This window comes from Methylobacterium terricola (genome assembly GCF_006151805.1).
Taxonomy (GTDB): Bacteria; Pseudomonadota; Alphaproteobacteria; order Rhizobiales; family Beijerinckiaceae; genus Methylobacterium; species Methylobacterium terricola.
In genome coordinates this window covers 82,233-138,609 of sequence record NZ_VDDA01000016.1, presented here as the reverse complement: position 1 = coordinate 138,609, position 56,377 = coordinate 82,233, and the positions used below count along the sequence as shown (strand labels likewise).

Annotated in this window: 52 protein-coding genes and 1 pseudogene (1 of these 53 running past the window's edge); 26 read left to right on the top strand and 27 right to left on the bottom strand. The window is 71.5% G+C overall.

The annotated features are described in order from the left end of the window. Positions 1-826, top strand: partial view of a nitrate/nitrite transporter gene (locus tag FF100_RS26045; protein ID WP_139038669.1) — the 3' portion only. It extends 437 nt beyond the left edge of the window; 826 of the gene's 1,263 nt are visible here — the last part of the coding sequence; its start codon lies off the left edge, out of view; the stop codon is at positions 824-826. Between the two features lie 105 nt (positions 827-931). On the opposite strand, the gene FF100_RS26040 is transcribed toward FF100_RS26045, so the two are convergent. Beyond that, entirely contained in the window at positions 932-1,702 is a 771-nt protein-coding gene (locus tag FF100_RS26040; RefSeq protein WP_139038668.1) for a ComF family protein, read from the bottom strand. 226 nt (positions 1,703-1,928) lie between these two features. Here FF100_RS26040 and FF100_RS26035 point away from each other — a divergent pair, with 226 nt between their 5' ends. Beyond that, positions 1,929-2,132, top strand: coding sequence for a hypothetical protein (locus FF100_RS26035; RefSeq protein WP_205825014.1), 204 nt, complete (start codon positions 1,929-1,931; stop codon positions 2,130-2,132). A 72-nt stretch (positions 2,133-2,204) separates the two neighbouring features. On the opposite strand, the gene FF100_RS26030 is transcribed toward FF100_RS26035, so the two are convergent. After that, entirely contained in the window at positions 2,205-2,972 is a 768-nt protein-coding gene (locus FF100_RS26030) for a restriction endonuclease (RefSeq protein WP_139038666.1), read from the bottom strand. A gap of 278 nt (positions 2,973-3,250) precedes the next feature. On the opposite strand from FF100_RS26030, the gene FF100_RS26025 reads away from it, so the two are divergent. Continuing rightward, positions 3,251-4,045, top strand: coding sequence for a DUF1194 domain-containing protein (locus FF100_RS26025; RefSeq protein WP_139038665.1), 795 nt, complete (start codon positions 3,251-3,253; stop codon positions 4,043-4,045). A gap of 88 nt (positions 4,046-4,133) precedes the next feature. Here FF100_RS26025 and FF100_RS26020 read toward each other — a convergent pair whose 3' ends face one another. Beyond that, positions 4,134-4,565, bottom strand: coding sequence for a Ros/MucR family transcriptional regulator (locus FF100_RS26020; RefSeq protein WP_139038699.1), 432 nt, complete (start codon positions 4,563-4,565; stop codon positions 4,134-4,136). Between the two features lie 662 nt (positions 4,566-5,227). Beyond that, entirely contained in the window at positions 5,228-6,268 is a 1,041-nt protein-coding gene (locus FF100_RS26015; protein ID WP_425463354.1) for an adenylate/guanylate cyclase domain-containing protein, read from the bottom strand. Between the two features lie 325 nt (positions 6,269-6,593). Here FF100_RS26015 and FF100_RS26010 point away from each other — a divergent pair, with 325 nt between their 5' ends. Beyond that, positions 6,594-6,827, top strand: coding sequence for a hypothetical protein (locus FF100_RS26010; RefSeq protein ID WP_139038664.1), 234 nt, complete (start codon positions 6,594-6,596; stop codon positions 6,825-6,827). Positions 6,828-6,871: 44 nt separating this feature from the next. Here FF100_RS26010 and lanM read toward each other — a convergent pair whose 3' ends face one another. Then, positions 6,872-7,279, bottom strand: a complete 408-nt coding sequence (gene lanM, locus FF100_RS26005) for a lanmodulin LanM (RefSeq protein ID WP_139038663.1) — start codon at positions 7,277-7,279, stop codon at positions 6,872-6,874. A gap of 139 nt (positions 7,280-7,418) precedes the next feature. Next, on the bottom strand, positions 7,419-8,741 hold the full coding sequence (locus tag FF100_RS26000; RefSeq protein WP_139038662.1) for a hemolysin family protein: 1,323 nt from the start codon (positions 8,739-8,741) through the stop codon (positions 7,419-7,421). Between the two features lie 282 nt (positions 8,742-9,023). Between FF100_RS26000 and purH the strand changes: the two genes are divergently transcribed. From purH to FF100_RS25945, 11 genes are all read left to right on the top strand, one after another. Continuing rightward, positions 9,024-10,625 (top strand): bifunctional phosphoribosylaminoimidazolecarboxamide formyltransferase/IMP cyclohydrolase, encoded by a 1,602-nt coding sequence (gene purH, locus FF100_RS25995; RefSeq protein ID WP_139038661.1) that lies wholly within the window; start codon positions 9,024-9,026, stop codon positions 10,623-10,625. 115 nt (positions 10,626-10,740) lie between these two features. Continuing rightward, positions 10,741-12,024 (top strand): DUF3422 family protein, encoded by a 1,284-nt coding sequence (locus tag FF100_RS25990; protein ID WP_139038660.1) that lies wholly within the window; start codon positions 10,741-10,743, stop codon positions 12,022-12,024. 283 nt (positions 12,025-12,307) lie between these two features. Next, positions 12,308-12,775, top strand: a complete 468-nt coding sequence (locus FF100_RS25985) for a (2Fe-2S)-binding protein (RefSeq protein WP_139038659.1) — start codon at positions 12,308-12,310, stop codon at positions 12,773-12,775. Positions 12,776-12,788: 13 nt separating this feature from the next. Further along, positions 12,789-14,984 carry a xanthine dehydrogenase family protein molybdopterin-binding subunit gene (locus FF100_RS25980; protein ID WP_139038658.1) on the top strand — a complete coding sequence of 732 codons (2,196 nt, stop codon included), beginning with the start codon at positions 12,789-12,791 and terminating at the stop codon, positions 14,982-14,984. Then, the gene (locus tag FF100_RS25975) at positions 14,981-15,247 is read left to right on the top strand and encodes a c-type cytochrome (RefSeq protein WP_139038657.1); all 267 of its coding nucleotides are present in this window, start codon (positions 14,981-14,983) and stop codon (positions 15,245-15,247) included. The genes FF100_RS25980 and FF100_RS25975 overlap by 4 nt, the downstream gene beginning before the upstream one ends. After that, positions 15,244-16,500 carry an NAD(P)/FAD-dependent oxidoreductase gene (locus FF100_RS25970; protein WP_139038656.1) on the top strand — a complete coding sequence of 419 codons (1,257 nt, stop codon included), beginning with the start codon at positions 15,244-15,246 and terminating at the stop codon, positions 16,498-16,500. The genes FF100_RS25975 and FF100_RS25970 overlap by 4 nt, the downstream gene beginning before the upstream one ends. Positions 16,501-16,514: 14 nt before the next feature. After that, on the top strand, positions 16,515-16,928 hold the full coding sequence (gene soxX / locus FF100_RS25965; protein ID WP_246102372.1) for a sulfur oxidation c-type cytochrome SoxX: 414 nt from the start codon (positions 16,515-16,517) through the stop codon (positions 16,926-16,928). Further along, positions 16,925-17,392 carry a SoxY-related AACIE arm protein gene (locus FF100_RS25960; protein WP_139038655.1) on the top strand — a complete coding sequence of 156 codons (468 nt, stop codon included), beginning with the start codon at positions 16,925-16,927 and terminating at the stop codon, positions 17,390-17,392. The genes soxX and FF100_RS25960 overlap by 4 nt, the downstream gene beginning before the upstream one ends. A gap of 2 nt (positions 17,393-17,394) precedes the next feature. Next, positions 17,395-17,715, top strand: a complete 321-nt coding sequence (gene soxZ, locus FF100_RS25955; RefSeq protein ID WP_139038654.1) for a thiosulfate oxidation carrier complex protein SoxZ — start codon at positions 17,395-17,397, stop codon at positions 17,713-17,715. Between the two features lie 226 nt (positions 17,716-17,941). Further along, positions 17,942-18,592 carry a DUF1007 family protein gene (locus FF100_RS25950; RefSeq protein WP_139038653.1) on the top strand — a complete coding sequence of 217 codons (651 nt, stop codon included), beginning with the start codon at positions 17,942-17,944 and terminating at the stop codon, positions 18,590-18,592. Then, positions 18,589-19,593 carry a nickel/cobalt transporter gene (locus tag FF100_RS25945; RefSeq protein WP_425463353.1) on the top strand — a complete coding sequence of 335 codons (1,005 nt, stop codon included), beginning with the start codon at positions 18,589-18,591 and terminating at the stop codon, positions 19,591-19,593. Before FF100_RS25950 ends, FF100_RS25945 begins: the two co-directional genes overlap by 4 nt. Here the strand turns inward: FF100_RS25945 and FF100_RS25940 are convergent, their stop codons facing one another. The 3 genes from FF100_RS25940 to FF100_RS25930 form a co-directional block, all read right to left on the bottom strand. Further along, entirely contained in the window at positions 19,594-20,502 is a 909-nt protein-coding gene (locus FF100_RS25940) for an MBL fold metallo-hydrolase (RefSeq protein ID WP_139038651.1), read from the bottom strand. A gap of 156 nt (positions 20,503-20,658) precedes the next feature. Next, entirely contained in the window at positions 20,659-23,373 is a 2,715-nt protein-coding gene (locus tag FF100_RS25935) for an ATP-binding cassette domain-containing protein (RefSeq protein WP_139038650.1), read from the bottom strand. Then, positions 23,373-23,672, bottom strand: coding sequence for a hypothetical protein (locus FF100_RS25930; RefSeq protein WP_139038649.1), 300 nt, complete (start codon positions 23,670-23,672; stop codon positions 23,373-23,375). Before FF100_RS25930 ends, FF100_RS25935 begins: the two co-directional genes overlap by 1 nt. A 334-nt stretch (positions 23,673-24,006) precedes the next feature. On the opposite strand from FF100_RS25930, the gene FF100_RS25925 reads away from it, so the two are divergent. The 4 genes from FF100_RS25925 to FF100_RS25910 all read left to right on the top strand — a co-directional run bounded on the left by FF100_RS25925 (position 24,007) and on the right by FF100_RS25910 (position 27,414). Next, entirely contained in the window at positions 24,007-24,705 is a 699-nt protein-coding gene (locus FF100_RS25925; RefSeq protein WP_246102368.1) for a carbonic anhydrase, read from the top strand. Positions 24,706-24,803: 98 nt separating this feature from the next. After that, positions 24,804-26,219 carry a DHA2 family efflux MFS transporter permease subunit gene (locus FF100_RS25920; protein ID WP_139038695.1) on the top strand — a complete coding sequence of 472 codons (1,416 nt, stop codon included), beginning with the start codon at positions 24,804-24,806 and terminating at the stop codon, positions 26,217-26,219. 203 nt (positions 26,220-26,422) lie between these two features. Beyond that, the gene (locus FF100_RS25915; protein WP_139038648.1) at positions 26,423-26,758 is read left to right on the top strand and encodes a hypothetical protein; all 336 of its coding nucleotides are present in this window, start codon (positions 26,423-26,425) and stop codon (positions 26,756-26,758) included. A 32-nt stretch (positions 26,759-26,790) separates the two neighbouring features. Then, positions 26,791-27,414 carry an LbetaH domain-containing protein gene (locus tag FF100_RS25910; protein ID WP_139038647.1) on the top strand — a complete coding sequence of 208 codons (624 nt, stop codon included), beginning with the start codon at positions 26,791-26,793 and terminating at the stop codon, positions 27,412-27,414. Here FF100_RS25910 and FF100_RS25905 read toward each other — a convergent pair. The 4 genes from FF100_RS25905 to FF100_RS25890 form a co-directional block, all read right to left on the bottom strand. Beyond that, complete coding sequence (locus tag FF100_RS25905) at positions 27,407-28,816, bottom strand: adenylate/guanylate cyclase domain-containing protein (RefSeq protein WP_139038646.1); 1,410 nt, start codon at positions 28,814-28,816, stop codon at positions 27,407-27,409. The two genes, FF100_RS25910 and FF100_RS25905, sit on opposite strands and share 8 nt — an antisense overlap. Before the next feature lie 113 nt (positions 28,817-28,929). Continuing rightward, on the bottom strand, positions 28,930-29,358 hold the full coding sequence (locus FF100_RS25900; RefSeq protein ID WP_139038694.1) for a GNAT family N-acetyltransferase: 429 nt from the start codon (positions 29,356-29,358) through the stop codon (positions 28,930-28,932). Positions 29,359-29,411: 53 nt separating this feature from the next. Next, positions 29,412-30,704, bottom strand: a complete 1,293-nt coding sequence (locus tag FF100_RS25895) for a 2-oxo acid dehydrogenase subunit E2 (RefSeq protein ID WP_139038645.1) — start codon at positions 30,702-30,704, stop codon at positions 29,412-29,414. Positions 30,705-30,855: 151 nt separating this feature from the next. Next, entirely contained in the window at positions 30,856-31,968 is a 1,113-nt protein-coding gene (locus FF100_RS25890) for a DUF2336 domain-containing protein (protein ID WP_139038644.1), read from the bottom strand. Positions 31,969-32,528: 560 nt separating this feature from the next. On the opposite strand from FF100_RS25890, the gene FF100_RS25880 reads away from it, so the two are divergent. Next, positions 32,529-33,305 carry a hypothetical protein gene (locus FF100_RS25880; protein ID WP_139038642.1) on the top strand — a complete coding sequence of 259 codons (777 nt, stop codon included), beginning with the start codon at positions 32,529-32,531 and terminating at the stop codon, positions 33,303-33,305. 6 nt (positions 33,306-33,311) lie between these two features. Here the strand turns inward: FF100_RS25880 and FF100_RS25875 are convergent, their stop codons facing one another. The 3 genes from FF100_RS25875 to FF100_RS25865 all read right to left on the bottom strand — a co-directional run bounded on the left by FF100_RS25875 (position 33,312) and on the right by FF100_RS25865 (position 35,631). Then, positions 33,312-33,947, bottom strand: coding sequence for a DUF1254 domain-containing protein (locus tag FF100_RS25875; RefSeq protein ID WP_139038641.1), 636 nt, complete (start codon positions 33,945-33,947; stop codon positions 33,312-33,314). Continuing rightward, a complete protein-coding gene (locus tag FF100_RS25870) occupies positions 33,944-34,672 on the bottom strand; it encodes a DUF1214 domain-containing protein (RefSeq protein WP_139038640.1) in 729 nt (242 codons plus the stop codon). The genes FF100_RS25875 and FF100_RS25870 overlap by 4 nt, the downstream gene beginning before the upstream one ends. A gap of 137 nt (positions 34,673-34,809) precedes the next feature. Further along, entirely contained in the window at positions 34,810-35,631 is an 822-nt protein-coding gene (locus tag FF100_RS25865; RefSeq protein WP_171070329.1) for a glycosyltransferase family 2 protein, read from the bottom strand. Positions 35,632-36,175: 544 nt separating this feature from the next. On the opposite strand from FF100_RS25865, the gene FF100_RS25860 reads away from it, so the two are divergent. Next, the gene (locus FF100_RS25860) at positions 36,176-36,982 is read left to right on the top strand and encodes a hypothetical protein (RefSeq protein ID WP_139038638.1); all 807 of its coding nucleotides are present in this window, start codon (positions 36,176-36,178) and stop codon (positions 36,980-36,982) included. A 254-nt stretch (positions 36,983-37,236) separates the two neighbouring features. Here the strand turns inward: FF100_RS25860 and FF100_RS25855 are convergent, their stop codons facing one another. Next, the gene (locus tag FF100_RS25855) at positions 37,237-39,414 is read right to left on the bottom strand and encodes a transglycosylase domain-containing protein (protein WP_139038693.1); all 2,178 of its coding nucleotides are present in this window, start codon (positions 39,412-39,414) and stop codon (positions 37,237-37,239) included. A 347-nt stretch (positions 39,415-39,761) separates the two neighbouring features. Here FF100_RS25855 and FF100_RS25850 point away from each other — a divergent pair, with 347 nt between their 5' ends. Continuing rightward, positions 39,762-40,322 carry a YcgN family cysteine cluster protein gene (locus FF100_RS25850; protein ID WP_139038637.1) on the top strand — a complete coding sequence of 187 codons (561 nt, stop codon included), beginning with the start codon at positions 39,762-39,764 and terminating at the stop codon, positions 40,320-40,322. Positions 40,323-40,587: 265 nt separating this feature from the next. Continuing rightward, positions 40,588-41,544, top strand: coding sequence for a glutathione synthase (gshB, locus tag FF100_RS25845; RefSeq protein WP_139038636.1), 957 nt, complete (start codon positions 40,588-40,590; stop codon positions 41,542-41,544). A 23-nt stretch (positions 41,545-41,567) separates the two neighbouring features. Here the strand turns inward: gshB and FF100_RS25840 are convergent, their stop codons facing one another. From FF100_RS25840 to FF100_RS25830, 3 genes are all read right to left on the bottom strand, one after another. Then, a complete protein-coding gene (locus tag FF100_RS25840) occupies positions 41,568-42,728 on the bottom strand; it encodes an AI-2E family transporter (RefSeq protein WP_139038635.1) in 1,161 nt (386 codons plus the stop codon). Between the two features lie 92 nt (positions 42,729-42,820). Next, entirely contained in the window at positions 42,821-43,255 is a 435-nt protein-coding gene (locus tag FF100_RS25835) for a hypothetical protein (protein WP_139038634.1), read from the bottom strand. 196 nt (positions 43,256-43,451) lie between these two features. After that, a complete protein-coding gene (locus tag FF100_RS25830) occupies positions 43,452-43,907 on the bottom strand; it encodes a molybdenum cofactor biosynthesis protein MoaE (protein WP_139038633.1) in 456 nt (151 codons plus the stop codon). Positions 43,908-44,054: 147 nt separating this feature from the next. On the opposite strand from FF100_RS25830, the gene FF100_RS25825 reads away from it, so the two are divergent. After that, positions 44,055-45,071: a gamma carbonic anhydrase family protein gene (locus tag FF100_RS25825; protein WP_139038632.1), complete on the top strand. Its 1,017-nt coding sequence runs from the start codon at positions 44,055-44,057 to the stop codon at positions 45,069-45,071. Between the two features lie 246 nt (positions 45,072-45,317). On the opposite strand, the gene FF100_RS25820 is transcribed toward FF100_RS25825, so the two are convergent. The 4 genes from FF100_RS25820 to FF100_RS25805 form a co-directional block, all read right to left on the bottom strand. After that, entirely contained in the window at positions 45,318-47,459 is a 2,142-nt protein-coding gene (locus FF100_RS25820; protein WP_246102366.1) for a methyl-accepting chemotaxis protein, read from the bottom strand. Between the two features lie 20 nt (positions 47,460-47,479). After that, positions 47,480-47,860: a hypothetical protein gene (locus FF100_RS25815; protein ID WP_205825012.1), complete on the bottom strand. Its 381-nt coding sequence runs from the start codon at positions 47,858-47,860 to the stop codon at positions 47,480-47,482. A 614-nt stretch (positions 47,861-48,474) separates the two neighbouring features. Continuing rightward, a complete protein-coding gene (msuE, locus tag FF100_RS25810; protein ID WP_139038630.1) occupies positions 48,475-49,053 on the bottom strand; it encodes an FMN reductase in 579 nt (192 codons plus the stop codon). A gap of 156 nt (positions 49,054-49,209) precedes the next feature. Then, positions 49,210-49,926, bottom strand: coding sequence for an HAD family hydrolase (locus FF100_RS25805; RefSeq protein ID WP_139038629.1), 717 nt, complete (start codon positions 49,924-49,926; stop codon positions 49,210-49,212). A gap of 172 nt (positions 49,927-50,098) precedes the next feature. Between FF100_RS25805 and FF100_RS25800 the strand changes: the two genes are divergently transcribed. Both FF100_RS25800 and FF100_RS25795 read left to right on the top strand, forming a co-directional pair. Continuing rightward, entirely contained in the window at positions 50,099-50,419 is a 321-nt protein-coding gene (locus FF100_RS25800) for a PetM family of cytochrome b6f complex subunit 7 (protein WP_139038628.1), read from the top strand. Positions 50,420-50,464: 45 nt separating this feature from the next. Then, a complete protein-coding gene (locus FF100_RS25795) occupies positions 50,465-51,511 on the top strand; it encodes a YeiH family protein (protein ID WP_139038627.1) in 1,047 nt (348 codons plus the stop codon). A 132-nt stretch (positions 51,512-51,643) separates the two neighbouring features. Here FF100_RS25795 and FF100_RS25790 read toward each other — a convergent pair whose 3' ends face one another. The 3 genes and pseudogenes from FF100_RS25790 to FF100_RS37300 form a co-directional block, all read right to left on the bottom strand. Then, entirely contained in the window at positions 51,644-53,005 is a 1,362-nt protein-coding gene (locus FF100_RS25790) for a TadE/TadG family type IV pilus assembly protein (protein ID WP_139038691.1), read from the bottom strand. A 1,065-nt stretch (positions 53,006-54,070) separates the two neighbouring features. Continuing rightward, positions 54,071-56,017: a L,D-transpeptidase family protein gene (locus FF100_RS25780; protein ID WP_139038626.1), complete on the bottom strand. Its 1,947-nt coding sequence runs from the start codon at positions 56,015-56,017 to the stop codon at positions 54,071-54,073. Between the two features lie 68 nt (positions 56,018-56,085). Beyond that, positions 56,086-56,377: pseudogene (locus FF100_RS37300) on the bottom strand (TetR/AcrR family transcriptional regulator); the annotation flags it as partial.

Here is a 56,377-nt window from a genome sequence, read left to right as displayed (position 1 = left end):
CAACTCCGGCACTGTCCTCGCCGTGCTGTTCGCGCCGCCGCTCGCCCAGGCCTATGGCTGGCAGGCAGTCTACGGCTTCGCCGGCGTGTTCATGCTGATCCCGCTCATCGTGATGGTGGTCTTCGCCAAGGAGCCGCCGGACCGCGAGCACCAGAGCTTCAAGCAACACGTCTCCTGCCTGTTCGAGAAGGACGGCTGGGCGTTCAACCTGATCTACGTCATCACCTTCGGCGGGTTCATCGGCCTGTCGAACTTCCTGCCGACCTTCTTCTACGAGCAGTTCGCCGTCACCAAGATCGAGGCCGGGCGGCTGACCATGCTGGCCGCCCTGATGGGCTCCGGCATCCGCATCCTCGGCGGCTACTTCGCCGACCGGATCGGCGGCATCCTGGTGCTGACCGTGGTGCTGCTCGCCGCCGTCGGCTCGTTCCTGATGCTGACCGCGGCGCCGACGCTCCTCGTCACCACGATCCTGTTCATGTTCTGCTTCGCGGCGCTCGGCGCCGGCAACGGCGCGCTGTTCCAGCTCGTTCCCCTGCGCTGGCCGAACAACACCGCGGTGGCGGGCTCGATGATCGGCGAGGTGGGGGCCCTCGGCGGCGCCATCCTGCCCAACGCCATGGGCCTGTCGAAGCAGTATACCGGCGGCTTCGCCACCGGCTTCCTGTTCTACGCCGCCTTCACCGCCGTGGTGCTCGGCTGCCTCGCCCTGTGGTCGCGCAAGTGGGTCGGCGCCTGGGTCGGTCCCCGCGGCAAGGTCCTGGAAGCGACCAGGCCGCCGCAGGCCGCCGCGGAGGGCCCGATCGGCGGCGTCCAGCGCGCCTGATCCGAGAGCGTCGCCCGATCGCCCTGCAGTCGGGCGACGCTCTCGGTGTCTGAACCTGCCGCCCTGTCTGCGACGAACCGGTATCCGCTTCGCCGGAACACGGCGCTAGCCCACGTCGCGCCCGTCGCTCACCACGCGGGCGAAGACCAGCACGTCGACCGCCGCCGCCCCGCCGCGCAACAGCGCCCGGGCGGCGGCGTTCGCCGTCGCGCCGGTGGTCAGCACGTCGTCGACGAGGAGGACCCGCCGGCCGAGGAGCCGCGGCCGCGCCGCCTCCGGCACCCGGAAGGCGCCCTGCAGGTTCTCCGCACGGGCGGCGCGGCTCAGGCCCACCTGCTGGCGGGTGCGACGTACCCGGGCCAGCAGCTCCGGTGCCAGGGGGACGCCGCTGCCGCGGGTCGCGCTCCGGGCGAGCAGGGCGGCCTGGTTGAAGCGCCGCCGCCACAGCCGCCAGCGCCAGAGCGGCACCGGCACCGCCAGGTCGGCCTCGGCCACGAGCTCGGCGCCCGCCCGCGCCATCATCGCCCCGAGCGCTCCGGCAAGATCGAGGCGATCCTCGTATTTCAGCCGCTGCACCAGCCGCCGCGCCGCCGCGTCGTAGCGCGCCACCGCGCGGGCGCGCTGATAGACCGGCGGATCGGCCAGGGCCGACGGCGAGAGCAGGCCCGGCGTCCCGAGATCGACGGAGAACGGCGTGCCGAGCCGCTCGCAATACGGCCGCTCGATGAAGCGCATCTCGCTCCAGCAGCCGGCGCAGAGCGCGTGCGGCACCGCCGTGGCGGCCCCGCAGGCGATGCAGCTCGGCGGGTAGACCAGCCCGACGACGCTGCGGACCGCGAGGCCGGGCAGGGTGGCGAGGCGGTGCAGGCCGGTCATCCTCGTCCGGATCCCGGATACCTCGCCGCCGGTGCCCGGACCATGGGCAGGGCGCGGCCGGTGCGGCGAAGCCGGCCGCGGTTTCTGCCTAGGCATTCATCGCGGCCGCCCCCGGATTGGGCGGAACGAGGGCGGGCCGGACTTATTTCTGAGACGAGGGCCATTGCATCGGGGCTGCGGACGACGCAGGATCGATCATAACAAGAGCAATGCGGAGGAAACAATGATGGCGACGGTCTCGATGCAGCCCCGCCCGATGGGCCGGTCGCCGGCGCTGCTCGGCGCCAACGGGCCGGCTCCCCTCGACGAGGCCGGGACCACCTCCGGCGCGTCGGCCGTCCGTTCGGACCGCCAGTCGATCGAGGAACAGCGCGAGCGCGCCCAGCGGGAATTCAAGCGGATCTGGAACCTCTGCGCCCTGCCGCGGTAAGCCTTGGTCGGCCGGGAGCCTCGGCCGGTCGCGCCTCCCCCGGGCTCGTGTCCCCGAGCGTCGTGCCCGGGCTCATCGCGCCCGCCCGCTCGGCCGCGCCCCGAGCTCCGCCAGCGCGTCATGGTGCAGCAGCCACACGTCCGTCGCCGCCGCGAGCTTGCGCGCCGCCGGCGTGAACCCGGCATTCGACACCACGGCAGCGCAGTCGGCGTTCCAGTAGCTGCGGGCCGCCACCACCTCCTGCACCGCGCCGTTGCCGACCGGCTTCGCGTAGCGCTTGCACTGCACGACCAGCCGCAGGCCGTCCCGCTCCGCCACCACGTCCGCCCCCTGGTCGCCCGCCGCCTTCGTGGTGTGCGCCTCCCAGCCGGCCCGTTCGAGCAGGGCGGCGCAGTAGCGCTCATAGGCGATGCCGTCCTCCGGCAGCGTGTCCGCTTCGTCGGGGAGACCGACGCTCAAGGACGCCGCCTCGACGATATCCAGGATCTCGTCCCAGCGCGCCTCCGCCAGGTCGCCGTAGCCCGCAGCCTCGAGGCGCGGCAGCACCGTGCGCTCGGCGAAGTAGCTGCGCTCGCGCAGCCAGCCGTCGAGGATCTCGTTGCCGTAAGGGTCGACGTAGCTTTCCTGCCGCCGGCGCAGGGCCAGGGTCTCGGCGTGACGCCGGGCGATGGCCCGGACCCGCCGCCGGAACCGGCCGCCGCGCCCGAGCCGGTGGACGACCAGCGCCAGCACCACCAGGCCGGCGATCGCGAGCGCCTTCGGCCCGAACCACAGGCTCGCCGCACCCCCGGCCAGGATGGGCCAGAACAGGCGATCGGCGAGGCTGGACGGGCGGGGCATCGGGAACCTCTCGCGCCGCAGGACGCGGCCGGACGGTCCGGACTCTCGGCGGGCCGCGTTGTCCCCAGCCTAAGACACCGTCCTTCCCGAGGCTCGTCCACAGCAAAGGCTCGGCCTCGTCCCGGGCCGGGCGCGCCGCCCGCCACGACGGCGGCAGGCGGCGCCTCACGCGAGCGTGTCGAGGCAAGGCCTTCGCGGCGCTTGCGTTCGGGCCGCCGGGCATCCGATCCTGGCTTGCCGCCGGAGCCCAAGCCGGGCCGGCGCACGGGAGTGCCCGGATGAGATCACGCGTGGTCGCGCTTCTCGCCTGCCTGGTCGTCGCGGTCGCGGCCGGCCCCCCCGTCCGGGCCGGGGGCGACCCGGTCGAGGTCGACGTGGCCCTGGTGCTCGCCGTCGACGTGTCCCTGTCGATGACCAGCGACGAGCAGTCGGTGCAGCGGGACGGCTATGTCGAGGCGTTCCGCAATCCGGCGGTGCACCAGGCGATCCGCCAGGGCATGGTCGGGCGCATCGCCGTCACCTATGTCGAGTGGGCGGGGGTCGGCAACCAGCGGGTCGTGGTGCCCTGGACGCTGATCGCCGGGCCCGAGGAGGCGACCGGCTTCGCCGAGCGGCTGGGCCAGAGCCCGCCCCGGCGCTCGACCTGGACCTCGATCGCCAGCGCCATCGACTTCTCCGCCGGCCTGCTCGCCGGCAGCGGCTTCGAGGCGACGCGGCGGGTGATCGACGTCTCGGGCGACGGTCCGAACAACCAGGGCCGGGCGGTGACCAAGGCCCGCGATGACGCCGTCCGTCAGGGCATCGTCATCAACGGCCTGCCCCTGATGATCCGCGAGCCGAGCGGGCCCTGGGACATCAAGGACCTCGACCTCTATTACCGCGACTGCGTCATCGGCGGCAGCGGCAGCTTCATGGTGCCGGTGCGCGAGCGCGACCAGTTCGCCGCCGCGATCCGCACCAAGATCATCCGCGAGGTGGCGGGCCGCGAGCCCGCGCCGCTGCTGCAGCGGGCGCAGGGAGAGCCCCGGGCCAATTGCTTCATCGGCGAGCGCCCCAATCCCGACTGGGATTAGGGTGCCCGGGAATTGCAATCTCCGGATGTGACGTCCGGAGCCTTTCCGGCTCACCGCCGGTAAGGCCCGCATCCACCCGGCCAATCGATTATTCCGCCGCACCGCGCTGCGATTTGCGCCGCTGTTGCCCCAATCCCATCGTCTTTGCCAGTTCCGAGCGGGCCGCCGCGTAGTTGGGCGCCACCATCGGATAGTCGGGCGACAGGTTCCAGCGCGCCCGATAATCCTCCGGCGACAGCCCGTAGCGGGTGCGCAGGTGGCGCTTCAGCGACTTGAACTTTTTGCCATCCTCGAGGCAGACGAGATAGTCTGGCATGATCGATCTCTTGATCGGGACCGCCGGGGTCAACGGCTCGGCCTGAACGGCCGCCGAGCCGTTGACGAGGCCGCCCAAGGCGGAATGGACCGAGGTGATCAGGGCCGGCAGGTCGGCGACCGGGACCGAGTTGTTGCTCACGAAAGCCGCCACGATATCTGCGGCGAGCTCGATATAGGTCGTCGACGCCTCACTCTCATTCATCAGGTCGGCCTTCTGGTCAGGATAGATTCGCGAGACGCTCGGACATACCCACCCGGTGCTCCTGATGCTGTAGGGCTGGCCTGTCTTGGCTTCAGAGTGCAACTATGATGTCGGCGCCAGGACTGCAAGCGGAAAAAGAACCGACCGCCGCCTTCGGTCAACGGCCGTGCGAAGTTCTTGTTGAGGCCGGTTGTGTCGGGGGTTGTGCTGAATTCAGCGTTGGCGGTAGGGCGTCCCAACTCGCGCGATCGTGGCGTCGGGGCGCCATCCTCTTTGGCTGATGCCTTCCGATTTGATGCAGCACCTTGGGGACGAAAGTAAGAACATTTATCGCTCATTCATGTTGGCCGGTAGCAGGGCCATCGCGGAGGGCAGCAACCGTGAGATGCTGAGGCATTTATCAAATATTATACCCGTATAAATTTTTACTCAATTCCATCACGCGCGAGTGGATCGCTCGTGGGCTGCGGACGATATCCGGCAGCGCAGCGCTTTCGCGCCGACGGAATTGAGTCCCATAGTTTAGCTGCGCTGTTGCGTTCAGATTTGACAGTGCAGGTGTCTCTTGTCCTGCAAAATTCTCGCGAACGACTGATCATCGTCGCCGATGACCAAAGGTAATAAAAGATCGATATTGGTGTGCAGACCGGTCGGTACGATGTTCAGGCTGCGCTGCGGCCGGCACGCGGGGCGTGTTCGAGGGCGGCGACCGCCAGGACCTGGTCGCGCCCGCGCACCGCGTGCTCGCCCAGGGCGCGCGCCCGCACGCCATCGGGCAGGCGCGGCAGTTTGGCCAGGAGATCGCCGGAGATCAGCACCGGCGCGTCGAGGGTGCGGCACAAGGCTTCCAGCCGCGCGGTCACGTTCACGGCATCGCCGAAATACGCGATCTTGTGGCGGTCGACCCCGACCTCGGCGGTGACCACCGGCCCGCCATGCAGGGCGGCGCGGATGCGCGGCACGGCGCCGAAGCGCTCCTGCCAGGCGGCAGCGTCCCGTGCCAGGCTCTCCTGGATCGCCAGCACGCAGGCGACGCAGCGCGCGCCCTGGAGGCCGCGGGCCATCGGCCAGGTGATCATCGCCATGTCGCCGACGAAGTCGTCGGTCGAGCCGTGGCAGCGGCGCACCGGCTCGGCCAGCGTCGCGAAGACCGCGCCGAGGAAGGCCTGGGTCTTGAGCGCACCGTGCGTCTCGGCATAGGCGGTCGAGCCGACGACGTCGACGAACAGGAAGATGCGCTCCTCCTCGACCGGCCGGTGATAGCGCCCGACCAGCAGGTTGACGAAGACCTCGGCGCCGATGAGGTCGCGCATCCGCACCACGAAGACCAGCAGGGCCGAGACCGCCAGCGCGTAGACCAGCACCCGCAGCGACGGCACCACCGCCACGGCGAAGGGCTCGGGGGTGAGGCCGGTGCTCCACACGATGATGCCGCCGGTGGCGTGGCCGAGGGTGATCATGCCGACATAGGCCAGCTCGGCGATCGGCACGTAGAGGAAGGTCGGCAGGCGGCGCAGGCGCGCCTGCAGCTGCGGCAGCAGGGTGCCGCGCTCCATCAGCAGCGCGCAGGCGCCGATGAAGAAGCCGTGGATCGCCGCCACCAGCGGGATGCCGTTCTGGAACAGCGCGTCGTAGAGCAGGCCCGCCCCGGCGCTGAGCAGCAGGATCCCGATCCAGAACCAGGCGTGCTGCGGGATCGGCAAGCCCGCCACCCGCCAGAGATGGGCCACGCGCGCCGGAAGGCCGGGTTGCACCGCCTCCTCCGATGAGGAGCGGTCGACGGGGCCGGCTGCGGGCACGGTGGTGATCTCCTGCGGCCGGCGCGGTGGCGTGCCCGCGCGGCGTGACCGCAATTCGCCTGCGATTCGCGCCGTTTTGAGGGCACCGCGGCATCAATCTGCCGAAGGGGGGCGCAGCCGGCGCGAAATCGCCCGGCGACTGTGGATCGGTGGGGGATCGAAGGCGCGGAACCGTTCGCGCGACGACGGCGTTTCGACGGCGATTGAACGCTCAAGCCTGGAGACTTCGATGTCCTTCCGCCTCGCCACCCTCGCGACGCTTGCGGCCCTCGTCACCGTGCCGGCTCTCGCCGAGGACGTGACGGTGATCCGGCGCGACTCCGCCCCGGTCGAGCGCAGCACCGTGATCGAGAAGCGCTCGGTCGAGTCGACCGGCTCGGTCGGCGGCTGCGAGACCAAGACCGTGAAGAATACCAACGAGTACGGCGACAGCAAGACCGTTCACAGCGAGCGCTGCGACTGATCCCGCGACGCGGGCGGCCCGGTCGGGCCGCCCCCTACGGGACCTTACTTCAGCAGGCGCGCCAGGGCCTTGCCGGCCGGGGTGCGCATCTCCTTGGCGTCGAGGGTGCCGTCGTTGTCCGGGTCGGCGGCCTTGAAGCGGGCCTCGACCAGGGCGAGGTACTCGTTCTTGTCCAGGGTGCCGTCGTTGTCCGGGTCGGCCGCCTTCATGTCCTTGCGGCTGACGCGGCCCTGCAGCTCCTTGGTGTCGAGGGTGCCGTCGGCATCCTTCTCGAGCTTGTCGAACACCGCGCCGGCCGCCGCCTTCGCCTCGGCGAGGTCGATCGTGCCGTCGGAATCGGTGTCGACCGCCGCGATGGTGCGGTCGGCCTTCGGCTTCGCCTCGGCCGAGACGGGCAGGGCGAGGGGGCCCGCCAGGAGGGCGGCGAGCAGCAGGGTGCGGTTCAGGGCCATGGGACAAGGTTCCTCGGCAGGGGGCGCCACGAGCGGCGACCCGGGATAATCTGGCAATCGGATACCTACCCGGTCCGCGAAGCTTTGCAAGCGCGCCTGACGCAGGGGAGGGACGTGGGGGAGGGCGGCGTGGCAGCGGTCACGCCGGCAGCCGCTCCGCCAGGACCTTGTCGATCCGCCGCCCGTCCATGTCGACGACCTCGAAGCGCCAGCCGCTGCGCTCGAACCCGTCGCCGGCGGTGGGGATGCGCCCGAGCTGGAAGATCACGAAGCCGGCGAGCGTCGAGAAGTCGTCGCTGTCGGGCCGCTCGGTGAGGCCGAGGCGCTCGAACGCGTCGACCGCCGGCATCATCCCGTCGATCAGCAGCGAGCCGTCCTGGCGCTCGACCACCATCGGCTCGTCGTCGTCGGTCTCCGGGATGTCGCCGGCGATCGCCTCGAGCAGGTCGGTCTGGGTGACGATGCCCTCGAGGCTGCCGTACTCGTCGACGACGATCGCCATCCGGACGGGCTTGGCCTTGAAGGTCTCGAGCACCCGCAGGATCGGCATCGCCTCGTGCACGACGATCGGCTCGCGGATGATCGCGTCGAGGGTGATCGGCGCCCCATCGAGGAGCTGGTTGAGCACGTCCTGCTTGCGCAGCACGCCGACGATCTCGTGGATCTCGCCGCGGCTCGCCACCAGTTGCTCGTGGCGGCAGGCCCGGATCGTCTCCAGCACCGCCTCGCGCGGGTCGTCGACGTCGATCCAGTCGACCTCGTGGCGCGGGGTCATGATGTCCTTCACCCGGCGCTCGCCGATGCCGAAGATCCGCTGCACCGCCTCCTGCTGCGCCTCCTGGATCAGGCCGGCCTCCTGGCTCGCCGCCACCAGCAGCGACAATTCGGCGGTGGAGTGCAGCGCATCCTCGCCCGAGCCGGGCTGCAGGCCGCACAGCCGCAGCACCCCGTTGCCGAGCCCGTTGAGGAACGAGATCGCCGGCCGGAACACCAGCAGGAACAGCGTGAGGGGGCGCACGATGGCGAGCGCCGTGCGCTCGCTGCGCTGCAGCGCCAGGCTCTTCGGCGCCAGCTCGCCGAGCACGATGTGCAGCGAGGTGATGACGACGAAGGACAGGACCACCGCGATGGCGTGGGCGCCGACATTGCCGACGCCCTGCGGCAGCCAGAACAGGGCCGGCTCGATCAGGTGGGCCAGGGCCGGCTCGCCGACCCAGCCGAGGGCGAGCGACGAGATGGTGATGCCGAGCTGGGTGGCGGCGAGATGCGAATCCAGGCTTTCGACCGCGCGTTGCAGGGCCGAGGCGTTCATCCGCTTCTCGGCTACGAGTTCCTGGACCCGGCTGCGCCGGACCGCCACCAGGGCGAACTCGGCCGCGACGAAGAACCCGTTCGCGAAGACCAGGAACACGATGGCGAACAGGCCGAGGCCCGTCCCCCAAGGACTGTCGGAGAAAATCACCGCCTCCCGTGGCGCGACCGGCCGTGCCCGGGGCGGGAAGCGGCCGGTTCCCTCATAGCAAGTCTGCCCCTCCGAGCCTATCCGTCTGACGGGCGCGCTCGCGCTCCTCCACGGGCGATGCCGCGGGGGCAGTCGGGCCGCCGCGGGCGTTCCTCCCGCGCCGCAACATCTGGCCTCGACCGCCGGTTTCTGCTAGGCGCGCCCGAAGATCCTGCGCCGGCTTGGATTTTTCGCTGCGATTCGTCCTGCCGGCACCCCACGACCTGAAAGAGCCGGACCACCATGGCGAGCGACCTGTCCCGCATCTCCCGCGCGCTCCTCTCCGTCTCCGACAAGACCGGGCTGGTGGAGTTCGCGCGTGCGCTTGCCGCCCGCGGCGTCACCCTGGTCTCGACCGGCGGCACCCACCGGGCGCTCACCGAGGCCGGCCTGCCGGTGACCGAGGTCTCCGACCTCACCGGCTTCCCCGAGATGATGGACGGGCGGGTCAAGACCCTGCATCCGGGCGTGCATGGCGGGCTGCTCGCCATCCGCGACAATCCCGAGCACCAGGCCGCCATGCTGGCCCACGGCATCGCGGCGATCGACCTTCTCGTCGTCAACCTCTACCCGTTCGAGGCGACGCTGGCGGCGGGCAAGCCGGCCGCCGACTGCATCGAGAACATCGACATCGGCGGCCCGGCGATGATCCGCGCCGCGGCCAAGAACCACGAGGACGTCGCCGTCGTGGTCGACGTCGCCGACTACGCCACGGTGCTCGCCGACCTCGACGTCCATGACGGCGCGGTGACCCGGGCGACCCGCCGGCGCCTCGCCCAGAAGGCCTATGCCCGCACCGCCTCCTACGACGCCGCCATCGCGACCTGGCTCGCCGGCGAGATCGAGGCGGCGCCCGAGAGCCAGACCTTCCGGGCCCTCGGCGGGACCCTGGCGCAGGGGCTGCGCTACGGCGAGAACCCGCACATGAAGGCCGCGTTCTACCGCACCGCCGGCGCCCCGCGCCCCGGGGTCGCGACCGCGCGCCAGCTCCAGGGCAAGGAGCTGTCTTACAACAACCTCAACGACACCGATGCCGCCTACGAGGCGGTGAGCGAGTTCGACCCGGCCCGCAAAGCCGCCGTGGTCATCGTCAAGCACGCCAATCCATGCGGCGTCGCCGAGGGCGCGAGCCTCGTCGAGGCCTACGAGCGGGCGCTGCGCTGCGATCCGGTCTCGGCCTTCGGCGGCATCGTGGCGCTGAACCGCACCCTCGACGCCGAGGCGGCGCGGAAGATCGTCGAGATCTTCACCGAGGTGATCATCGCCCCGGACGCCACCGAGGAGGCGGTCGCGATCGTCGCCGGCAAGAAGAACCTGCGTCTTCTGACCGCCGGCGGCGTCGCCGATCCGCGTGCCCCCGGCCAGGCCTGGCGCACGGTGGCGGGCGGCTTCCTGGTCCAGGACCGCGACAACGCCGTCATCGACGACATGCCGCTCAAGGTCGTGACCAAGCGCGCCCCGACCGAGGCCGAGCTCTCGGATCTCCGCTTCGCCTTCCGGGTCGCCAAGCACGTCAAGTCGAACGCGATCGTGTACGCCAAGGACGGCGCGACGGTCGGCATCGGCGCCGGGCAGATGTCGCGGGTCGATTCCTCGCGCATCGCCGCCTGGAAGGCGGCCGAGGCCGCCAAGGCCGCCGGCCTTCCCGAGAGCCTCGCCCGCGGCGCGGTGGTCGCCTCCGACGCGTTCTTCCCCTTCGCCGACGGCCTGCTCGCCGCGGCCGAGGCCGGCGCCACCGCGGTGATCCAGCCCGGCGGCTCGATGCGCGACGATGCGGTGATCCAGGCCGCCGACGAGGCTGGCCTCGCCATGGTGCTCACCGGACACCGCCACTTCCGGCATTGAGGCGAGCGAGCCCGGTCGGCTGACCGTCGGGCCGGTCGGCCGACCGGCCCGTTGACCGACGGACCGGCCTCGGCCAAGCCTCGCCGGATCATCACGGCAGGCGGGACCTCGACGAATGCGGCTGGACGAACACCCTCTGCGGGCACGGGTGCTGGCGGAGGTCCATGCCCGGCCCTTCACCCCGGTCACGACGCCCCGCCGCTTCCTGCACTACGCCTTCCTGACCGACGGCGACGCCGCCGCCGCCGACCGCGACGCGCTGGAGGCCTATTGCACCGGGCTCGGCCATCCCGGCCCGATGCCGGGGGCCAAGCAGCACCGGGTGGTGTTCTCCGGCGCGGTCCTGCGCTGGGAGAGCCACAGCGAGTTCACCACCTACACCTGGGAGTTCGGCGACGCGCAGGGCCACGCCTTCCAGCCCCAGCCGGACGGGCTCGAGGGCGCGATGGCCGAGGTGGTCCAGCCCGGCCCGCTCCTCGTCGCCGTCGATCTGCACCTGCTGCCGGCGGTCCAGGACGGGTTGCCGTCCGACGCGGTCTCGGGCTTCAACGCCGCCTCCCTCGCCATGGCGGAGGCGGAAGGCGGCGCGGCGGTGATCGCCACCGACTTCCAGCCCGACCCGCACGGCTACGTCCGCATCGTGGTGGCCGACCGGCGCCTGAGCCGGCTCGGGGCCGGCAGCCTGGTCCAGCGCCTGCTCGAGATCGAGACCTACCGCACGCTCGCCCTCCTCGGCCTGCCGGAGGCGCAAGCGCTCGGGCCGACGATCCGGCGGATCGAGACCGCCCTGCCTCCCCTGATGGAGGCGATGCGCGCCAGCGAGGGCTTCGCGGCGAACCACGCCCTCCTCGACGAGCTGATCGGGCTCGCGGCGGAGCTGGAGGCCGGCGCCTCGCGGGCGATGTACCGCTTCGGGGCGACGCGGGCCTATGACGAGCTGGTGCGCCTGCGCCTCTCCTCCTCGGGCGAGCACGCCCTGCCAGGGCAGACGAGCTGGTCGGTCTTCCTCGCCCGGCGCTACAACCCGGCGATCCGCACCTGCACGACGATCGCCGAGCGGCAGGACCTGCTCTCGCGCAAGCTTGCCCGGGCGGCGCAGATGCTGCGCACCCGGGTCGATATCGAGCTGGAGCGCCAGAACCAGGCCCAGCTCCAGTCGATGAACGACCGGGTGCGGTTGCAGCTGCGCCTGCAGCAGACCGTGGAGGGCCTCTCGGTCGCGGCGATCACCTACTACGTCGCCAGCCTCGTCCACCACGTGCTGGAGGGCGCGCACCATGCCGGCCTGCCGGTGGACCCGACCGTCGGGACGGCCGTGGCGGTGCCGCTGGTGCTGGTGGGCGTGTGGTGGACGGTGCGGCGGATCCGGCGGATGCACGCGGAGCCGGGCGGGCATTGAGGGGACCGGGCCGGCCCTCGGCCGGCATCGCCATCCGGCGGGAACGGCCTCTCCGCCCGTCCTGAACATCCGGTTCCGGGTTCCGTGAGAGGGGGCCCGCTTCGGTGCCGGCGCCGCGCCCGGAGGCACGCCGCGCCCGGTCGCCCGCTCCCGCTCGCGCATCCGTCAATTGACAGACACAGGCGCGCACCTCGAAGTTGTTATCGCTAAAAGGTGCGCACCAACGGTCCGATGGCGGCGCCCCACGCGGCCGCTCCCGAGAGCCCAACGAACGGAAACGCCCATGATACGCCTGAACGTGAACGGCTCCGTGCGCGAGGTCGAGGCAGAGCCCGACACGCCGCTGCTCTGGGTGATCCGCGAGCAGGTCGGCCTCACGGGCACCAAGTACGGCTGCGGCATCGCCCAGTGCGGCGCCTGCACGGTCCATATCGACGGGCAGGCGGTGCGCTCGTGCGCGATGCCGGTCTCGAGCGTCGAGCCGGGGCAGAAGATCGTCACCATCGAGGGCCTGAGCCCCGACCGGTCGCATCCGGTGCAGAAGGCCTGGGCGGCGCTCGACGTGCCGCAATGCGGCTTCTGCCAGTCCGGCATGATCATGGCCGCCGCCGCCCTGCTGGCGCAGAAGCCCAAGCCCAGCGAGGCCGAGATCCGCCAGGAGATCACCAATATCTGCCGCTGCGGCACCTACAACCGGGTGCTCGCCGGCATCACCCTCGCCGCCGAGGGCGGCGAGACCGGCCGCGGCTGACGGGAGGATCACGATGACCAAGACCGTCTCCTCCGCCGTCTCCCCCGCCCTGTCCCGCCGCTTCTTCCTGGCCGGCTCCGCCGCCGCGGCCGGCGGCCTCGCCCTCGGCTTCGACCTGCCCGTCGCGCAGGCCGCGTCCGGTGCGGCCTCGCCTGAGATCAACGCCTGGGTGGTGGTGCGCCCGGACGAGGCCGTGGTGATCCGCATCGCCCGCTCGGAGATGGGCCAGGGCACGCTCACCGGCCTCGCCCAGCTCGTGGCGGAAGAACTCGGCTGCGACTGGGCCCGGGTCACCACCGAGTACCCGACGCCGGGCCAGAACCTCGCCCGGGGCCGGGTCTGGGGCGATTTCTCCACCGGCGGCAGCCGCGGCATCCGTGAATCCTACGTCGCGGTCCGCCAGGGCGGCGCCGCCGCCCGCACCATGCTGGTCGCGGCGGCAGCCCAGGAATGGGGCGTCCCGCCCGGCGAGTGCCGGGTCGAGACGGGCACGATCAGCCATCCGGCCTCGGGCCGCTCCACCACCTTCGGCAAGGTGGCGGCCGCCGCCGGCCGGATGGAGCCGCCGAAGGACGTGGTCCTGAAAGACCCGAAGGACTGGACCATCGCCGGCAAGCCGGTGAAGCGCCTCGACACCCTGGAGAAGACCGACGGCTCGCAGGTCTACGGCATCGACCTCACGCTGCCCGGCATGCTCAACGCCGCGATCCGCGACTGCCCGGTGGTCGGCGGCACGGTGAAGAGCGTCGATGCCGCGGCCGTGGAAAAGATGCCCGGCGTGCGCAAGGTGGTGCGGGTCGGCGACAGCGCGGTGGCGGTCGTCGCCGACACGTTCTGGCGCGCCAAGACCGCCGTCGACGCCTTGGCCGTCGTCTGGGACGAGGGCCCGAACGCCAAGGTCTCGAGCGAGACCATCGCGGCGATGCTGAAGGAGGGACTCGACGCGCCCGAGGCGTTCGTCGGCAACAAGGCCGGCGATGCCGCGGCCGCGCTGAAGGGCGCCGCCAAGGTGGTGGAGGCGACCTATTCCTACCCGTTCCAGAACCACGCCACGATGGAGCCGATGAACGCCACGGCGCGCTGGACGCCGGAGCGGTGCGAGGTCTGGACCCCGACCCAGAACGGCGAGGCGGCGCTCGCGGCGACGGCCGAGGCCGCCGGCCTGTCGCCGCGGCAATGCGACGTGCACAAGATCCACCTCGGCGGCGGCTTCGGCCGGCGCGGCGCCACCCACGACTGGGTGCGCCAGGCGGTGCTGATCGCCAAGGAGCTCCCCGGGACCCCGGTCAAGCTGATCTGGACCCGCGAGGAGGACATGACCCACGGGCGCTACCACCCGGTCACCCAGTGCCGGATGCGCGCCGCCCTCGACGAGACCGGCACCCTCACCGGCCTGCACATGCGGATTTCCGGCCAATCGATCCTGGCCGGCATCCTCCCGGGCCGGCTCGGGCAGGACGGCAAGGACCCGGTGGTGTTCCAGGGCCTCAATCCCGGCGGGGCGGAAGCGGCGATCGGCTACACGATCCCGAACCTGCTCATCGACCACGCGATGCGCAACCCGCCGATCATTCCGGGCTTCTGGCGCGGGGTGAACACCAACCCGAACGCGATCTACCTCGAATGCTTCCTCGACGAGGTGGCGCAGGCGGCCGGCCAGGATCCGCTCGCCTTCCGGCGCAAGCTGATGGCGAAGCACCCCAAGCACCTCGGCGTGCTGAACGCGGTGGCCGAGCGGATCGGCTGGGACACCAAGCCGCCGGCCGGCATCCATCGCGGCATCGCCCAGATCATGGGCTTCGGCAGCTACGTCGCGGCGGCGGCGGAAGTCTCGGTCTCCGACGACGGCAAGGTGAAGGTTCACCGCATCGTCGCCGCCACCGATCCGGGCGTGGCGATCAACCCGCAGCAGATCGAGGCGCAGGTCGCCGGCTCCTTCGTCTACGGGTTGTCGGCGGCGCTCTACGGCGAGTGCACGGTGAAGGACGGCCGGATCGAGCAGACCAACTTCGACAGCTACCCGGTCCTGCGCCTCGACGAGATGCCGGCGGTGGAGGCGATCCTGATGCCGTCCGGCGGCATCATCGGCGGCGTCGGCGAGCCGACCATCGCGGTGGCCGCACCCGCCGTGCTCAATGCGGTCTTCGCCGCCACGGGCAAGCGGGTGCGGCAGATCCCGGCGAGCCGCACGGACCTGAAGCGCGCGTGAGGGCCGGTCTCCTGCTCCTGCTGCTCGCGAGCCCGGCGGTGGCGGCCCCGCCGCCGGGCGCCTCGTCCTGCTCGGGCTGCCACGGTGCGCCCGGCGGGGCGGTGCCGAGTCTGTCCGGCCACTCGGCCGAGGACATCGCCGCCTCGCTCGCGGCCTTCCGGACCGGGGCGCGGCCCGCCACGGTGATGAACCGCATCGCCAAGGGCTTCTCGGAGGAGGAGAGCCGGGCGATCGCCGTCTGGCTCGCGGGAGGCGGCCCATGACCGGGATTGGCCGACGGACCATGCTGGCGGGTCTCGCCGCTGCCGGCCTGCCCCGCCCCGCCTTGGCGCAAGGCGCCCGCGGGCGCGTCGTCGTGGTCGGCGGCGGCTTCGGCGGCGCCACCGCCGCGCGGGTCCTGCACCGGGCCGGCCTCGCCGTCACCCTGGTCGAGCCGGCGGAGACCTATTGGGCCTGCCCGTTCAGCAACGAGGTGATCGCGGGCCTGCGCCCGATGGCGGCGCAAGCCTTCGGCTACGAGGCCTTGCGGGCGAGCGGCGTGACGGTCGCGAGGACCAGCGCCGAGGCGGTCGACGGGGCGGAGCGCCGGGTGCGCCTCGCCGACGGCAGCACCCTCGACTACGACCGGCTGATCCTCTCGCCCGGCATCGCGCTCCGCTTCGATGCCCTGCCGGGCTACGATGCGGCCGCCGCGGAGGCGATGCCGCATGCCTGGAAGGCGGGCGCGCAGACCGAGCTGCTGGCCCGCCAGCTCGCCGCGATGCCGGAAGGCGGTACGGTGGTGCTGTCGGTGCCGGGCAACCCGTATCGCTGCCCGCCCGGCCCCTACGAGCGGGCGAGCCTGATCGCGTACTACCTCAAGACCCGCAAGCCCCGCGCCAAGCTGATCGTGCTCGACGCCAAGGATACCTTCTCCAAGCAGAAGCTGTTTCAGCAGGCGTGGACGACGCTCTATCCGGACGTGCTCGACTACGTGCCGCTCGCCGCAGGCGGGCAGGTCACCGCGGTCGATCCGGGCGCGATGACCGTCGCCACCGACTTCTCGACGGTCAAGGCCGATGTCGCCTGCATCATCCCGCCCCAGCGCGCGGCTCCGATCGCCGCTGCGGCCGGCGTCGCCGACCGCTCGGGCTGGTGCCCGATCGACCCGGTGACCTTCGAATCGCGCCTGGTGCCGCGGATCCACGTGATCGGCGACGCGGCGATCGCCGGGGCGATGCCGAAATCCGCCTTCGCGGCGAACGCCCAAGGGAAGGTCTGCGCCGACGCGGTGATCGACCTCCTGGCCGAGCGGGCGCCGGTGGCGCCGAAGCTCGTCAACACCTGCTACAGCCTGGTCGCGCCGGGCTACGGCATCTCGGTGGCGGGCGTGTACCACCCGGACAAGGGCGTGCTCGCCGATGTCGAGGGCGCCGGCGGCACCAGCCCGCTCGACGCGCCCGACGCGGTGCGCCGGCAGGAGGCGGCCTACGCCGAGGACTGGTACCGCACCATCACCCGGGCGGTGTTCGGGTGAGGCGCGGGATCGCCGTGCTCGTCGCCCTCACGCAGACCGCTTTGGCTCCGGTGAGCATCGTCGGCGATGCGATCCCGCTGCCGCTCGACGGGCGGACCGGCGAGCCCGAGCGCGGCCGGGCCATCGCCACCGACACCCGCAAGGGGCTGTGCCCGCTCTGCCATACCGGCCTCGGCGGCTCCGCCCCGGCGGGCGATCTCGGGCCCGACCTCTCGGCGATCGGCGCGCGGCTCTCGCCGGGCCAGTTGCGCCTGCGGATCGTCGACGGGCGCGCCTTGAACCCCACGAGCCTGATGCCCTCCTATTACCGGACCGACGGCACGCGGGTGGCGAGCGCCTGGCGCGACCGGCCGGTGCTGGAGGCGGGGGAGATCGAGGACGTGATCGCCTATCTCGTCACCCTGAAGGAAGGGCGCGCGACGCCATGACCGGACTGGTTCACCGCAGGACGATCCTCGCCGGGGGCGCCGGCCTGCTGGCCGTGGCGCTGGTGCGCCCCGGCGACGCCGCGATCATCCGGCCGACCCGCGAGGCGACGGTCGAGGCGATCCGCCGCTTCACCGGCGGCGCGACCGTGCAGGCGGGCCGGATCCACCTCGACATGCCGCCGCTCGTCGAGAACGGCAACACCGTGCCGCTGGCGATCGCCGTCGAGAGCCCGATGAGCGAGGCCGACCACGTCCGCCGGATCGCGGTGTTCAACGACAAGAACCCGCAGCCGCACGTGGTCACGCTGCATCTCGGCCCCCGGGCCGGCCGCGCCGCGGTCAATACCCGGATCCGGCTCGCCGATTCCCAGACCATCACGGCCATCGCCGAGATGCGCGACGGTACCTACTGGTCCGCCACCGCCGACGCCATCGTGACGCTCGCCGCCTGCGTGGAGGGCTGAGCATGGCCCGCGCCCTCATCAACCTGCCGAAGACCGCGAAACCCGGCGCGGTGATCGAGATCAAGACCCTGATCTCGCATCCGATGGAGACCGGCTACCGGCCGGGGCCGGACGGCCGCCTGATCCCGCGCAACATCATCACCGAGTTCGTCTGCACCTATGACGGCGAGGAGGTGTTCCGCGCCGAACTCTCCCCGGCGAGCGCCGCCAACCCGTACCTGACCTTCACCACGGTCGCGACCAAGACCGGCCTGCTGCGCTTCACCTGGACGGGCGACAACGGGTTCTCGCAGACCGAGGAGGTGGGGATCACGGTGGGGTGAGGGTGCCGTGGTGTCGTGAGGTCGTGCGCTCGACCCTCGTCGTTTGCGCCTGGCTGTCGGGACATGGAAACCCGCGTCTTTCCGGCTCCGGATGGCTTGGGAGCCGGGCGCATTCCGGCCCGCCCCGCTCCCGCCGCAATGCGGCGGGACCAGTGCGGCACCGGGGGCGCAGGGCGCTTCACCGACGGTTAACCACGAGGGGCGAGCGTCGCCGAAGGACATCCTCATGCCGCGCCCTTCCTCCCTCTTCCTGGCCTGCCTCCTGCCGGTCGCCGTCGCGACGCCGGCGCTCGCTCACCCCCACGTCTGGATCACCACCCGGGCCGAGCTCGATTACGGGCCGGACGGGGCCCTGCGGGCGGTGCGGCACGCCTGGACCTTCGATCCGACCTATTCCGCCTTCGCGGTCCAGGGCCTCGGCCAGTCGCCGACCGGGCCGGTGAACCCGGCGGCGCTCGCAGCGCTCGCCCGGGACAATGCCGACAACCTCGCCGAGCAGGGCTACTTCACGCTGCTGAAGGTCAACGGCCGCAAGGTGGAGCTCGGTGCCGCCACCGACCCGGCGATGACCTTCGCCGACGGGCAGCTCACCCTGCGCTTCGTCCTGCCGCTCAAGGCGCCGGTGGCCGGCACCGCCTCGCTCGAAGTCTACGACCCGACCTACTTCGTCGCCTTCAGCCTCGCCGAGGGCGACAATGCCGCGACGCTCGCGGGCGCCCCGGCCGGCTGCCGTGCCACCGCGCACCGGCCCAAATCCGACCCGGCCAAGACGGCGGCGGCGCCCGCCACCGGCATGTCGGAGGCGTTCTTCGAGGCGATGACCGCGGCCTCGACCTACGGCGTCCAATTCGCCAACCGGATCGTCGTCGCGTGCTGAGCCGGGCCCTCACCCTCGCCCCGCCGTCCCGCGGGCTTCAGCGCCTCGGCCTCGCCATCCTCGCGGTGCTGGCCGCGGCCGCGCTGCTGGCGGCCCTGCTCGGGATCCTGGCTCCGGGCTTCCGGGCCCCGCCGCGCTCGCCCTTCGGCATCGGCTTTCGCGAGGCGGCGCCCACCGGGGCCACCAGCCTCGGGGCTTGGCTGCTGGCGATGCAGGCCGGATTCTCCCGCGCGCTCCAGGCGGCGGTGTCAGCGGTCAAGGCCGGGCGCGACGGCACCCTGACCCTCGTCGGGCTCGGCTTCGCCTACGGGGTGCTGCACGCTGCCGGGCCCGGTCACGGCAAGGCGGTGATCGCCGGCTACCTGATGGCCGGCGAGCGGGCCCTGCGCCGCGGCTTCACGCTGAGTCTCCTCGCGGCCCTGCTCCAGGCCTGCGTCGCCCTGGCGCTGGTCTGCGGCGGCGCGCTGGTCCTGCGCCTGACCGCCGCCGGCCTGAACCAGGCCGGCTCCATCATCGAGACCGCGGGCTTCGCCTGCGTGGCGCTGCTCGGGGCCGCGGTCACCTGGCGCAAGGCCGGGCAGCTCGCGCGCCTTCTCAACCGCGAGGCGGGGCCGGCCTGCGGGCCGGATTGCGGCCATGCGGGCCTCGCCGACGGCGCCAAGGTCGAGCGGCTCGCCGGCTGGCGCGAGCAGGCCGGCGTGGTTCTCGCTGCCGGGACGCGCCCCTGCGCCGGCGCGGTGCTGGTGCTGGTCTTCGCCCTGTCGCAGGGCATCCTGTGGGCGGGGATCGCCGCGACGCTCGCCATGGCGCTCGGCACCGCGCTCACCACCGGGGTGCTGGCGGCGCTGGCGGTCTTCGCGAAGGCGCTCGCCTTGACGCTCGCAGGCGGGCGCGGCCAGGGCGGAGCGATCGCGGTCGGCGTGCTGGAGCTGTGGGCCGCCGCCTTCGTGCTGGTGCTCGGGGCCGGGCTGCTCTCGGGATGGGCCGCCGCGGCGTTCTGATCAGGCGACGGCGGCGACCCGCGAGCGCCGCCGCAACTGGCTCTCCGCCGCGCCGACGGCGGCGAAGCTGATCTCCTGGCGCTCGCGGGCGACGAAGGCGCCGGGCATCTCGGCCTGCATCTGCACTTCCAGGTCGCGCAGCAGCGCGTCATTGTGCTGGGGGTAGAGATGCACGATGGCGAGCCGACCGACTTCCCCGGCCTGGCACAGCTCGACGCCCTTCTGCCAGGTCGAGTGGCCCCAGCCGCGGCAGGACGGATATTCGCCCTGCGTGAACATGCCGTCATAGACCACGAGATCGGCGCCGCGCACGAAGTCGAGCAGGGCCGGATCGGGCCAGGGCTCCGAATGCTCGAGGTCGCTGATGTAGCAGGCGCTGCGGCCGGCATGGCGGAAGCGGTAGCCGGTGGCGCCCTGCGGGTGCTGCAGCGGGATGGTGTCGACGACCGCACCATCCGGGAAGGTCAGGCTCTCGCCGGCCCGGAAGCCGTGATGCACGAAGCGGGCGGGGAACATGTCGAGGGTGATCGGGAAGAGCGGCGGCGAGAACAGACGGTCGAGGGGCTCGGCCGCGCTCTGCCCGTCGAGGTTCCCGCACCAGGTATGGATCTCGCGGCCGGGATCGAGCACCGCCGGCTTCATGAACGGCAGGCCGCCGACATGGTCGAGATGGAGGTGGCTCAACAGCAGGTCGACCCGCTTCGGCAGCCCGTCGCGGTGATGCGCGCCGAAGGCGTTGATGCCGGTCCCGGCATCGATCACGAAGAGACGCTCGCCGCAGCGGACCTCGACGCAGGGGGTGTGCCCGCCGAATTCCACGAAATCCGGACCGGAGGCGCAGGTCGACCCCCGGACACCCCAGAACCGGAGCGTCAGGCCGGCTTCCATGAGAGGACCCCTCGTTGTCATGCCGGCGACCGTGATGGGGGTTGTGGAGGTTGGATGTGCGATGACGCACATGGCGGATGCTCCGGCCGGGCATCCCGGCAAGATACGATGGAAGGCTGTGCACGAGAGATGTGCTTCACGAACGATGAGCACAAGACGAAGGTTCCCCCGAGCGGCCTAATCTGCCGTTAAACGGGTGCGCTCGCGCACCGGTCCTGTGGATGGTGGGGTATCCTGCCCGAGCGCGGCCGATCCGGGAAGTCCCCCCGCGGGGGCATCGGGCTCTGCCCGAGGCTCCGCCCGCACCACCGTGGTGCGCTCGGCCCGCAGCACCAGGTCGAAGGGCACGCCCAAATCCGCCCGGCACTCGTCCGGCAGGCAGACGACGAGGCCGCGCCCGGCCCGGGCGGCCCGCAGCCGCTCGATCCCGGCCATGATCTCGGCGGCGCTGCGGTCGTCGAGGGTGAGGCCGACGACCAGGATGTCGGGCCGGCGCACCAGGCAGCGGGCGACGTCGATCGCCGCGCGCTCGAACGGCGTGAATCCGTCGCGTCCGGACAGCCCGCTCTCCGCCGCCCGCGGGTCGACCTGGCTGGCGAGGCCGAAGCGGTAGACGGTCCGCTCCAGGCCGCGCTCGCGCAGGACCGCCTGCATCAGGGTGCGCACCCGCGCCCCGGCCCCGGCCTCGGCCCCGGCGACGCGGCCGAACAGCAGGTTCTCCTCCAGGCTCGCCGCCGCGGTGACCCGGGCCGGGTCGTAGAACTCCACCGAGCCGGTGAGCGAGGCCGGCAGCAGGGCCGCGAAGGTGCGCCGGGCCGCGACGAGGCGCGCCTCCATCGCCTCGTCGATCAGGCCGAAGCGATGCCGGGTCTCGCTGTAGCGCAGGCACAGGCCGATCAGCCGGGCGCGGTCGCGCTGGCCGGCCGGGCCGCGGCGCCAGCCGGAGGCCTCGGGCTGGCGCGCCACCAGGTCCTCGAAGAAGCCGCGCTCGCGGGCCGGGAACAGCGAGAACGCGTCGAAGAGCGGGTGGTCGTCCGGCAGGTCGGAGAAGATCTCGACCGTGGCGCGCGCGATGGCGAGCCCCATCTCGGTCATCGGCCGGGTCAGCCCCTCCGCCTCCAGTACCGCCCGGGTGAAGGGGTGGCCGGCGAGCCGCGCCTCCGAGAAGGCCGAGCCGACCGGCTCGCCGAACAGGATGTTCTCGCCGACCGTGGCCTGGCGGTTGTAGCGGGCAGGGTCGAACGGCTCGATCAGGTGGGCGGCGTTGTCGGCGGCGAGCGCCGCCCGCAGGGCGCCGCGGGTCTCGACGATGGCCGAGGCGGTGGCGCCGTCGAGCCGGCGCGGCATCACGCTGGCGAGCCCCCGGCCGTAGACCAGATGGTCGAGCCCGGTGACCGACAGGGCCTCGACCAGCCGCTCCTCCAGCTCGCGGGCGTTCGGCGTGCTCGCATCCGGGCTCGATCCGTCGGCGAAGGCCGGGTCGCCGTAGAGCAGGTTCTGCAGCAGGGTGCCGGTCATCAGCACCGGCTCGCCGCCCGCATAGGCGATGCGCCGGGCCCGCTCCGCCGGCTCGACCGAGCGCAGGTCGGTGCCCGCATAGGTGACCGCCCCGGCGGTCGGTTCGAGCTGGCCGGCGATCAGCGCCGCCAGCACCCGGCCGCCGCTGCCGCGGTCGCCCAGGATCGCGACGTGGCTCGGCATCGGCAGGGCGAGGTCGAGGCCGATCAGCCGCTCGCCCGAGGCCGGGTCGTAGGCCGCGACCTGCGACAGCACGATCGGCCCGCCATCGGGCAGCGGCGTCGATTGCGCGCGCAACCGGCGCGGCGCCCGGGCGCGGGCCTCGAGCGAGGCGGTGGCGCGGGCGATCTCCCGGAAGGCCGGCAGGGCGGCCCGGCGGCGGCGGTTCTGGCGCAGGACGGCGGCCACCGCGCTCGACGCTACCGCGAGCGCGCCGAGCACCGCCGACAGCCCGCCGGCGCTGACCGGTGCTGCGGGGGCGGGGGCCTGCCACAGGGCGGCGGCGAGCACCACCGTCGGCACCAGCACGGCGAGCGCCAGCGCCGGGGCGCGGGCGCGGGAGAGATCGTTCTCGGTCTCGGTCAGCGCGCGGCGCGCCCGCTCGGCGACGTGGCCGAGGCGGGCATGCTCGAAGGCGGCGGTGCCGTGGGCCCGCACCGCCGGCAGGCGCCGCACCAGATCGGTCAGGCCGCGCTCGAGGGCGGCGCCCTCCAGCCGCCGCTGGTCGTCCCGCCGCTCGGTGCGGGCGATGAGGAGCTGGCGGGCGAGCGCCGCCGCGACCAGGCTGATGCCGGTCGCCGCAACCAGCCGCGGCGCCACCGCGGCGGCGACCGCGAGGGCCAGCAGCACGCTGCCGGCGGCGAGCGCCGGCACCAGGATGCCGACGGCGAGGAGCCCGTCGGCGGCCCGGATCGCCGCCCCGACCTGGCCGGCCAGCGCCCGGGCGTCGTCGCGGGCGGCCGGCCCGGAGCGCAGGATCGCGTCCTCGGCCACCTCCCGCAGGCGGCGCACCGACTCGGCCTGCGCCGTCACGCAGAGCCGCGCCACGCCCCAGCCGAGCCCGGCCAGCGCCAGGGCGATGCCGATCAGGGTGCCCAGCGCCCACAGGGTCAGGGCGCTCTCCGGCAGCGGCCAGCCGGGAATCAGCACCAGGCCGTGGCCGCCGAGGCGCTCGGGCAGCGGCACGATGAGGTGGAGGAAGTGGAGCGGGCCACGTCCCGGCTCCGCGAGGGCCAGCAGCTCGTCGACGAGGTCGCGGAGCGCCAGCAGCCCGAGCCCGACCAGCGGGCCGCCGAGCCCGAGGGCGACCGCGATGGCGGCGGCGTGCCGGCTTTTGGCGCTGCGCCAGGCGAAGACGATCGGATCGCGGTCCATCAGAGCGGGCGGCAATGCCGGGGGAGGGGAGCGCCGAAGCGGAGGTCGCCCCGGTGATGGCCGGCGTCGCGACGGAAATCCGCGGCAGCCCAAGACCCGAAGCGGATGAACGACCCGAAGCGGATGAACGACCCGAAGCGGATGAACGACCCGAAGCGGATGAACGACCCGAAGCGGATGAACGGACCGAAGCGGATGAAGCGCCGGCCTGCCCATGCCGATTCGCCGAGGCGCCGCAGGGCCGGCGCCGGTCCGGTGCGCGGGGGCAGGCCCGGGGGCCGACTCGCGGTGGTGACCATGGGCCTCCTCGATGCTCGCGCGAGGTATGGGCCGCCCGGGCCGGAGCGGTCAAGCCGGGCGCGGACGGAGGCCGGCCCCCGCATCGTCCGTTCCTGCGCGAGCGTTCCGCAGCAGACGGTGCGCGATCGCACTCGATCGCACCGAGATCGGGATTAATCGAACGGGTTTATTCGGGTGCGTGACCGCACATCGCCGGATCGATCTTTCATGCAGCTTCGCTTTCATCGTCGGGGCGAAGCAATCGACTCCGGAAATACACGCGAGCGGCACGTCAGAGCTGGCGCAGGACGCCGGTGCCGCCCCGTTCCCATTCGCAGGCACAAGGACCTTCCCGTGGACAGCAGCATCATCCAGGGCATCTCCACCTTCCGCGGCAGCGTCTTCCCCGGGCAGCAGCGGATGTACGAGCGCCTGGTGCGCGACGGGCAGCAGCCCAAGGCCCTGATCATCGCCTGCGCCGATTCCCGGGTCTCGCCCGAGCACATCACCCAGGCCGGCCCCGGCGAGCTGTTCGTCTGCCGCAACGCCGGCAACATCGTGCCGCCCTTCGCGGAGATGAACGGCGGCGTCTCCTCGGCGATCGAGTACGCGGTGGTGGCTCTCGGGGTGCGCGACATCGTGGTCTGCGGCCACTCGGATTGCGGCGCGATGAAGGGGCTGATGCAGCCCGGCGCGCTCACCGACATGCCGAACGTCGCCACCTGGCTGCGCCACAGCCACGCCGCCGAGCGCATCGTCTGCGAGGCCTATCCGGACGACATCGACCCCAAGGACCGCCTGCGCGCGCTCGCCCTCGAGAACGTGGTGGTGCAGCTCGCCCATCTGCGCACCCATCCGAGCGTGGCGGCCGCCCTCGCCAGGGGGCGGCTGTCCCTGCATGGGTGGTTCTTCGAGATCGAGACCGGCACGCTCCACGCCTATGACGGCCGCCGCTTCGTGGCGCTCACCGACGACGGTGCCCTGCCGGTGGCGGAGGTGTCGGTGCCCCGGCGCGCGGCGCCCGACGCAGGAGCGCCGGTCGCCGCTGAGTAACGCCATGATGTCTGGGCCCGCACCCACGGCATAGGTGACGGGACAGTCCCCGCCGATTCGCGCTACCGACGATCCGCTCAGGCGCTAGATACGTGACCATGCGCCAAGCCCGGATCGTCCCCCTGGTCGTCGCGACGGCCCTGTTCATGGAGAACACGGACTCGACCGTGCTCGCGACGTCGCTGCCGGCGATCGCCGCGGATATGGGCGAGGACCCGATCGCCCTGAAACTCGCCCTGACCTCCTATCTGGTCAGCCTCGCGATCTTCATCCCGATCAGTGGCTGGGCCGCCGACCGCTACGGCGCCCGCACCGTGTTCCGCTGGGCGCTCGCGGTGTTCATGGCCGGCTCGCTGGCCTGCGCGGCGTCGCACTCGCTCGGCTGGTTCGTCGCCGCCCGCTTCCTCCAGGGCATGGGCGGGGCGATGATGGTGCCGGTCGGACGCCTGGTGCTGCTGCGCAGCGTGCCGAAGGGCGAGCTGGTCCAGGCGCTCGCGACCCTGACCATCCCGGCCCTCGTCGGCCCGGTGATCGGGCCGCCGCTCGGCGGACTGATCACCACGACGCTCCATTGGCGCTGGATCTTCTTCATCAACCTGCCGATCGGGCTCGCCGGCATCCTGCTCGCCACCCGCTACTTCCAGGACATCAAGGAGGAGGCGCGCCCGCCGCTCGATCTCCTCGGCTTCGCGCTGTCGGGCGCGGGGCTCGCGAGCCTGATGCTGGGCCTCGCCTCGAGCGGGCGCCACCTCCTGCCGGAGGCCGTCTCCTGGGCCTGTACCGCCGCGGGCATCGTGCTGTGCGGGCTCTACCTCGCCCATAGCCGCCGGGTCGCGCATCCGGTGATCCGCCTCGACCTCCTGCGCCACCCGACCTTCCGGGCGGCGGTGCTCGGCGGCAGCCTGTTCCGCATCGGCACCGGGGCGATTCCCTTCCTGCTGCCGCTGATGCTGCAGCTCGGGTTCGGGCTCGATCCGCTGCATTCGGGCCTGATCACCTTCGCGGCCGCCGCCGGCGCGCTGTTCATGAAGACCATCGCCGCCCGCATCCTGCGCGCCTTCGGCTTCCGGGCGGTGATGACCGTGAACGCGGTGATCGCGGCGTGCCTGCTGGGCGCCAACGGCCTGTTCACCGCGGGCACGCCCCACGCCCTGATCATCGCGGTGCTGCTGATCGGCGGCTGCTTCCGCTCGCTGCAATTCACCGCCGTCAACGCCATCGCCTATGCCGACGTCGATCCGCGCGACATGAGCGCGGCGACGAGCCTTGCCAGCGTGGCGCAGCAACTGTCCCTGAGCATCGGCGTGGCCTTCGGCGCCTTCGCGCTCCAGGAGGCCGCCGGGTGGCACGGCCGCACCGAGATCCGGGCGGAGGATTTCTGGCCCGCCTTCCTGGCGGTGGCTTTCGTCTCCGGCCTCTCGACCCTGACGTTCCGCCGCCTCGCCCCGGAGGCCGGCGCCGAGGTCTCGGGCCACCGCCTCGTCCGGGTGAAGCCGGTCGCCGATGCGACCTGAGGTTCGGTCGAAGAGGCTCGGTCGAAGAGGCTTGGTCGAGGCAGCTTGGCTGGAGCGGCTTGGCTGAAGGAATCCTGCGGCCACGCTTCAGCATCCGTTCAGCGTGGCGATGCGAACCTTCAGGCAACGAGCGATGACGGAGCGCGGATCGGTCCCGAATGCTCGCGACTGCTTGTTCCACCTGACGTCAATGGGGATCTGCCATGAAGCGCATCGCATCGTTCTGCGTGGCCGCGGCGACCTTGGCGAGCGTGACCCTGGCCGGCGCCGCTCCGGCCGAGGCGCGCTGGCGGGCCGGGCCGGCCTTCGCCCTCGGCGCGGTCGGCGGCCTCGCCCTCGGCAGCGCGATCGCCGCCGGCGCGCGTCCGGCCTACGGTTACGGCTATGCCCCCGGCCCGGCCTACGGCTACACGCCGGTCTATGGCGGTCCCGCCTACGGCTACGCCCCGGCCTACGGCCCCGAATGCTACACCGTCCGCCGCCGGATGATCGACGAGTTCGGCGACGTCTACATCCGCCGGGTGCGGGTCTGCGAGTGAGCGTGAGGCCGGGCGGGACGCGGTGAACGGTCGTGAGCCTCGTCGCCCGTCACATCCCGGCCTTCCCCACCTCCGCCCTCGCGGCCTTCGCCGCCGCGCCGCCCTGGGCGCTCGCCGCGTCGGCCGCCGACATCGTCCGCCGCCTCCTCGCCCGTCTCGGCGATGATTTCGCCGTCGCGGAGTCGGTCGCGGTGCATCGCACCGCCCGGATCGAGCCCGGCGCGGTCCTCAAAGGCCCGGTCGTCGTCGGGCCGGGCTGCTTCATCGGCCACGGCGCGACCGTGCGGGGCGGCGCCTGGCTCGAGGAGGCCTGCACGATCGGGCCGGGTTCGGAGCTGAAGGCGGCGTTCCTGTTCGCCGGCACGGCGCTTGCCCATTTCAACTTCGTCGGCGAGAGCGTGCTCGGCCGGGGCGTCAATCTCGAGGCCGGGGCGGTGATCGCCAACCACCGCAACGAGTGGCCGGGCGCCACGGTGGCGTTCCGGCACGACGGCGCGGTGATCGACACCGGCCTCGCGAAGTTCGGCGCCCTCGTCGGGGACGGGGCGCGGCTCGGCGCCAATGCCGTGGTGGCGCCGGGCGCGATCCTCGATCCCGGCACGGTGGTGCCGCGGCTCGGCCTCGTCGATCGCGGCGTTCCGCCGGATCTCAGGTGATCTCGAAGACCGGCACCGGCTCGGCGATGCCGCGCAGGTTCCGCAATTCGGCCCGCGCCGCCGCCCCGGCCTCCGCGAGGTGGCGCGCGGCCTCGGCGTGATGCAGGACCGCCTCGGTGGCGAAGATGCCCCCCGAGGCGGCGAGCTGCTGCACCCGCGCCGCCACGTTCACGGTCTGCCCGAAATAATCCTGGCGGTCGTTGAGGCTCACCGCGAGGCAGGGGCCTTCATGCAGCCCGATCTTAAGCACGAGGTCGTCCGCCCCGCGCTCCGCGTTCAGCCCCTGCATCGCCGCCCGCATCCGGAGCGCCGCCGCCACCGCCCGGTGCGGGTCCGGGAAGGTCGCCATCACGGCGTCGCCGATCGTCTTGACCACCGCCCCGCTCTCGGCGGCGACGATCGCGTGCAGCAGGCGGAAATGCGTCCGCACCAGGTCGTAGGCAACGAGGTCGCCGACCCGGGCGTACAGCTCGGTCGAGCCCTTCAGGTCGGTGAACAGGAAGGTCAGGCTCAGGATCTTGAGCCGCTGGTCGATGTCGAGCGTGTCGGTGCGGTAGAGATCGCGAAACGTCTGGTTGCTGAGGAGACGCTTGGCGGTCAGGAAGGGCCGGCGCCCGCCGATCAGCGCCTCGAGGTCGGGGCCGAGGCGGAACACCGTCGCCAGCACCCGCTTGGCGCTACGGTTGTCGAGGGCGAGACGCAGGGCCCCCGGACGGAGCGCATGGCGGCCGGCGCTCGTCGGCGCGTCGTCGAAGACCAGGGCGAGGTCCTGGCGCTCCTGCGTCGGTTCGCCGTCGACGGCGAGGCTGTGGGCGGCGTGGGTGACGGGATCGACCACGATCAGCGGCTCGGCCCCGAGGGTCAGCGCCAGGATCATCCGCTCGCCGGCTCTCAGCTCGACCGCCTCGACCAGGGCCCGCTGCGCCAGGGCGGCGAAGGCCTCGGGCTCCGGGAAGGCGACGCCGGAGCCGAAGAAGACCTGGCGCTGATAGTCCCACAGCCCGAGCCCGTCGGGATCGTGGGCGGCGATGCGCCGGATCCGCGGGCTCACCGTGAACGTCACCTCGACCGCGTCGTCGAGGACCGGCTCGCTGTCGAGGGCGCAGAAGGCGCAGTGATACTCCTGCCGCACGCCGCGCAGGCTCGCCGGCGCCTCGAGCACGCCGCTGCAGCTCGGGCACAGCACGTTCCAGGTCATTTCGAGCAGGCCGAGCCGTGCGCCGTGCAGCAGGGCCGCGATCACCGGCTCGTCGTCGAGCTCGGATTCGGCGGCGAGGCGCACGGCGTTGATCCGCGCCAGGTCGGCATCGGACCCGTCCCGCAGCAGCCGCTCCACCGCCCGGGCGGCCGCGGGCTCGGCCGTGCGGTGGAAGGCGGCGAGGAGGGCGTCGCTCTCGTCCATGATCGGAATATTAGAACCTGGCGGAGGCAGGGGCAATCGGCCCCCGAGAATCCGGCCCCGCCCCGAGGTCACGCGCGATTCCCCGCTCCGGGCGATCCCGCGGCGTTTCGGTGTCAGGGAGCGCCAGCCGGCGCCGGCCCAGTTCCCCCCAAAGCCGTCAGGGCCTCCCCATCCAGCCGGAAGAACACCTTGTCGGGCTTCGGCGCCGCCCCGAGGCCCTCGTAGAACGCCAGCAGCTCCGGTTTGCCGGCATCCGCCGTCCAGTCGACCCGCTTGAGCCCCCGCGCCACGGCCTCGACCGCCACCGCCCGCACCAGGGCGCGGCCGTGGCCGGCGCCGCGATGGGCGTCGCCGACGAACAGCTCCTTCAGGAACAGGCCGCCGGCGAGCCCAGGGCCGGGATAGATCGCCGAGAAGGCCGCGAAGCCGGCCAGCACGCCAGCCGCCTCCGCCACCAGGATCTCGGTCCCGGCCGGACGGCCGGCGAGCGAGGCCTCGATCGCGTCCGGCGCCGGACAGGGCACGGCGTAATAGGCCTGCATCTCCTGGAACAGCCGCGTCAGGGCCGGATGGTCCCCCGGCGCGGCCGGCCGGATCACAGGGCGCCCCGGCGCAGGTCGGTGAGCACCGCGGCGAGGTGGGAGAGGAAGCGGGCGGCCAGGGCGCCGTCCACCGCCCGGTGGTCCCAGGACAGGCTCAGGGGCAGGATCAGCCGCGGCTGGAAGGCGCTGCCGTCCCAGACCGGCTCGATGCGCGAGCGGGCCGCGCCGAGGATCGCCACCTCGGGCGCGTTGATGATCGGCGTGAAGCCGTCGCCACCGATGCCGCCGAGCGACGAGACCGAGAAGCCGCCGCCCTGCATGGCGGCGGGCGGCAGGGTGCCGGTGCGGGCCTGCTCGGCGAGCTCCCCCATTTCCTGGGCGATCGCGACGATGCCCTTGCGGTCGCAGTCGCGCACCACCGGCACCAGCAGGCCCCGCGGCGTGTCGACCGCGAAGCCGACATGGACGTAGTCTTTCAGGATCAGGCTGTCGCCGTCGAGGGCCGCGTTGAAGCGCGGATAGGCCCGGAGCGCGGCGGCGGCGGCCTTGATCAGGATCGCCACCATGGTGACCTTGTGCGCGCCCGGCCGGCCGGCGCCGTTCAGCTCGCGCCGCAGGGCCTCGGTCTCGGTGACGTCGGCATGGTCGAAATTGGTGACGTGCGGGATGGTCAGCCAGTTGCGGGTGAGCGCCTGGCCGGAGATCTGCTGGATGCGCGACAGCGACTCGCGCCGCACCGGGCCGAACTTGGCGTGATCGACCTGCGGCCAGGCCGGCAGGCCGGCGCCGATGCCGGAGGCCGGCGCAGGTGGGAGGCTGGCCGCCTGCGCGGCGGCATGAACCGCCGCAGGGGCGGGCGCTGCCATCTGGCCGCGGACGAAGGCCAGCACGTCCTCGCGCAGGATCCGCCCCTGCGGGCCGGTGCCGGGGATGCCGGCGAGGTCGACGCCGAGTTCGCGGGCATAGGCGCGGACGGAGGGCGTCGCATGGGCCTCGGACGAGGCGGCGGATGCGGACGCCACCGGGGCCGGAGCTTCCGCCGGAGCGGCCTGCGGGGCCGGGGCCGGTTGCGCCGCTTGCGCGGCCGGCGGGGCGGCGCCCTCGCCGGAGGTGTCGACCATCAGGATCGGGGTGCCCTGCGAGACGCGAGCGCCCGGCGCCACCAGGATCTCGGTGACCACGCCGGCCACCGGGGAGGGGACCTCCATGGTGGCCTTGTCGGATTCGATGCTGATCAGCAGGTCGTCGACGGCGATCCGGTCTCCGGGCTTGACCAGGATCTCGACCACCGGAACGTCCTTGAAGTCGCCGATATCGGGCAGGGCGACCGGCAGGCTGGCACTCACGAGGCTCTCCCGAGACGTTTCTCGTCGTCCCGTCGCGCGCCCATCCCGTGTCGCGGCGGCGCGGCGTCCGGAGCGCCACGCCTAGACCATTTCACGACCAGGGGGAAACCGTCATGCTCGCCCCCAGCCCCTCCCGATGCCGCGGGTCGTGTCAGCGGGTCTTGCGGGTCCGCTCCGGCAGGGTCGGGCGCAGGGCCGGGGCGGCGGCGGGCCGGATCCGCGGCGAGGCCGGGCCGTGGGCCGGGCGGTGCTGCTCGGGGGCGGCCTTGCGCATCCCGGGCTCGCTGCCGAGGATCGAGGCGACGAGGTCGCGGGCGGTGGCGGCGTCCATGGCGCGGAACAGCTCGGTCAGGCCGAACACCGCCTCGACCGAGCGGGCGATCGACGGATCGAGGCGCAGGAAGATGAACACCGCCTCCTCCTCGGCGAGGTCGGCGGCCCGCAGCGCCAGCGCCAGGAGATCGCGCCGCTCCGGCTCGGTGGCGCGGAAGCTCACGCCCGGCATGCCGAGCGCCTCGCCGAGCGCCGCCTCGAACCGCTCCGGCTCGCCGCGGCCGGCGAAGGCGGTCAGCGCCGCGCCGGCGGCGCGCATCCCGGCCCGGGCTTGCGGTCGCAGGGCCGCACGGGCGGCGACGCCGTCGCGGATCGCCGCCCGGCGCATCCGGTCGGCCTGGAGGTAGAGCGGCGCGAGATCGACGGCGGGCAGATCGTCGCGGGCAAGCAGCAGGGCGGCCAGCTCGGACCGCCGGCGCGCCCGCTCCACCAGCCGCTCCAGGGCGGCCCCGGCGAGCGGTGCCGTGGCGTTGCGGGCCAGCGCCAGATCGACATCCGGCTCGTCGCGCAGGCTCAGATCCTCGACCACCGCCCGGCCGAGATCGTGGCGCAGGGCGATGACCGCGTCGAGCTCAGGGCCGTTGCCGGCGGCGTCGAGCACCGGCGTCGACAGGACCGGGCTCATCGCCAGCACCGCGTCGCGGGCGCCGCCGCCATGGGCCGCCAGCAGCGCCAGCACGCTCTGCGGCGTGTCGGAGAGCGGGGCGAGCTTCTGGGCGACGATCTCGGCGGTGGCGCCGTCGACCGTCGGGATCAGCCCGCAGGCCAGGGCCTCGAAGGCCTTGATCGTCGACACGTCCCGGACGGGCGCGGCACGAAACAGGTCCGTCTGCACCCGCAGCAGGACCGGTTTCATGTCGAGACGCCGGTCTCGCGCGAGGTCGAGGAGGCCGGAGAGGTCCGGCGGAGCGTCGGCGGCGGAGCGGGCCATGGGCGATCGGGTACGCAGGACTGAAGGCGAGCGGCAGAATGCGAGGCTCTGCGTAAAGCGACGCTTAAGGCTGCGGGGACCGGCCCGTCCCGGGCCTGGGGACAACGGGGATGACGCCCCGGCCCGGTCACCGATGGTTTACGCCGCCGGGCGGCCGGCCCCTCGGCGGCGCTCCCTCCGACGCCGGCCGGAAACAGTCCATTAACCATGCGCGTGGTTTCGTCCCGCCAGCGAGGCCGCACGAGGCGCGGCGGTCCCGGAGGGATGTGGCGGAGGCGGGAGAGCACACATGGTCGGCCTACAGCGGCGGTCCTCGGCGGACATCATCCCGTTCCGGGCGGCGAGCCGGCCCCGGGCCGGTCGCGTCCCGGCCGTGTTTCAAGAGGCCGCGTCCGACGGGGGCGGTTCTCGGGAGACCGGTTCTCAGGAAACCGAAGCCCATGCGGCGGACGCGGTCCGCGGCACGATTCTGCTGTTCACGGGAGTGCGCTATGAGAGGCTGCCCGACGCTGCCGAGCCCGGCCTGCCCGCGCCGGAACGGCGCTGCCGGGGCTGAGCGCATGCGCTCCCGCTGGACGGGCGCCGCCCTTCTGCTCGCCCTGCCGCTGGTCGCGGCCTGCGCCCAGCAGGGCGACTTCGGCCGTCCGGCTCCCACCGCCTGGAACAGCCTGATCGACGCCGCCGGCACGCTGGCCGCGCGCGAGCGGGCCGAGGCGGCGTCGCTGTTTCCCTTCACGGAGGACGAGCGCGCCTTGCGCGACCGCGCCTGGCGCTTCCTGATGCCGGCCCGCGAGCGCGGCGTGTTCGAGGCCGCCCTCGACAACCTCACCCGTGCCCGGGTGCTGCCGGTCGGCTGGCGCGTCTCCGACCCTTCCGCCTATTACGAGGCGATCACCGCCGGGCCGTTCCGCTCCCCGATCTCGCGCTACCGGCGCCTGTCCGACGATCTCGTGGCGGATGGGCGCCTGATCCCGGCCTTCGCCGAGACGGCGTCGCGGGTGGTGCGGGCCGATCTGACGCGGCTGCAGAGCCTGCCCTTCATCACCACCCTCGACGACCGCGACGTGCGCAGCGCCGCGATGCGGGTGGCCGAGAACCGCTGCCTCATCGCCTGGGTGCGGCTGGAAACCGGGGCGCGCTCCGCCTCCTACCGCTACGCCCTGGAGCATCTGCTGGTGGCCGCTCCCGAGGAGGAGGCGGTGGCCTCCGAGCGGGCGCTGGCCTTCCTCGATTCGCGCCGCACCCTCCTCGGCCCGCTGCTGCCGGCCGATGCCGAGGCCCGCTGCGGCCTCGTCCCGCCGGGGCCCGGCGAGACGGTGCTGGTGCGCAAGGGGTGACGGGGCCTACTCGTCCGGCCCGTCGATGGTGCAGGAGACCGAGCGGGCGGCCTCGTTGGCCTGGGCCTGCTGGCTCGGCAGGGCGGCGAGCACCCGCACGCTGACGAAGCCCTCGCGGCTCGGCGCGATGATGCGCACGTCGCGGTTGCGCTCGTCCTCGTCGGCGGTGGCGAGCGCCTCGTCGAACTGGCGCTTCGTCATGATCACGAGCTCGACCGTGCCGCGTAAGGCGGCCTGATCGGTGATGGCGTAATAGGCCCCGTTGCGCCCGTGGAGCGCGATCGTCTCGAGCAGCGGGCCGGTCTCGGCGGTGATCCGCACCGGGCCGTCATCGAGGTCGTAGGCGCAGATGCCGACCGCCACCGCCGGGTCCTGCCGCGGCAGCCACCCCTCCGGCGCCGGCGCCGGCTGCCCGGGAGCCGGCTGCCCGGAACTCGCCGGCGGGGGCGCCGGCTCCGCCGGTCCGACCGTCCCGGCGGCATGGACCAGCACCGAGGTGTCGTTGGCCAGCGTCGCGCGCGAGCGGGCGAAGGCGTCGCCGGTGGCGAGATAGGGGATCGCCAGCACCGTGGCGACGTGGACGATCCCGGCCAGGACGAGGCCGCAGAGGGTGGCGAGGACGAAGCGTCCGAGCGGCGTCACGGGCAATCCTCCCGGGTGATCGAGGGCACGCCCTCGCGCTCGAGCACGCCGGTGCTCGCCGCCACCGGCGTGTCGTAGAGGCGCAGCACCAGCCGGATCGAGCCCTCGCCCTCCGGCATCGGCAGCCAGTTGCCGGGCTGCACGTCCGGGCTCAGGGCCATGGCGAAGCGGCCGTCGCGGTCACGCAGCACCTCGGTCGAGGTGAACCCGGCCCGCAGCGGCGGCGGAGCGGTGCCGGCCTGCGGCTCGACCGGCGTCGCGTGGCGGCCGCGCTCCACCGTCAGGGTCCAGGCCCGGGCCGGCGGCGTCGCCCCGGCGATGCGGTAGCGGCAGGACGGATCGAGCCGGCGCCCGGCATCGTCGGTGATCGCGGTGAGGAGCAGGCCCTCGCCCAGCGCCAGCGGCACCTCGCCGGTGCGGGCATGGATCGCCCGGACGTAGGGGTCGGCGTCGCGCGAGCCGATCTTCGGCCAGGCCGTCCAGGCGTTGAGGGCGATGCCCCCGAACGGGTAGCGCCCCCGCGTCGCCCAGTTGGCGGAGGCGAGGCCCAGGCCCGCCCCGAGGGCGAGGGCGTAGAGCACCAGGACCACGGTCCCGCCGCCGCGGCCGCCGCGGCGCAGCCGCACGGCCCCCCGCAGGAGCCGGGGCAGGGGGCGGGGGCCCGGGCGGGGGGCCGGGGAGGCGGCACGCCCGGAGGCCGGAGGGGCGACTGTCTCGGTCAGCATCGTGGGGCGTGTCTAGCCCAGGTCGGGCCGGGGTCGAACGGGTTTTTGCGCTCCCGCGCCGGTCCGCGATGCCGCGCTTCGGATGCCCGATCGCGGCGCTTCCGGCGGAGCCGATCTCCACCGAGTCGGGCCACGTTTCAGATCGGCATCAGCTTGTATTCGTGATCGAACTTCGCCTCGAACATCTTGATTCTCGTGTCGACCGTCTCGTTCCGGTCGAGAATCTCGAATCGCCGTTGCGAATGATCGCGCGGCTGTTTGGTGGCATAGTTCGCATCGCCGCGCATCATGCGGGTGCAGAACTCGTCATAGGTCTTGCACTGGTAGTGATTGATCTGAATGCCGTCATGGGCGATGCGGTTGGCCATGCCGCGCGCGGGCATCTGGAAGTCCTGGAAATCGGACAGGACGCGGCGGCCCGTCGACGATCCGATGTCGTGGATGTGAACGTCGGTGGCGCGGTCGATGCGTGCGAAGGTCTTGAAATGGCAATGGTTCTCCCAGCCCGGATCGGCCGCGTGGAAGAACGTCTTGGTGACGAAACCGTAATCGGGCGACGTCCTCCCGCCCGAGCCGAAATTGCGCCAGTTGATGTGCACGCTGGCGACGTCCGCAGGGACGCGGTCGAGGAATCCCCGCACGCTGCCATCCGCGAATGGCAGCAGGAACTCGTCGATGTCCAGGAAGATGATCCAGGGCGTCGTGACGATCTTCAGAGCGTGAGCGTAGGCGGTGATCTGAGGCGACGTATCCGGGATCGACGGCCAGTCGATCAGGCTGACCCTCGGATCGAGGGCCGCGATATCCGATACGATCCGGTCCATCGCATCGGTGCTGTCGTTCGAGAAAATGACGATACGGTCGAAGCCGATGGCGAGATTGTAGGCGATCCATTCCGCGATGTAGCGGCCTTCGTTCTTGGCAATGGCCACGACGGTCGAGAAATTCTTGGATTTCATCTCGTAGTCCTGGATTGACAGGCTGGCCTCAGGGCGACCTGCCGACGGGTTGCGCTTGGATCCTGTCCTGGCCTGCGGGCGCCGGCAGCGATCACGCCCGACCTCCATCGGCCGCTTCGCCCGCAGTCTCCGGCCCGGCGGCACGGTTTCTCGACACAATGCGACACAAGATCGAGAGGCTCGCCGCCTCTACGGAGACAGCAACGACATCGACTTCGTCGAAAGCTCTCGGTGTCGTGGCATTTTTGAGATGCCCCGGCGAGAACGCCTCCTTGCGTTAGGAATCCGGGTCGTATCAGCTTCGGCTCTGTGATGGAAGCTGGCGCATGAGCCTGACCCGCGTGCCACGGACATGGTGCGCGGGGGCCCGGTCGAACCGGAACGAAGGGAAGTGGAAGGGCTTGCCCGCAGGGTGCGGGCCGATCGTGGAAGGCTGTTCGATTCGCCCGATGCCGAGTGCCGTCGGACAAGACTGAGCAAGAGGTTCATGATGCCGAGTAACCCTGTTTTTCATAAATATATACCGACGCATTACGCTAATCTCATGATGCAGTATCTGGTCGCCGCGAAGCTGAAATCGCTCGTCGGCGATCTCACGTTGTCGAACTTCATGATGCCGTATTGGAATATCGAGCATCCCCCGATCGAGGCCGATCCCGCGCAGGCCGTGTACGCCCTCGAGGACGAGCAGCGCGTCGACATGCAGCGCGTCGCGTACCTGGCGGAGAACCGAATCTTCGACCGGTTCGAGTGGCACGGATACGGCCAGCGGCTCGAGTATTTTCCCGTGAAGGAGCAGGCCAGGGCATTGTTCTCCCGGCCGGACCTTCGGGTTCCGGTCTTCGACGGCGACGCCGTCGTGTGTCCGGTTCGGGCCGGTGAAATCCTCGATGCGCGGCATCCCGGCTACACGGTCATCCCCGTCGACTTCTACGCCGACGTGATCGAGGATCTCGGGCTGCGGCCGGTCTTCACCGGCCAGACGGAGGACAACATCTACATGCGCGCGCTGAAGGACCGGTTCCCGCGCGCGGAGATCGTGCCGCATCACGGGATCCTGGAGGACTTTCAGATCATCCGGTCGGCGTCGAACATCGTGCTGTCAATCAGCACCTTCGCGTGGCTCGCCGCGTGGCTGTCCCACGCCAAGACGATCGTCCTCCCCGTCTACGGCATGTTCAATCCCGGCCTGTTCCCGGGGCATGACCTGCTGCCGCTGGGCGACGACCGGTATCACTTCTACCGGTTTCCGCCGCAGCCGGCCGTTCCGCTGCGTGATCTCATGGCGGTGCACGCCGCGATGCGCGGACAGTGGCAGCGCGTCGACGGGCGCGAGCTGCGGCGGCGCTGACGGTGCCGTGCGGCCGGCACGACGATCACGGAGCATCGACACGCGACGCGTCGAACCCCGCAAGGGTCGTCGGGGCGTCGACCCGGGCCGATCCGCCGCACGGTTCCTCCCCGGCATGGACCCCGAACGGGCGCAACGGCAGGGCGTGGCGCCCGCGAGAGCGCCGCCCGATCACCTGGCGATGAGCGCTGCTTCCGGTGCTTGATCGTGCCGCATCGTCCGACCGGCCAATCTCCGCGTCGTCGGGCGATGCGCTAGATGCCGCTCTTGCCCGACGAGCCGGCGGGCTGGCCGGTCCGGTCGAGCACGTTGAACGCCGCCCGCCCCGGCGGGGGGCTCTCGACCGAGCGGAACAGGTGGCCGAGACCGCCCAGCACCTCGAAGGAGCGCCGCGACAGGGCGCCGGCGGGGGCGCCGGGCGGCGGCGTGGTCGGGGTGGGGCCTTGCGCGGTGCGGGCGCCGGCCTTGTCGGATTCGAAGCCCGGCATCGGCTTGATCTCGATGCCCTGGTGGGCGGGCGCCATCACCTCGTGGAAGGTGATCGCCGGCAGCGACCCGCCGGTCAGGTTCTTGGTCGAGGAGTGGTCGTCGTTGCCGTACCAGACCGCGGTGACGAGGTTGCCGGTATAGCCGACGAACCAGGCGTCGCGGTAGGCGTTGGTGGTGCCGGACTTGCCGGCGGTGCGCACGCCCTCGACCGCCGCCTTGCGGCCGGTGCCCTCGTCGACGACCTTGTTGAGCATGAAGTTCATGTCGGCGACGACCCGGGTCGAGAGCAGCTGCTCGGGCGGCGCCTCGCTGGTGTCGTGGCGGTAGATCACCTCGCCGGCGCCGGTGCGGATCTCGGTCGCCGCGTAGGGCTTGGCCCGCCGGCCCCCATTGGCGAAGACCGAGTAGCCGGCGGCCTGGTCGAGCACCGTCACCTCGGCCGAGCCGATCGGCAGCGAGACCGAATCGACCAGGTTCGAGGTGATGCCCATCTTATGGGCGAGCTCGATGATCTTGGCCCGGCCGAGCTTGGCCGCCCTCGCGTCGTGGGTCTCGCCGAGCTGCTTGCCCATGGCGATCGAGAACTGCACCGGGATGGTGTTGATCGATTTCGCCACCGCGACCCAGAGCGGCACGGTGCCGGCAAACGAGCGGCCATAGTTCGCCGGGCACCAGTTGCCGATGCAGACCGGGCGGTCGACCACCCGGCTCTCGGGCCGCCACTGCCCGGTGGCGAGCGCCGCGGCGTAGACGTAGGGCTTGAACGACGAGCCGGGCTGGCGCAGGGCGTCGGTGGCGCGGTTGAACTGGCTCTGGCCGTAATCGGCCCCGCCGACCATCGCCCGCACCGCGCCGTCGGGATCCATGGTCACGAGGGCCGCCTGCTCGACGTCGAAGGCGTCGCCGAACTGGCGCAGCACGTTCTCCACCGCCTGGTCGGCCCGCTTCTGGATCGCGAGGTCGAGCGGGGTCTTCACGACCAGCACCCGCTCCTTCTTCAGCTTGCCGTCGTCGACGAGCTTCTTGACCTCGTTGAAGGCCCAGTCGAGGTAGTAGTCGGCGCTGATGTCGCGCGAGCGGGTCACCGGGGTCGCCGGGTTGCGCAGGGCCGACTGGATCTGGCCCTCCGTCAGGTAGCCCGCCTCCACCATGTTGTGCAGCACGTCCGCCGCCCGGGCGCGGGCCGCCGGCAGGTTGACGTGGGGGGCGTATTTCGTCGGCGCCTTGAACAGGCCGGCCAGCATGGCCGCTTCCGGCAGGGTGATGTCCTTGAGGTTCTTGCCGAAATAGTAATCCGCCGCGGCTGCCGCGCCGAAGGTGCCGCCGCCCATATAGGCGCGGTCGAGGTAGAGCTTCAGGATCTCGTTCTTGGTCAGGTGGCATTCGAGCCAGAGCGCCAGGAACGCCTCGTTGACCTTGCGCTCGAGCGAGCGCTCGTTCGAGAGGAAGAGGTTCTTGGCGAGCTGCTGGGTCAGCGAGGAGCCGCCCTGGACATGGCCGCCGCCGCGCGCGTTCACCGTCACGGCGCGCAGGGTCCCGATCGGGTCGATGCCCCAATGCTCGTAGAAGCGCCGGTCCTCGGTCGAGATCAACGCCTTGACCAGGATGTCGGGAAACTCGTCGATGCGCAGCGAATCGTCGTGCTTGATGCCGCGCCGCCCGACCTCGGTGCCGTAGCGGTCGAGGAAGGTGACCGCGAGGTCCGGCGCCTTGAGCCAGTTCTCGCTGGTCTGGTTGAACGCCGATTGCGCCAGCGTCAGCATCACCACGCCGCCGGCGAGGCCGAGGGTCACGCCCTCGCTCGCGAGGTCGAGGACGAGGCGCTTGACGCCCGAGACGCGGAAGCGCCGCTGGATCTTCTCGGCGTAGCGGCCATAGGCCTCGCCGAACGAGCGGCCGCCATTGTAGAGGCCGTCATTCAGCCAGGCGTCGAAGCCGAGCATCCCGTGGGACAGGCGGGTCCGGAGCTGGGTCAGCCGGCTGGCGGACCGGGTGTCGGGCCGATTCTCGGTCACTTCGGCGGGTCCTCGGGATGGCGCGGGCCAAGTCTAGCAAACCCCGCACCGTAGCGCGAGGCGGGGCGGGTTTCGCAGGTCGTCACGGCCTATATGGGGCAGTCCCGCACCGACACGACGTCGCAGGATTGCGCAGAGGGCGCCGGCCGCGCTTGCCCCGGGCCGCCGCCCGCGGCAGAGGTGGGAGATTCCCGCCCGCCGGTTCGTCCCGTCGATCCGCCCCCTCGCTCCTTGCACGCGCCGCCGATCTGGCGCCTCGAAGGCCTTCAGCACCCGTGGCCAACGCCCGCAGCAAGCCCCCGCGCCCGCCCGTCTCCCTCAAGGCCGCGACCCCGTTCTGGCGCGGCCGGAGCCTGGAGGACTTCACCCCGGTGGAGTGGGAGAGCCTGTGCGACGGCTGCGGCCGCTGCTGCCTGCTCAAGCTCGAGGACGAGGATTCGGGCGAGATCCACTACACCGATATCGGCTGCACCCTGCTCGATGCCGGGACCTGCCGTTGCCGCGACTACGCCAAGCGCCAGGCCCGCGTGCCCGATTGCGTCCGTCTGACCCCTGAGGCGGTCCGCACCCTGCCGTGGCTGCCGCCGACCTGCGGCTACCGCCTGGTCCGTGACGGGCACGACCTGCCGTGGTGGCACCCGCTCGTCTCCGGCACCCGCCGCACCGTGCACGAGGCTGGCATCTCGGTCCGCGGCCGGGTCAGCGGCACCGAGGAGGAGTTCGAGACCGAGGAGCTGCCGGACCGCATCGTCGCGTGGCCGGGCCAGGACCCCGAGAGCCGAGACCCCGCGAGCCGAGACCCCGAGGATCGGGATCCGGAGGGCCGGGATCCCTGAGACCCGCCTCCGGGCGGGGGCATGATACCCGCCCGGAGTTTTTGAGGAACCGGTCCAGACCCTCGACGTTCCCCGGTCGTACGATCCGATCGGCCTCCTCGCCAGTATTGGCACGTGGCTTGCGAGGCCCGCACAGGCCCTCATGGGCGTTTCCTCCCTCGACTTGGGGCCCCGCCGCACCCGCGCGCGGGGCCTTCCTTGTCGGGGACCGTTGCCATCGGCCGCGGCCCGCCCGATAACCCGGGCGACCGGAGATACCCCCGACATGGCCCTCACCGTCGCGGTCCAGATGGACCCGATCCAGGCGATCCGCATCGCCGGCGACACCACCTTCTCGCTGCTGCTGGAAGCGCAGGCCCGCGGCCACACGCTGCTGCACTACACGCCCGACCGGCTCTCGATGCGCGACGGGCGCGTCACCGCCTGGGCCGAGCCCCTGCGGGTGCAGGACGTCGAGGGCGATCATGCCCATCTCGGCGCCCAGGAGCGGGTCGATCTCGCCACGGTCGACGTGGTGCTGATGCGGCAGGACCCGCCCTTCGACCTCGCCTACATCACGGCGACGCACCTGCTCGAGCGGATCCACCCGCAGACGCTGGTGGTGAACAACCCGTTCGAGGTGCGCAACGCCCCCGAGAAGCTGTTCGTCACCGCCTATCCGGAGCTGATGCCCCCGACCCTGATCACCCGCGACAAGCGCGAGATCGAGGCGTTCCGGGCCGAGCACGGTGCCGTGGTGATGAAGCCGCTGCACGGCCATGGCGGCGCGGCGGTGCTGCGGGTGCTGCCGGACGACCCGAATTTCGGCTCGATGTTCGACCTGTTCTCGGTCACCTTCCGGGAGCCCTGGGTGGTGCAGCGCTTCCTGCCGCGGATCACCGAGGGCGACAAGCGCATCATCCTGGTCGACGGCGAGCCGCTCGGGGCCGTCAACCGGGTGCCGGCGGCCAACGACATCCGCTCCAACATGGTGCGGGGCGGCACCGGCGGCGCGACGGCCCTCACCCCGCGCGAGCGGGAGATCTGCGAGGCGATCGGCCCCGAGCTGCGCCGCCGCGGCCTGATCCTGGTCGGCATCGACGTGATCGACGGCAACCTGACCGAGATCAACGTCACCTCGCCGACCGGCATCCGGGTGATCAAGCGCCTTGGCGGCCCCGACCTCGCGGTGGCGGTCTGGGACGCGATCGAGGCCAAGGTGACGAAGCCGCAGAGCGCCTGACGAGCCCGGCGGGGAGGACGGTCTCAGCCCGCATCCTCCCCCAGCGTGTCCTCGATGTAGAGCCGGTCGAGCAGCACCTTGGCGACCGCCATCAGGGACAGCGCCAGGGCGACGCCCCAGAGGCCGAACAGCACGCCGAGCAGGATCTGCCCGGCGAACAGCGTGGCGGGCGGGATGTCGAGCGCCCGCTTCTGCACGAAGGGCGTCAGCACGTAGCTCTCCAGGGTCTGGACCAGCAGGTACACGCACAGGCCCGCGATCACCCCCTTGAGCCCCGAGGCCAGGGAGGCGAGCACGATGATGATGCCGGCGACGAGCGCGCCGATGGTCGGGATGAAGCAGAGGAGGCCGGCCTGGAGCCCGAGCACCAGGGCCCCGTCGATGCCGACCAGCGTCAGCCCGAGCCAGACGCAGACGAAGATCGCCGCCATCACGACGAGCTGCCCGAACAGCCAGTGGCGCAGGGTGATGCCGATGTCGTCGGCGACGGAGGCCGCGTGGGTGCGGTGGCGCGAGGGCACGAAGCGCAGGAGCCCGTCGCGGTAGGTCCGCGGATCGGCCGCCACGAACAGGCCGAGCACCACGACGATGAACACGTTGCCGATGGCGCCGAACACCGCCAGCGCCACCGTCGAGGCCTGGCCGAGCACGCTGCCGGCGCCCGACAGGAGCGTGCCGGGGCTCGGCAGGCCGCCGGCCGCGGGGGCGTTGCGCTGCCCGTCCTCCGACCCGCCGCCGCCCGGCTGCGATGCCGCATCCTTGAGCTTGCCGAAATCGAGGAAGCGGGTGTCGATGCCGCGTGCGTCGAGCCAGGACTTCACGGTGCCGGATTGCTGCTTCAGCGTCTGGCCCAGGCGCTCGGCCTGGGAGGCCACGGTGGCGCCGCCGAGGCCGACCATGCCGAGCACGAGGATCGTCAGCAGCACGCTCACGATCGCGAGCCGGAACCCGTGCCCTAGCGGGACGACCCGGCCGAGATAGTGCGTGAGCCCGTCGAGGAAGACCGCGAACAGGATGCCGGCGAAGATCAGCAGCAGCGTGTCGGCCGAGCGCCAGGCCAGCAGCATCGCGGCGGTGAAGACCACGACGCCGATGCCGGCGAGGGCGAGCGAGCGGGTGCTGCCGCCCCGGATCGGGCGGGCTGCGTCCTGGCCGAGGCCGGCCTGGGATGGGGAAACGGGCATGTCCGAGGATCTCTCCGCCGGCGGCGCGGGCCGCCTTCCGCCGGAGAGATAGCCGCCCGCGGCCGTTCGGCGACCGCTGGGTTCCGGATGCTCTATCCCTGCTCGCGCCGGCGCCGCACGCCGGCGAGCACGGCGGGATGCGCCGAGGTCTTCCAGTCGGCGGTCGCCTCGGGCGGATCGACGGCGATGGGCTTGGGAAGAGCCAGCGTCGGGGCCGGGCGCCGGGGCGCCCAATCCTTTATGTCCCAGTCCTCGACCTCGATGACCTCGACGACGGGCGGCCGCCGCGGGGCCGCCTTCCGGCGCACGGGCTGGGCCGGGCGCCCGCCGACCATGCGCAGCAGCGCCCAGCCGATGAACCCGCCCCAGGCGAGCAGCAGGCCCCCGGGCGTCGGCCGCTCGGAGATCAGGAGGGTGCCGAGCCCGATCAGCGCGCAGGCAACCGCGAGGTTGCGCGCGCTGAGCGGGTCGAAGGGCAGCGGATCGGCCGGGTGGGGATCGCGGGAAGTGTGGTGGTCGCGGGGCATGGCGCGATCCTGCCGCAGGCCGGTCAGCGATTCCTCAGCCCGATTGCTCGAATTGTCGGTAATCCCCGTTTCACACGGATCACGCGAGATCCGGCCGGTTGCTGCGCGACGCCGGTCGGCGTCGCTCCTGCGCCGCGCCGGTTGGCACTACCGTGACCGCACGGAATCGCCCGGACGCCGCCTCGCCTCTGACCGATCACCAGCGCGCCGCCGCCGCCGCGTCGTGCTCCATCGCCTCGACCCAGCCGCCGAGGGTGCCGTCGGCGCGATGCTCGCGCTTCCAGAACGGGGCGCGGGTCTTGAGGTAGTCCATCAGGAAGCTCGCGGCCTCGAAGGCGGCGTTGCGGTGGGCGGAGGCCGCCAGCACCAGCACGATGCCCTCGCCCGGGCGGACGAGGCCGTGGCGGTGGATCGCCACCGCACCCTGGAGCGGCCAGCGCGACGCCGCCTCGGCGAGCACCCGGCCGATCTCGGCTTCGGCCATGCCCGGGTAATGCTCGAGCTCGAGGGCGGAGAGCTGCCCGTCCTCGTCGCGGCACAGGCCGGTGAAGCTCACGATGGCGCCCGCCCGCCCGCCGAGCTCCGCCGTGAGGGCGGCGATCTCGGCCGCGACGTCGAAGGGCTCGGACTGGATCGAGAGGCGAGGAGTCATGACGGGTCCATGCTGCGGGGCTGGCGGCGTCTTAGCACGAAGCGCCTCGGCCGGAGAGCCGGGGCTGTTGCGGTCGGCAGAACGGCGTAGATGTGGAGTCTCGCGGAATCGCTCGCCATTACGGCAGGCCGGACGGAGGAACGCCCCATGACCCCCGACCTCCTCCTCCCCTACGACGACACCGATCCGGCTTTCGCGGCCCGGCCGGTCTGGTGCGGCCGCGGCAGCACGGTGATCGGGCGGGCGAGCCTCGGGGCGCAAGCCTGGCTCGGCGACGAGTCGGTGATCCGCGCCGACGGGCACGACATCGTGGTCGGCGACCGGTTCTGGCTCGGCGCCCGCTCGACCCTGCACATCGCGGCCGAGATCTATCCCTGCATCATCGGCGACCGGGTCACCGTCGGCCGCGACGCGGTGGTCCATGCCTGCACGGTCGGCGACGATTGCGTGATCGAGGAGGCCTGCACGATCCTCGACGGCTCGCTGGTCGAGGACGGGGTGCTGCTGGAGGCCGGCAGCACGGTCTTTCCCCGCACCACCCTGCCGTCGGGCTTCGTCTGCGCCGGCAGCCCGGCCCGGCCGGTGCGGGCGCTCGCCCCGGGCGAATTGGCCGAGCGGGCCGAGCGCCTGCGCGAGGCCGCCGCCAGCGAGCCGGTCCTGGCCCCGGGGGACGACCTCGTGCCGGATCCCGCGGTGTTCGTCGCCCGCACCGCGCGCCTGCGTGGCCGGATCGGCCTGGCGCCGGGGGCGAGCGTGTTCTTCTCCTGCCTGCTCGAAGCCGCAGCGGGGCCGATCGTGATCGGGGCGAACGTCAACGTGCAGGACAATTGCGCGCTCCACACCCGGGCCGACGGTCTGGTGATCGAGCGCGACACCACGCTCGGCCACAACGTCCACGCCGCCGACGGGCGCATCGGCCCGAACTGCCTCATCGGCATGGGCGCGCGGCTGAGCCCCGGCACGGTGGTGGAAGCGGACGTGCTCCTCGCCGCCGGCAGCGCCACCGATCCGGGGCAGGTGCTGGATTCCGGCTGGCTCTGGGGCGGCCGCCCGGCGCGGCCCCTGTCGCGGCTCGATGCGGAGCGGCGGGCGATGATGGCGCGGACGGTGGCGGGCTACGCGGCGTATGGGCGGGCCTATCGCAGGTTGCAGGCGCAGCTCTAGGGTCTCATACCCCCGCGCCGTGGCATCGACACGTCGCTGCCACGGCGTCCGACGCATCGGCGCCCGTTCGGGCTTGCCTTGCGCCGTCGAACGGATCCGTTCGACGGCGCGGCGGCATCAGTCCCCTCAAAGCTTGGCCGTGCCAACGGCTGCTGAGCGTGGGAAGCAGGCCCAGCCCCTCTCCCTGGAAAGCGGACCCTCTGCATCCTGCACCGGTGGCGGTGATCCGCCACCGGCCTGTCTCGATCACGCTGCGCGCACGGTGGCAAGGAAGCGATCGACTTCGACGCCAAGTTGCTCCGATTGCCGGGACAGCTCGGATGCCGCCGACAGCACTTGGCAGGCCGCCGCGCCCGTCTCCTCCGACGCCTGCGCCACTCCGGCGATGTTGCCGGTCACCTCGGTGGTGCCGGTCGAGGCCTGGGCGACGTTTCGCACGATCTCCTGGGTCGCGGCGCCCTGCTGCTCGACCGCCGCGGCGATCGAGGTCGCCACACCGGAGATCTCCTCGATCCGCACCGTGATCTTGCCGATCGCGCCGGCCGCCTGACCCGTGGAGGCCTGGATCGCCGCGATCTGGCTGGTGATCTCCTCGGTGGCCTTGGCGGTCTGGCCGGCGAGTTCCTTCACCTCGGCGGCGACCACCGCGAAGCCGCGGCCCGCCGCTCCCGCGCGGGCGGCCTCGATGGTGGCGTTGAGCGCCAGAAGGTTGGTCTGCGCGGCGATCGAGGAGATCAGCCCAACGACGTCGCCGATGCGCGCCGTGGCCTCGGTCAGCGCCCGGACCTGATGCGCGGTCTCGCCGGCCTCGATCACCGCGGCCTTGGCGAGACGGGCCGAGCCGTCGACCTGGCGGCCGATCTCCTGCACCGAGGCCCCGAGTTCCTCCGCTGCGGCGGCCACGGTGTTGACGTTGGAGGCGGCTTGGTCGGCCGCCGCCGCCACGGCAGTGGATTGGCTGGCGGTTTCCTGGGCGGTGGCAGTCATCTGCTGGGCGGTGGCCTGCAGCTCGGTGGCCGCGGACGAGACCATGCCGACGATGCCGCCAACAGCCTGCTCGAACGTGTCCGCCAAACGGATCATGACGTTCTTGCGCTCCGCAGCCGCGGCCGCGCGATGGTCTTGCGCCTCGCGTTCCAGCATCGCATTGCGGATCATCTGATCTTTGAAAATCTGGATGGCGGCGGACATCCGTCCGATTTCGTCACGGCGCTCTCGATAGGCGATCTCGGCATTCATGTCGCCGTTCGAGATCCGGGACAACGTCCTGGTGATGACCTGGATCGGATTAAACAGACGGCGTTGCAGGAGCACGATGCCAAACGCGATCAGGATTGCGACGGCAGTAAACATCCCGGCGCTCCATACGAAAGTCTCCTTTGCAGTCTTGCTTTGATCCTTGGCGAATTCCACGACAACGTTCATCGATATGCTGGCGACATCGGTGACCGAATTGATCGCCGGGATCAGCATCCGAAGCCAGGTCGAAAATTCCATGGCTGGCATCTTATCGGACGTAATATCCGAGATGATGCGCTGCTGGATCTCGGAAAATTCCTTGCCGAAATAAGCGTTCGTCGCGAAGGCGACCGCCTTCTCGACTTTACTGGGCAGCCCATCAAAAGAAGCGACGTAATTCGTGCGATCCCAGAAGGATTTTGTCTGGCCTTGGATGAAGACAATCTTGTCCTTTTGTGCTTTGGTAAGCCACTTGCCGCTGGTGTAGGGGCCGTGCGCAATCTCCCACACGGACCCGCCGATGCTGCGGGACTGCCATGCCAATTGCTTGATCTCGGTCAGGCGCGCCGCGAGCGGATTGCTGTCGCTGATGTCGCGGTCCAGGGCACTCGACAGGGCTTCGAGCGACGACATCATTTTCGTTCCGACCGACAGCATGGTCGGGCCAACCGAGAGGTCTCGCTGCTCGCGTGGCTTGGCGTAACTCTGATCCAGATCCTGGCGAACCTTCTTCAATTCGCTGTACGTTTTGAAGAAGTTGTTCAACAGGCTCGACTTGTTCTCGCCGTCAATGCCTTTGGCCAGATCCTGAACCCGGTTGAAACCCGCGTCCACGGTCTGGCGATTTTGTTGGATCGATTGCCTCGCGCTTTCGAAGGCGCTCCCATCCAGGACGAGCACGTTGGGACTATCCGCCCGCTCGGACAGGAGGCCCTTTTGCACCGTCAGGAGGGCGTCCTCCACTTCAGCGTAACGCTCGACTTCCAAAAAATTCTGATAGGTGTTCCAGGCCGAGATGGCGGAATTGGCACTGTAGATCGCAGCCACCGAACTGATCGATACGATGACGCCAACGGCGAGCGTGCGTATGGATTGGGTGACTGCTTCGAATTTGGAAGCGTGAAACCGTTCAGGCATCGTCGTGGTCATGATTTCCATCCTTCGAAGGATCAACCCACAGGGCGGCGCCCGTGGTGGTTCGTGGCCGCGATGCGGAGCGAGCCGCCCTTGATGCAGGCGAGGGGTCGAAGGTCGTCGTCGATGCCGAAGAAGATCTGGCCGCCACAGGCAGAGCCCTGGCGCAAGCCGCCGAAGGGGTTGGCAGAGTCCTGGCCGGTATAGCTTGCGAGCAGGCTGAAGCTGCTGCCGAGGTGAAGGATGACCGACGGCAGGGTCGGCGGCTGGGGAGCATCCTGGTCAGGCTGTCGCGCGCCAGATCTCGTACGCTCGGCCTGCTCTTGCGTGGCCATCATACTCATGAACGATGTAGCCCCAGCAAAGCTACAGCAATGCACCTTGTCGTCATCGTTCGCACCGATTTTAAGCAGCATACAAACGAATTTACTGCTTGACCTAGCTCAACCTATAATAATTAAAGGTTAATCCATCTCTAACATGCAAATGCTATCGCTTGTGACACGCTCCGTAACAGTAATACGTGGCGATGTAACGTTTTCAAGCATTTTCATGTAACGATTTCATATGTGAAATCGAATAATCGAATCGCATGTAATTCAAGATTATTGTCATGGCGCGTCGGTTTGTATCAAAAGCGAGACGCGCACGTACGCATTGACATAGATGACTTCGAGTAAAACAAAATATCTTTCTGCTGTAATTTGATATATCCACGCATCTTCGAGCATTTGTCCGAAAATTTTTTGAAACACAAATATAAATATCTGGCATCTGGCATCAGGCATAAGAACGAGCCTGCGAGCTTTAATACAAGGCTGACGAACGGTATTTTAAAATATCGGACTGCAATTGAACGAGGATGTGGCGTCTTATTGATACGGCCTCGGCCTCGAAGCAGAAGATCGTAATTCCCCTCGCCCCGGCCGGAGGTTCCCGCCTCGCCCGTCGACCTGCCGACGGGCATTCGGGGCTTCTGCAAGGGGTCGGACGCGGCTCCTCTGCGTATCGGGCCGGTCGGCTTGGGACCCTAGAGCCCCGCCACCGCCCGCCCGCCGCCACCCCGGCGCGCCGCCTCGGCCACATCGAGAAGGTGGCCCAGCTCGCTCGCCGCCGCCGCGACCCGCTCGGCCACCCGGGCGTCGGCCACAACCCCATTCTCGATCTCCGCCTCGCCGGCATAGACCGCGGTCGGCGCGACGTGGGCGGTGAAGAAGCCGAAGAGCGGGCGGAGCTGGTGCTCGACCATCAGGGCGTGGCGCGGGCCGCCGCCGGTCGCGGTGAGCGCCACCGGCTTGCCGGCGAGCGTGGCCGGGTCGAGGAAGTCGATCACGTGCTTGAACAGCCCCGAATAGGAGCCGTTATGCACCGGCGAGCCGACGATCAGCCCGTCCGAGCCCTCGATCGCCTCGATCATGTGGGCGATCGGCAGCGGCAGGGCCTGCCGGGTGGTGGCGCCCAGGCCGGTGCCGATCTCGGCGAGGTCGTAGACCTTCAGGTCGATCGGGCGCCGACGGCCGAGTTCGGCGGCGACCGCCTCCACCAGCGTGCGGGTCCGGGACGGGCGGCGGACGTTGCCCGAGAAGGCGACGATGCGGGCTGGTCTCACGGCGGGCTCCGGTTGGCGGGGGAGGGGGCTTGGGGAGAGGGGCCTTGAGGGAGGGGCCTGGGCGGGACGGTCTCGCGGGCCGGTCGCGTCCGCCCCGGAATGGGCCGGGCGGACGCGGGAGGTCAATGCGAAACCGGTGCCAGGGCTCCCTGTCCCTTAACGGGACGCGTCGTCCCGGATCCCCGAATGGTCCCACGCCTCCAGAAGATGGGGCAGCTGGGAGAATGCGTCGAAGACCCGGACGGCTCCTGCGGCCAAAAGGTCCGCCCCGGCCCGGTCATGAGCCCAGTGGCCGCCGCCGCAGAAGCCGAGGACCGGGATCCCGGCGGCCCGCGCCGCGGTGACGCCCGGCACGCTGTCCTCGATCACCACGCACGCCGCCGGATCCACCGCCATCTGCCCGGCAGCGTAGAGGAACAGGTCCGGGAAGGGTTTTCCCCGCGCCACCATGCTGGCGCTGAAGACGTGGCCGTCGAAATGGCGCAGGAGCCCGGTGAGCGTGAGCGCGTGGCGCAGCCGCTGCGGGTCGCTGCTCGAGGCGACGCACCGCCGCGTCGTCATGGTCTCCAGCACCGCGGCGACGCCCGCGATGGCCTGCAACTCGGCGTCGAAGGCCCGCAGGGTGTCCGCCCGCACCGCATCGACGAAGCCCTCGGGCGTCGGCACGCCGTAATCGGTGGCGATGTGGGCCATGATCGAGGTCATGCTGGTGCCGGTGAAGCGCCGCGCGACCGTGTCGAGATCGATCGGCACGCCGATGCGCTGCAGGTTCTCGGTCAGGCGCGCGAGGCTGATCGGCTCGCTGTCGACCAGCACGCCGTCGCAGTCGAAGATCACCAGCTCCGGCCGTGCCCTGCCCGTCCTGCCGTTCATGCCGCTCCCCTTACGTGGTCGCGAGCGCCGTGGCATGGCGGGGGGCGTGGGATCAACCCGCCACGGTGCCGCGCTCAAGCTTGTGTCACGGCCCGCAACTCCTTGCGCCGGCAGGGGCCTCTCTCTACTCAGGGGCCCGCGCGTCCCGCAGGGGCGCGGTCCGGAGCCCTGGATGATCCGCTTCCTGTGCCGCTGCCTCGGCCTTCTGTTCCTCGCCGCCGGCTTCGTCGGGATCGTCTATGACGGCGCCCGCTCGATCGCCAACGACGCCGTGCTCGTCACCTCGGTCAGCGACGTCGCGGCGGCGCTGATGAAGGACCGGGCCGCGAGCCTGCAGGCGATGGCCGAGGGCGGGCAGCCGATGCTGTGGAAGATGCTCGGCCTGCCGTTCACCCTGTCTCCGGCCGCGCCCGTCGCCCTGGTCCTCGGCCTCGCGCTGCTCTGGCTCGGCCAGCCGTCGCGGCCCGGCATCGGCACGGGCTTCCGCCCGTGAGCCCCGGCACCCCGCGTTCGATCTCTCCGATGAGCATGCCCGGCGATGCGGCCTGACACGATGGGGCGCACCGCGATCGCGGTGCTGCCCGGCCTCACCCTCTGCGTCGCCGTGACGGCGGCGGCGACCCTGGTCCAGGCGGCGGAGGAGCATCTCGTCCACCACCCCTACGTCGAGGCGCTGGTGATCGCGATCCTCGCCGGCATCGCGATCCGCTCGGTCTGGGAGCCGGGGCCGCGCTGGCGCATCGGCATCGCCTTCAGCGCCAAGCAGCTGCTCGAGGTCGCGGTGATGCTGCTCGGCGCCTCGATCAGCCTCAAGGCCCTGGTCGCCTCGGGGCCGGCGCTGCTCTCCGGCATCGTCGCCACCGTGGTGATCGCGCTGATCGCCAGCTACGCCATCGGCCGCCTCCTCGGCCTGCCGGCCCGGATGTCGATCCTGATCGCCTGCGGCAACGCCATCTGCGGCAACTCGGCCATCGCGGCGGTCGCGCCGGTGATCGGGGCGAGCGGCGACGATGTCGCCTCCTCGATCGCCTTCACGGCGATCCTCGGCGTGCTGGTGGTGCTCGGCCTGCCGCTCCTGATCCCGCTGCTCGGCACCAACCCGACCGAGTACGGCGTGCTCGCCGGCCTCACGGTCTACGCGGTGCCGCAGGTGCTCGCCGCCACCGTGCCGGTGAGCCTCGTCAGCACCCAGGTCGGCACGCTGGTCAAGCTCGTGCGGGTGCTGATGCTCGGCCCCGTGGTGCTCGGCCTGTCGCTCGTCGCCCCGTACCTGCGCGACGAGCCCGGCGCCCCGGCCGGGGCGCGCAGGACGCTTGGCTTCTTCAAGCTGGTGCCGTGGTTCATCCTCGGCTTCTTGAGCCTCGCCGCCGCCCGGTCGCTCGGCCTCGTGCCCGACGCGGCACTGGCGCCGCTCACCCGCACCGCCGGCATCCTGACGGTGATCGCCATGGCGGCCCTCGGCCTCGGCGTCGACGTGCGGGTGGTGGCCCGGGTCGGCGCCCGGGTGACGCTGGCGGTCACCGCCTCCCTGGCGGTGCTGCTCCTCGTCAGCATCGCGCTGGTGCGGGGATTGGGGATCTCGTGAGGCGGGGCCCGCGGGGTTTGGGTTCGTGCGACGGACCTGACCTCCTTCCTGTCATCCCGGGCGTCCGCTGCCGTGGCTCCGGAACGACGAGGGAGGATGTGACGACCTGTCGGCGCGAGCCGTCGTCGATCCTCAGCTCCTGAGCGACGCCGTCCCCGATTTCGGCCCCACCCCGTCCGGTACCGGCACCGAGGTCGCGCCGTAATTCGCGTTGAGGTGGAGGTTCGGCCCCTCATAGAGGTTGATCTGCCGGGCGACGATCACCGTATAGGCCGATTGGTCGGCGACCGGGCGGCTGCTGTCGATGATGAGCCGGCCCGCCGGCAGGTAGATCGTTCCCAGCATCGTGCGGGCGTTGTCGCTGATGATGCGGTATTCGCGCATCGCCTTGCCGCCTCCCGGCGGGGGCGGCGGCGGGGGCGTGACGACGAGGTCGATCGGGACCGGGATCGGATCCAGGACGGTCCGCTGCTCGGCCATCAGCAGGCCCGCCATCACGCCGCTCGTCGGTGCGGTCAGGCTGATCGTGGTATCCTTGTCGAGGAGCATCCCGCCCCTGTCGCCGGTGAAGAAGAACCCGACGCCCTGGCCCGACAGGCTCGCCCGCTTGTCGACGATCAGCGGCCCGTCCTTCATCACGTAGGTGCCGGGGCGCAAGCTGACGCTGGCGTTATCCGTGACGCGCAGGCCGCCGCAATAGGTGCCGGGGTCGAGGGTGACGTTCCCGGTCACCATGTTGATCGGGCCGGGCGGCGGCCTCTTCCCAGTGGGATTGGCGTAGGGGCTCAGGATCACGCAGTTCACGTCCGGGCTCGGCAGCGGACGGTCCTTGAGCGGATCGCCGATCGGCGCGCAGTCGGTGACCGGGGCCGGGGTGAACAGCGCCTTCGACCCGTCGAAGCCGCCCGCCGAGCAGATCGAGAGGGCGCGAGCGGTCGCGCTGTCCTTGCCCAGGATGCCGCTCGGGCTCGTGGAATTCGAGTAGAGCGAGCAGCCCTCGGCGGTGACCTGGGCCCGCTTCTCCAGGTCGAACGCCCCCTTGGCCGAGGGGTCGAGGGCGAGCAGGCACAGGCGCACCGAGCCGACGAGCTGCGCCGTCGCGCGCACGATCAGGGTGGTGGAGGGCAGGCTGAGCAGCTTGCCCATCAGCGAGGGCACCGTCTCCTCGACGACGGTCGAGACCGAGCTGCGCGGCGTCCCGACCTCCGCGGTGATCCGGCTGCTGCGGTCGACCGGGGTGCGCGCCTGCCCCTCGATCGTCTGCCGGGTGATGCTGGTCACCGAGGCATCGTCGGAATTGGCGAGCTTGAGCAGGGTGGCGCCGGCCAGCGCCCCGGCATCGGCGGCGCTCTGCAGCTGCGCCTTGCGGTAGAGCAGGCGGCTGTACTCCACCGCGGCGCTCACCGCGCCGAGCAGGATCGGGAGCGCCACCGCGAAGGCGATCAGGACGGTTCCGCTGCGGTCGTGCGGGAAGCGCCGGAGCAGGGCGGTCATCGATGACGGCCCGCCGCGTTCAGGACGCTGACGGGTGATGTGGGGCTTCATGCTCGCCGCGGGCCTGCTCGCTGGGGCATGCGCATGCGCGGGAGGCGCGGCATGGCATGGTATAACAAGCGGAGCTAGAAGCCGCAGCCTATAACAATTGATGAAAAAGCCGTCCGATGGAACAATCGTCCCCGTGTCGGAGGTTGTGGTTACGGAGTCGCCGGCCCGCATGGCCGCGCAGGGCGGTACGCCTCGCTCGAAGGCGGTGGTGATCGTCCCGATCGGCAGGAACAACGTGCGGCCGTCCTGCTGGTCCCCGACGAATTCGGCGCCGTGGAGAGCCAAATGCTTGGCTGCCGCGCTCCTCGCATGCACCACGACGGCTCCGATGCTCCGCAAGGCGAGCGTGACCCAGCGCGGGGCATTGGCGAGACGGGCGTCCCCGATGCCCTCGCCGGCCGATCACCGAGACGGGGATCGTGTCCGGCGCGGCGCCGCGCAGCTTGCCCGGGGCGGCCATCCGCTTCACCGAGCGGGTCGAGATGCAGAGCAGGGCGACGACCCGGTCGCCGTCGCAAGCGACGCAGATGCGTGAGAAGCGGCTCTCGGTCCTGAGCGCACGATCGCGCAGTCGATCATCCGGAGCGGGCTTGCCACAGGCGAAACCGGGCGGGTTGTGCTGGGCGGCGAGAGGCGTCGGGGCCGTCAGCGACGGTCCGGGACCCGCCGGCTCACCCGCGATCCGCCCCTTATACCCTCGCGCCGTGGCATCGACGCGTCGATGCCACGGCGTCCGGCGCATCAGCGCCGGCGCCCGTTCGGGCTTAGCCAGCGCCGTCGAACGGATCCGTTCGACGGCGCGGCGGTATTATCGCCGCCATGTCCAGAACGAACAGGCGCTGGCCGAGGAGGACATCGATGACGCGAGGTCGCGCGCCCGCGATCATGAAGCCGGTGCGTGTCCTCCCCAGCCCTGTCGCCGCCCCGCCGATGAGCCGGCGGGGGTGATGGCGGCGGGATGGAGCGTGAGCCTGCCAATCCACGTCATCGATAGGCGGCCCGCGCCGCGCCGGATCAGGTCGGCGGCACGGCGGTCCGGCGCTCGGCGGACGGGGCGGCCTTGGGCGCCGCCTGGGCCGGCTTCGCAACGGGCTTCGGGGCGGGCTTTGTCTCGGCGGTGCCCCCTTGTGGCGTGGCAGCCTTGGAAGGGGCGGTCTTCGCCGGGACGGCCGTGGCCGGGACGATCGTGCCCGGGTCCGTGCTCGTCACGTCCGGCTTCGTCGGTGCCGTCTTCACGGCCTTCCTGGGGATCGCCGGCTTGGCGCTGGCCGGCTTGGCGCTGGCCGGCTTGGCGCTCGCCGGATTGGCACTTGCCGGCTTGGCACTCGCCGGCTGGGCGATCGCCCCCGTCACGGCGGGCTCCACCACCGGCTTGCCCGGGTCCTTGCCGGTCTCCCGGCCGCTGTCGAGACCGTACACGTCGTCGCGAAAGTGCACCCGGCCGTCGGGGGTGGCATAGCCGGTGAGGTACACGAAGGTCACCGGGACAGGCTTCGCCAGCTTGATGTCGCGGCGCTCGCCGGTGGCGATGCCGGTCTCGATCTCCATCGGGCCCCAGGCCGAGCCGGGGCCGTTCGGACCCGGCGTGCCGTCGAGGAGCCAGCCGACCAGCGCCTTCACGTCGGCGACGCGCACGCAGCCCGAGGAGTGGAAGCGCACGTCGCGGGAGAACAGCGACTTCGACGGCGTGTCGTGCATGTAGACCGCATGCCGGTTCGGCATGTCGATCCGGACTTGGCCGAGCGAGTTGTCGAAGCCCGGATCCTGGCGCAGGGTGTAGTTCACGGCCCGCTCGGTCGACCAGTCGACGGCGGTCGGCTGCACCTCCTGGCCCTGAGCGTCGAGCATGCGGATATGCATCTTGGCGAGGTATCCCGGATCCATGCGCATGTGCGGGATGATGTCCTTCTTGATGAGGGACACCGGCACGGTCCAGGTCGGGTTGAAGTTGATGTTGGTGATCTTCGTCTCGACCGACGGCGAGGCGCGCTCCGGCTTGCCCACCACCGCGACGTAGCGGCGCGCGACGCTGCCGTGATCCACCGCCTCGACGGCGGCCGAGGGAATGTTGACCACGACGTAGCGCTCGCCGAACGGGAAGCTCGATCCGATCAGGCGGTTGGCGGAAGCCGCGAGCTGGCGCTGGCGCACGCTTGCGGGCACGTTGAGGGCGGCGAGCGTCTGGCGGCCGAGGAGCCCGGTCTCCGCCAGGTTGTGCCGCGCCTGGAAGCGCTTGAGGCCTGCGACGAGGCCGGGATCGAGCAGGTCGCCCTCCGGCCCGCCCGGGGCCAGATCCTCGGTGAGGACCAGGTGGCGGCGCAGCGCCGGCACCGCCGGGTTGCGCTCGCCGGGCTTCAGCGTGAGGTCCGCCGGCAGTGGCTGCCAGCCGCCGGCCTCGACCAGCGCCTGGTAGCGCTCCGCCGCCCGCAGGGTGTCGAGGAAGGTCGCCGGCGTCAGGGTCGGGGTGGTATCCTGCGACATCCGCGCGATCACCAGCGGCGGCAGCTCGCGCGAGACTTTCTTCGGAGCGGGCTTGCCGTCCAGGGGCTTGCCGTCCAGGGGCTTGCCGTCCAGGGGCTTGCCGTCCAGGGGCTTGCCGTCCAGGGGCTTGGCCTCGCCCGGCTTGGCCTCGGGGGATCGCGGCTCGCTCGCCCTCGGGGCGGCGCCGGGCTGGATCGGGCCGACGGCGAGCGGCGTCGCCCCGTGCGGCAGCGGCTCGGGCGCGGTCGTCACCTCGCGCCGGGCGGGCTCCACCGATGCCGGCGGCATGGGCGCAACCGGTGCGGTCACACCTTGCCCCTGAACGCCCTGCGATGGGCCTGCTTGCGCCTGGGGCTGGCCCGGCACCGGTGCGGGCGGCAGCAGGGCGCCGGGCTCGACGGCCGCCGCGAGGCCGGTGCCGAGCACCCAGGCCAGGAAAGCCGCCGAGGGCAGGCACGGAAACGCAACACGCAACACCATCACCGGCCTCGGACAAGGACGCCCCCCAGGATGGTCACGCCAGGGTTACCAAAAGCCTGCGGCCCGACTCACGGATCGGTGAGCGCACGGCGCGCCGCCGCCAGGATCTCGTCCGACAGGGCGGGGTCGTCCACGGCGCGAGCCAGCACCAGGGCACCGACGAGGCTCGACATGGCCGCGAGCGCCGCCGGGCGGTCGCCGTCGGGCAGCGCCTCCTGCATCCGGGCGAGCCGCGTCTCCAGCCCCTCGGTGAAGGCGCGGCGCACCGGCGCCGGCTGGCGCGCCGCCTCGCTCCCGAGGGCCGCCAGCGCGCAGCCGGCGCCCGGCCGGTCGCGGTGGGCTGCCGACAGGTAGGCGGCG

Bases quoted from the DNA above. Each gene is read 5' to 3' on its own strand.
- FF100_RS25800 (WP_139038628.1), top strand. From the start codon at position 50,099: ATGATCCGCTTCCTGTGCCGCTGCCTCGGCCTTCTGTTCCTCGCCGCC.
- FF100_RS25930 (WP_139038649.1), bottom strand. From the start codon at position 23,672: ATGGTCACCACCGCGAGTCGGCCCCCGGGCCTGCCCCCGCGCACCGGA.
- FF100_RS25815 (WP_205825012.1), bottom strand. From the start codon at position 47,860: ATGCTGCTTAAAATCGGTGCGAACGATGACGACAAGGTGCATTGCTGT.
- FF100_RS25805 (WP_139038629.1), bottom strand. From the start codon at position 49,926: ATGAACGGCAGGACGGGCAGGGCACGGCCGGAGCTGGTGATCTTCGAC.
- FF100_RS26030 (WP_139038666.1), bottom strand. From the start codon at position 2,972: ATGCCCCGCCCGTCCAGCCTCGCCGATCGCCTGTTCTGGCCCATCCTG.
- FF100_RS25840 (WP_139038635.1), bottom strand. From the start codon at position 42,728: ATGCCCGTTTCCCCATCCCAGGCCGGCCTCGGCCAGGACGCAGCCCGC.
- FF100_RS25795 (WP_139038627.1), top strand. From the start codon at position 50,465: ATGCGGCCTGACACGATGGGGCGCACCGCGATCGCGGTGCTGCCCGGC.
- FF100_RS25870 (WP_139038640.1), bottom strand. From the start codon at position 34,672: ATGCTGACCGAGACAGTCGCCCCTCCGGCCTCCGGGCGTGCCGCCTCC.
- FF100_RS26010 (WP_139038664.1), top strand. From the start codon at position 6,594: ATGTCCTTCCGCCTCGCCACCCTCGCGACGCTTGCGGCCCTCGTCACC.
- FF100_RS25940 (WP_139038651.1), bottom strand. From the start codon at position 20,502: ATGACAACGAGGGGTCCTCTCATGGAAGCCGGCCTGACGCTCCGGTTC.
- FF100_RS25880 (WP_139038642.1), top strand. From the start codon at position 32,529: ATGCGCTCCCGCTGGACGGGCGCCGCCCTTCTGCTCGCCCTGCCGCTG.
- FF100_RS25900 (WP_139038694.1), bottom strand. From the start codon at position 29,358: ATGCAGGCCTATTACGCCGTGCCCTGTCCGGCGCCGGACGCGATCGAG.
- FF100_RS25820 (WP_246102366.1), bottom strand. From the start codon at position 47,459: ATGACCACGACGATGCCTGAACGGTTTCACGCTTCCAAATTCGAAGCA.
- FF100_RS25855 (WP_139038693.1), bottom strand. From the start codon at position 39,414: ATGCTCGGCTTCGACGCCTGGCTGAATGACGGCCTCTACAATGGCGGC.
- purH (WP_139038661.1), top strand. From the start codon at position 9,024: ATGGCGAGCGACCTGTCCCGCATCTCCCGCGCGCTCCTCTCCGTCTCC.
- FF100_RS25950 (WP_139038653.1), top strand. From the start codon at position 17,942: ATGCCGCGCCCTTCCTCCCTCTTCCTGGCCTGCCTCCTGCCGGTCGCC.
- gshB (WP_139038636.1), top strand. From the start codon at position 40,588: ATGGCCCTCACCGTCGCGGTCCAGATGGACCCGATCCAGGCGATCCGC.
- FF100_RS25790 (WP_139038691.1), bottom strand. From the start codon at position 53,005: ATGACCGCCCTGCTCCGGCGCTTCCCGCACGACCGCAGCGGAACCGTC.
- soxZ (WP_139038654.1), top strand. From the start codon at position 17,395: ATGGCCCGCGCCCTCATCAACCTGCCGAAGACCGCGAAACCCGGCGCG.
- FF100_RS25825 (WP_139038632.1), top strand. From the start codon at position 44,055: ATGACCCCCGACCTCCTCCTCCCCTACGACGACACCGATCCGGCTTTC.
- FF100_RS25860 (WP_139038638.1), top strand. From the start codon at position 36,176: ATGATGCAGTATCTGGTCGCCGCGAAGCTGAAATCGCTCGTCGGCGAT.
- lanM (WP_139038663.1), bottom strand. From the start codon at position 7,279: ATGGCCCTGAACCGCACCCTGCTGCTCGCCGCCCTCCTGGCGGGCCCC.
- FF100_RS25780 (WP_139038626.1), bottom strand. From the start codon at position 56,017: ATGGTGTTGCGTGTTGCGTTTCCGTGCCTGCCCTCGGCGGCTTTCCTG.
- FF100_RS25830 (WP_139038633.1), bottom strand. From the start codon at position 43,907: ATGACTCCTCGCCTCTCGATCCAGTCCGAGCCCTTCGACGTCGCGGCC.
- FF100_RS26040 (WP_139038668.1), bottom strand. From the start codon at position 1,702: ATGACCGGCCTGCACCGCCTCGCCACCCTGCCCGGCCTCGCGGTCCGC.
- FF100_RS26025 (WP_139038665.1), top strand. From the start codon at position 3,251: ATGAGATCACGCGTGGTCGCGCTTCTCGCCTGCCTGGTCGTCGCGGTC.
- FF100_RS26020 (WP_139038699.1), bottom strand. From the start codon at position 4,565: ATGAATGAGAGTGAGGCGTCGACGACCTATATCGAGCTCGCCGCAGAT.
- FF100_RS25905 (WP_139038646.1), bottom strand. From the start codon at position 28,816: ATGGACGAGAGCGACGCCCTCCTCGCCGCCTTCCACCGCACGGCCGAG.
- FF100_RS25935 (WP_139038650.1), bottom strand. From the start codon at position 23,373: ATGGACCGCGATCCGATCGTCTTCGCCTGGCGCAGCGCCAAAAGCCGG.
- FF100_RS25890 (WP_139038644.1), bottom strand. From the start codon at position 31,968: ATGGCCCGCTCCGCCGCCGACGCTCCGCCGGACCTCTCCGGCCTCCTC.
- FF100_RS25915 (WP_139038648.1), top strand. From the start codon at position 26,423: ATGAAGCGCATCGCATCGTTCTGCGTGGCCGCGGCGACCTTGGCGAGC.
- FF100_RS25835 (WP_139038634.1), bottom strand. From the start codon at position 43,255: ATGCCCCGCGACCACCACACTTCCCGCGATCCCCACCCGGCCGATCCG.
- FF100_RS25960 (WP_139038655.1), top strand. From the start codon at position 16,925: ATGACCGGACTGGTTCACCGCAGGACGATCCTCGCCGGGGGCGCCGGC.
- FF100_RS26035 (WP_205825014.1), top strand. From the start codon at position 1,929: ATGGCGACGGTCTCGATGCAGCCCCGCCCGATGGGCCGGTCGCCGGCG.
- FF100_RS25920 (WP_139038695.1), top strand. From the start codon at position 24,804: ATGCGCCAAGCCCGGATCGTCCCCCTGGTCGTCGCGACGGCCCTGTTC.
- FF100_RS25985 (WP_139038659.1), top strand. From the start codon at position 12,308: ATGATACGCCTGAACGTGAACGGCTCCGTGCGCGAGGTCGAGGCAGAG.
- FF100_RS25865 (WP_171070329.1), bottom strand. From the start codon at position 35,631: ATGAAATCCAAGAATTTCTCGACCGTCGTGGCCATTGCCAAGAACGAA.
- FF100_RS25990 (WP_139038660.1), top strand. From the start codon at position 10,741: ATGCGGCTGGACGAACACCCTCTGCGGGCACGGGTGCTGGCGGAGGTC.
- FF100_RS25980 (WP_139038658.1), top strand. From the start codon at position 12,789: ATGACCAAGACCGTCTCCTCCGCCGTCTCCCCCGCCCTGTCCCGCCGC.
- FF100_RS25970 (WP_139038656.1), top strand. From the start codon at position 15,244: ATGACCGGGATTGGCCGACGGACCATGCTGGCGGGTCTCGCCGCTGCC.